Origin of the sequence: Xenophilus azovorans DSM 13620 (assembly GCF_000745855.1) — a bacterium.
In the GTDB taxonomy this organism is placed as follows: Bacteria; Pseudomonadota; Gammaproteobacteria; order Burkholderiales; family Burkholderiaceae_C; genus Xenophilus; species Xenophilus azovorans.
This window is the reverse complement of sequence record NZ_JQKD01000008.1, coordinates 56,606-111,151: the sequence shown is the minus strand read 5'-3', so window position 1 is coordinate 111,151 and position 54,546 is coordinate 56,606. Positions and strand designations below refer to the sequence as shown.

The 54,546-nt window shown below is 72.0% G+C and carries 56 protein-coding genes (2 of these 56 only partly in view); 24 read left to right on the top strand and 32 right to left on the bottom strand.

Annotated elements, in window-relative coordinates:
* The 6 genes from Q392_RS07415 to Q392_RS07390 all read right to left on the bottom strand — a co-directional run.
* On the bottom strand, positions 1-561 hold the 5' portion of the coding sequence (locus Q392_RS07415) for a branched-chain amino acid ABC transporter permease (protein ID WP_038203909.1). It extends 396 nt beyond the left edge of the window; 561 of the gene's 957 nt are visible here — the first part of the coding sequence; the start codon lies at positions 559-561; the stop codon falls past the left edge of the window.
* Between the two features lie 10 nt (positions 562-571).
* Complete coding sequence (locus tag Q392_RS07410) at positions 572-1,432, bottom strand: branched-chain amino acid ABC transporter permease (protein WP_038203906.1); 861 nt, start codon at positions 1,430-1,432, stop codon at positions 572-574.
* 120 nt (positions 1,433-1,552) lie between these two features.
* Entirely contained in the window at positions 1,553-2,785 is a 1,233-nt protein-coding gene (locus Q392_RS07405; RefSeq protein WP_051953059.1) for an ABC transporter substrate-binding protein, read from the bottom strand.
* A 44-nt stretch (positions 2,786-2,829) separates the two neighbouring features.
* A complete protein-coding gene (locus Q392_RS07400; RefSeq protein WP_038203904.1) occupies positions 2,830-3,534 on the bottom strand; it encodes an ABC transporter ATP-binding protein in 705 nt (234 codons plus the stop codon).
* Positions 3,518-4,330 carry an ABC transporter ATP-binding protein gene (locus Q392_RS07395; protein WP_245610662.1) on the bottom strand — a complete coding sequence of 271 codons (813 nt, stop codon included), beginning with the start codon at positions 4,328-4,330 and terminating at the stop codon, positions 3,518-3,520. Before Q392_RS07395 ends, Q392_RS07400 begins: the two co-directional genes overlap by 17 nt.
* 11 nt (positions 4,331-4,341) lie before the next feature.
* Entirely contained in the window at positions 4,342-5,784 is a 1,443-nt protein-coding gene (locus Q392_RS07390) for an aldehyde dehydrogenase family protein (protein ID WP_038203901.1), read from the bottom strand.
* A gap of 262 nt (positions 5,785-6,046) precedes the next feature.
* Between Q392_RS07390 and Q392_RS07385 the strand changes: the two genes are divergently transcribed.
* The 4 genes from Q392_RS07385 to Q392_RS07370 all read left to right on the top strand — a co-directional run bounded on the left by Q392_RS07385 (position 6,047) and on the right by Q392_RS07370 (position 8,462).
* Positions 6,047-6,871 carry a DeoR/GlpR family DNA-binding transcription regulator gene (locus tag Q392_RS07385; RefSeq protein WP_245610661.1) on the top strand — a complete coding sequence of 275 codons (825 nt, stop codon included), beginning with the start codon at positions 6,047-6,049 and terminating at the stop codon, positions 6,869-6,871.
* A 115-nt stretch (positions 6,872-6,986) separates the two neighbouring features.
* On the top strand, positions 6,987-7,580 hold the full coding sequence (locus Q392_RS07380) for a phosphatidylglycerophosphatase A family protein (RefSeq protein ID WP_084216925.1): 594 nt from the start codon (positions 6,987-6,989) through the stop codon (positions 7,578-7,580).
* A 13-nt stretch (positions 7,581-7,593) separates the two neighbouring features.
* Positions 7,594-8,088, top strand: a complete 495-nt coding sequence (locus Q392_RS07375) for a CinA family protein (protein ID WP_038203895.1) — start codon at positions 7,594-7,596, stop codon at positions 8,086-8,088.
* Between the two features lie 50 nt (positions 8,089-8,138).
* Positions 8,139-8,462, top strand: a complete 324-nt coding sequence (locus Q392_RS07370; RefSeq protein WP_038203892.1) for a GNAT family N-acetyltransferase — start codon at positions 8,139-8,141, stop codon at positions 8,460-8,462.
* An 11-nt stretch (positions 8,463-8,473) separates the two neighbouring features.
* On the opposite strand, the gene Q392_RS07365 is transcribed toward Q392_RS07370, so the two are convergent.
* From Q392_RS07365 to Q392_RS07355, 3 genes are all read right to left on the bottom strand, one after another.
* Positions 8,474-8,704 carry a hypothetical protein gene (locus Q392_RS07365; protein WP_038203890.1) on the bottom strand — a complete coding sequence of 77 codons (231 nt, stop codon included), beginning with the start codon at positions 8,702-8,704 and terminating at the stop codon, positions 8,474-8,476.
* A 125-nt stretch (positions 8,705-8,829) separates the two neighbouring features.
* Positions 8,830-9,630 carry an SDR family oxidoreductase gene (locus Q392_RS07360; protein ID WP_038203889.1) on the bottom strand — a complete coding sequence of 267 codons (801 nt, stop codon included), beginning with the start codon at positions 9,628-9,630 and terminating at the stop codon, positions 8,830-8,832.
* Between the two features lie 84 nt (positions 9,631-9,714).
* Entirely contained in the window at positions 9,715-10,491 is a 777-nt protein-coding gene (locus tag Q392_RS07355; RefSeq protein ID WP_038203886.1) for a YecA/YgfB family protein, read from the bottom strand.
* Positions 10,492-10,557: 66 nt separating this feature from the next.
* Between Q392_RS07355 and Q392_RS07350 the strand changes: the two genes are divergently transcribed.
* The 3 genes from Q392_RS07350 to Q392_RS07340 are packed head-to-tail and all read left to right on the top strand — an operon-like array spanning position 10,558 to position 13,968.
* Positions 10,558-12,180 carry an FMN-binding glutamate synthase family protein gene (locus tag Q392_RS07350; RefSeq protein ID WP_038203883.1) on the top strand — a complete coding sequence of 541 codons (1,623 nt, stop codon included), beginning with the start codon at positions 10,558-10,560 and terminating at the stop codon, positions 12,178-12,180.
* Positions 12,177-13,025, top strand: a complete 849-nt coding sequence (locus Q392_RS07345; protein ID WP_245610660.1) for a BUD32 family EKC/KEOPS complex subunit — start codon at positions 12,177-12,179, stop codon at positions 13,023-13,025. The genes Q392_RS07350 and Q392_RS07345 overlap by 4 nt, the downstream gene beginning before the upstream one ends.
* Before the next feature lie 25 nt (positions 13,026-13,050).
* Positions 13,051-13,968, top strand: coding sequence for an aminotransferase class IV (locus Q392_RS07340; protein WP_038203875.1), 918 nt, complete (start codon positions 13,051-13,053; stop codon positions 13,966-13,968).
* A 13-nt stretch (positions 13,969-13,981) separates the two neighbouring features.
* Here Q392_RS07340 and Q392_RS07335 read toward each other — a convergent pair whose 3' ends face one another.
* From Q392_RS07335 to norR, 3 genes are read right to left on the bottom strand one after another with little or no spacing between them, the layout of a single operon-like run.
* Positions 13,982-14,398: a putative toxin-antitoxin system toxin component, PIN family gene (locus tag Q392_RS07335; RefSeq protein WP_038203870.1), complete on the bottom strand. Its 417-nt coding sequence runs from the start codon at positions 14,396-14,398 to the stop codon at positions 13,982-13,984.
* Positions 14,395-15,636, bottom strand: coding sequence for a THUMP domain-containing class I SAM-dependent RNA methyltransferase (locus Q392_RS07330; RefSeq protein WP_038203863.1), 1,242 nt, complete (start codon positions 15,634-15,636; stop codon positions 14,395-14,397). Before Q392_RS07330 ends, Q392_RS07335 begins: the two co-directional genes overlap by 4 nt.
* Positions 15,633-17,225: a nitric oxide reductase transcriptional regulator NorR gene (gene norR, locus Q392_RS07325; protein ID WP_051953054.1), complete on the bottom strand. Its 1,593-nt coding sequence runs from the start codon at positions 17,223-17,225 to the stop codon at positions 15,633-15,635. The genes Q392_RS07330 and norR overlap by 4 nt, the downstream gene beginning before the upstream one ends.
* A gap of 154 nt (positions 17,226-17,379) precedes the next feature.
* On the opposite strand from norR, the gene nirK reads away from it, so the two are divergent.
* From nirK to map, 5 genes are all read left to right on the top strand, one after another.
* Positions 17,380-18,819: a copper-containing nitrite reductase gene (nirK, locus tag Q392_RS07320; protein ID WP_038203852.1), complete on the top strand. Its 1,440-nt coding sequence runs from the start codon at positions 17,380-17,382 to the stop codon at positions 18,817-18,819.
* A gap of 124 nt (positions 18,820-18,943) precedes the next feature.
* Complete coding sequence (ytfE, locus tag Q392_RS07315) at positions 18,944-19,621, top strand: iron-sulfur cluster repair protein YtfE (protein WP_038203850.1); 678 nt, start codon at positions 18,944-18,946, stop codon at positions 19,619-19,621.
* A 22-nt stretch (positions 19,622-19,643) separates the two neighbouring features.
* Positions 19,644-21,938, top strand: a complete 2,295-nt coding sequence (locus tag Q392_RS07310) for a nitric-oxide reductase large subunit (RefSeq protein WP_038203848.1) — start codon at positions 19,644-19,646, stop codon at positions 21,936-21,938.
* Positions 21,939-21,957: 19 nt separating this feature from the next.
* On the top strand, positions 21,958-22,284 hold the full coding sequence (gene fdxA, locus Q392_RS07305) for a ferredoxin FdxA (RefSeq protein ID WP_038203845.1): 327 nt from the start codon (positions 21,958-21,960) through the stop codon (positions 22,282-22,284).
* 111 nt (positions 22,285-22,395) lie between these two features.
* Positions 22,396-23,142: a type I methionyl aminopeptidase gene (gene map, locus Q392_RS07300; protein ID WP_038203841.1), complete on the top strand. Its 747-nt coding sequence runs from the start codon at positions 22,396-22,398 to the stop codon at positions 23,140-23,142.
* A gap of 24 nt (positions 23,143-23,166) precedes the next feature.
* Here the strand turns inward: map and Q392_RS07295 are convergent, their stop codons facing one another.
* The 6 genes from Q392_RS07295 to argS all read right to left on the bottom strand — a co-directional run bounded on the left by Q392_RS07295 (position 23,167) and on the right by argS (position 29,557).
* Positions 23,167-24,741 carry an RNA polymerase factor sigma-54 gene (locus tag Q392_RS07295; protein ID WP_038203838.1) on the bottom strand — a complete coding sequence of 525 codons (1,575 nt, stop codon included), beginning with the start codon at positions 24,739-24,741 and terminating at the stop codon, positions 23,167-23,169.
* A 16-nt stretch (positions 24,742-24,757) separates the two neighbouring features.
* Entirely contained in the window at positions 24,758-25,549 is a 792-nt protein-coding gene (gene lptB / locus Q392_RS07290; protein WP_038203836.1) for an LPS export ABC transporter ATP-binding protein, read from the bottom strand.
* Positions 25,546-26,238 (bottom strand): lipopolysaccharide transport periplasmic protein LptA, encoded by a 693-nt coding sequence (lptA, locus tag Q392_RS07285; RefSeq protein ID WP_051953052.1) that lies wholly within the window; start codon positions 26,236-26,238, stop codon positions 25,546-25,548. The genes lptB and lptA overlap by 4 nt, the downstream gene beginning before the upstream one ends.
* Positions 26,239-26,469: 231 nt before the next feature.
* Positions 26,470-27,114: a thiol:disulfide interchange protein DsbA/DsbL gene (locus Q392_RS07280; RefSeq protein WP_038204129.1), complete on the bottom strand. Its 645-nt coding sequence runs from the start codon at positions 27,112-27,114 to the stop codon at positions 26,470-26,472.
* Between the two features lie 70 nt (positions 27,115-27,184).
* Positions 27,185-27,865, bottom strand: coding sequence for an SPOR domain-containing protein (locus Q392_RS07275; protein WP_038203827.1), 681 nt, complete (start codon positions 27,863-27,865; stop codon positions 27,185-27,187).
* Between the two features lie 15 nt (positions 27,866-27,880).
* Positions 27,881-29,557, bottom strand: coding sequence for an arginine--tRNA ligase (gene argS, locus Q392_RS07270; protein WP_038203821.1), 1,677 nt, complete (start codon positions 29,555-29,557; stop codon positions 27,881-27,883).
* A 152-nt stretch (positions 29,558-29,709) separates the two neighbouring features.
* Between argS and Q392_RS07265 the strand changes: the two genes are divergently transcribed.
* Positions 29,710-30,006, top strand: a complete 297-nt coding sequence (locus Q392_RS07265) for a PsiF family protein (protein ID WP_038203819.1) — start codon at positions 29,710-29,712, stop codon at positions 30,004-30,006.
* Positions 30,007-30,074: 68 nt separating this feature from the next.
* Here the strand turns inward: Q392_RS07265 and Q392_RS07260 are convergent, their stop codons facing one another.
* The 4 genes from Q392_RS07260 to Q392_RS07245 all read right to left on the bottom strand — a co-directional run bounded on the left by Q392_RS07260 (position 30,075) and on the right by Q392_RS07245 (position 33,725).
* Complete coding sequence (locus tag Q392_RS07260) at positions 30,075-30,524, bottom strand: DUF2214 family protein (RefSeq protein WP_038203816.1); 450 nt, start codon at positions 30,522-30,524, stop codon at positions 30,075-30,077.
* Between the two features lie 130 nt (positions 30,525-30,654).
* On the bottom strand, positions 30,655-31,587 hold the full coding sequence (locus Q392_RS07255) for a LysR family transcriptional regulator (protein WP_038203813.1): 933 nt from the start codon (positions 31,585-31,587) through the stop codon (positions 30,655-30,657).
* Between the two features lie 12 nt (positions 31,588-31,599).
* The gene (locus Q392_RS07250) at positions 31,600-32,790 is read right to left on the bottom strand and encodes a CaiB/BaiF CoA transferase family protein (RefSeq protein ID WP_038203805.1); all 1,191 of its coding nucleotides are present in this window, start codon (positions 32,788-32,790) and stop codon (positions 31,600-31,602) included.
* Positions 32,787-33,725: a hydroxymethylglutaryl-CoA lyase gene (locus Q392_RS07245; protein WP_038203803.1), complete on the bottom strand. Its 939-nt coding sequence runs from the start codon at positions 33,723-33,725 to the stop codon at positions 32,787-32,789. Before Q392_RS07245 ends, Q392_RS07250 begins: the two co-directional genes overlap by 4 nt.
* Positions 33,726-33,796: 71 nt before the next feature.
* On the opposite strand from Q392_RS07245, the gene Q392_RS07240 reads away from it, so the two are divergent.
* Positions 33,797-34,708, top strand: a complete 912-nt coding sequence (locus Q392_RS07240) for a RibD family protein (protein ID WP_051953050.1) — start codon at positions 33,797-33,799, stop codon at positions 34,706-34,708.
* Positions 34,709-34,830: 122 nt separating this feature from the next.
* Here the strand turns inward: Q392_RS07240 and Q392_RS07235 are convergent, their stop codons facing one another.
* From Q392_RS07235 to Q392_RS07210, 6 genes are read right to left on the bottom strand one after another with little or no spacing between them, the layout of a single operon-like run.
* A complete protein-coding gene (locus tag Q392_RS07235; protein WP_038203797.1) occupies positions 34,831-35,718 on the bottom strand; it encodes a class I SAM-dependent methyltransferase in 888 nt (295 codons plus the stop codon).
* Complete coding sequence (locus Q392_RS07230; RefSeq protein WP_038203794.1) at positions 35,715-36,761, bottom strand: glycosyltransferase family 4 protein; 1,047 nt, start codon at positions 36,759-36,761, stop codon at positions 35,715-35,717. The genes Q392_RS07235 and Q392_RS07230 overlap by 4 nt, the downstream gene beginning before the upstream one ends.
* 13 nt (positions 36,762-36,774) lie before the next feature.
* Positions 36,775-37,191, bottom strand: coding sequence for a 6-pyruvoyl trahydropterin synthase family protein (locus tag Q392_RS07225; RefSeq protein WP_038203789.1), 417 nt, complete (start codon positions 37,189-37,191; stop codon positions 36,775-36,777).
* Between the two features lie 11 nt (positions 37,192-37,202).
* Complete coding sequence (locus Q392_RS07220; RefSeq protein WP_038203786.1) at positions 37,203-38,183, bottom strand: zinc-dependent alcohol dehydrogenase; 981 nt, start codon at positions 38,181-38,183, stop codon at positions 37,203-37,205.
* Positions 38,174-39,055, bottom strand: coding sequence for a 1-acyl-sn-glycerol-3-phosphate acyltransferase (locus Q392_RS07215; RefSeq protein WP_051953048.1), 882 nt, complete (start codon positions 39,053-39,055; stop codon positions 38,174-38,176). The genes Q392_RS07220 and Q392_RS07215 overlap by 10 nt, the downstream gene beginning before the upstream one ends.
* Positions 39,056-39,094: 39 nt before the next feature.
* Positions 39,095-39,811, bottom strand: coding sequence for an aspartate/glutamate racemase family protein (locus Q392_RS07210; RefSeq protein WP_038203785.1), 717 nt, complete (start codon positions 39,809-39,811; stop codon positions 39,095-39,097).
* Between the two features lie 159 nt (positions 39,812-39,970).
* Between Q392_RS07210 and Q392_RS07205 the strand changes: the two genes are divergently transcribed.
* Positions 39,971-42,163: a malate synthase G gene (locus tag Q392_RS07205; protein ID WP_038203782.1), complete on the top strand. Its 2,193-nt coding sequence runs from the start codon at positions 39,971-39,973 to the stop codon at positions 42,161-42,163.
* A gap of 13 nt (positions 42,164-42,176) precedes the next feature.
* On the top strand, positions 42,177-43,007 hold the full coding sequence (locus Q392_RS07200) for an alpha/beta hydrolase (protein WP_051953046.1): 831 nt from the start codon (positions 42,177-42,179) through the stop codon (positions 43,005-43,007).
* Between the two features lie 3 nt (positions 43,008-43,010).
* Here the strand turns inward: Q392_RS07200 and Q392_RS07195 are convergent, their stop codons facing one another.
* Entirely contained in the window at positions 43,011-43,922 is a 912-nt protein-coding gene (locus Q392_RS07195; RefSeq protein WP_038203780.1) for a LysR family transcriptional regulator, read from the bottom strand.
* Positions 43,923-44,035: 113 nt separating this feature from the next.
* Here Q392_RS07195 and Q392_RS07190 point away from each other — a divergent pair, with 113 nt between their 5' ends.
* From Q392_RS07190 to Q392_RS07180, 3 genes are read left to right on the top strand one after another with little or no spacing between them, the layout of a single operon-like run.
* Positions 44,036-45,748: an alkaline phosphatase family protein gene (locus tag Q392_RS07190; protein WP_038204118.1), complete on the top strand. Its 1,713-nt coding sequence runs from the start codon at positions 44,036-44,038 to the stop codon at positions 45,746-45,748.
* Complete coding sequence (locus tag Q392_RS07185; protein WP_038203779.1) at positions 45,741-46,190, top strand: cupin domain-containing protein; 450 nt, start codon at positions 45,741-45,743, stop codon at positions 46,188-46,190. Before Q392_RS07190 ends, Q392_RS07185 begins: the two co-directional genes overlap by 8 nt.
* 45 nt (positions 46,191-46,235) lie before the next feature.
* Positions 46,236-47,213, top strand: coding sequence for a Bug family tripartite tricarboxylate transporter substrate binding protein (locus tag Q392_RS07180; protein WP_038203778.1), 978 nt, complete (start codon positions 46,236-46,238; stop codon positions 47,211-47,213).
* On the opposite strand, the gene Q392_RS07175 is transcribed toward Q392_RS07180, so the two are convergent.
* A complete protein-coding gene (locus Q392_RS07175; protein ID WP_038203776.1) occupies positions 47,200-48,129 on the bottom strand; it encodes a LysR substrate-binding domain-containing protein in 930 nt (309 codons plus the stop codon). The two genes, Q392_RS07180 and Q392_RS07175, sit on opposite strands and share 14 nt — an antisense overlap.
* An 83-nt stretch (positions 48,130-48,212) precedes the next feature.
* On the opposite strand from Q392_RS07175, the gene Q392_RS07170 reads away from it, so the two are divergent.
* Positions 48,213-48,521, top strand: coding sequence for a DUF2917 domain-containing protein (locus Q392_RS07170; protein WP_038203775.1), 309 nt, complete (start codon positions 48,213-48,215; stop codon positions 48,519-48,521).
* 21 nt (positions 48,522-48,542) lie between these two features.
* Here the strand turns inward: Q392_RS07170 and Q392_RS07165 are convergent, their stop codons facing one another.
* On the bottom strand, positions 48,543-49,829 hold the full coding sequence (locus Q392_RS07165; protein WP_425425168.1) for an MFS transporter: 1,287 nt from the start codon (positions 49,827-49,829) through the stop codon (positions 48,543-48,545).
* Between the two features lie 89 nt (positions 49,830-49,918).
* Between Q392_RS07165 and Q392_RS07160 the strand changes: the two genes are divergently transcribed.
* Together Q392_RS07160 and Q392_RS07155 are read left to right on the top strand one after the other, a co-directional pair.
* The gene (locus Q392_RS07160; RefSeq protein WP_342665584.1) at positions 49,919-50,140 is read left to right on the top strand and encodes a cysteine-rich CWC family protein; all 222 of its coding nucleotides are present in this window, start codon (positions 49,919-49,921) and stop codon (positions 50,138-50,140) included.
* Positions 50,137-51,396, top strand: coding sequence for a 6-phosphofructokinase (locus Q392_RS07155; RefSeq protein WP_038203772.1), 1,260 nt, complete (start codon positions 50,137-50,139; stop codon positions 51,394-51,396). The genes Q392_RS07160 and Q392_RS07155 overlap by 4 nt, the downstream gene beginning before the upstream one ends.
* Here Q392_RS07155 and Q392_RS07150 read toward each other — a convergent pair.
* Entirely contained in the window at positions 51,383-52,636 is a 1,254-nt protein-coding gene (locus tag Q392_RS07150) for a zinc-binding metallopeptidase family protein (RefSeq protein WP_038203767.1), read from the bottom strand. The two genes, Q392_RS07155 and Q392_RS07150, sit on opposite strands and share 14 nt — an antisense overlap.
* Before the next feature lie 80 nt (positions 52,637-52,716).
* Between Q392_RS07150 and Q392_RS07145 the strand changes: the two genes are divergently transcribed.
* The gene (locus tag Q392_RS07145) at positions 52,717-54,216 is read left to right on the top strand and encodes a DHA2 family efflux MFS transporter permease subunit (protein WP_038203766.1); all 1,500 of its coding nucleotides are present in this window, start codon (positions 52,717-52,719) and stop codon (positions 54,214-54,216) included.
* A gap of 8 nt (positions 54,217-54,224) precedes the next feature.
* Positions 54,225-54,546: the beginning of a class II glutamine amidotransferase gene (locus Q392_RS07140; protein ID WP_038203765.1), read on the top strand. The gene runs 446 nt beyond the window's last position; the window shows 322 of its 768 coding nt (coding positions 1-322); it begins with the start codon at positions 54,225-54,227; its stop codon lies off the right edge, out of view.

Sequence of the window (54,546 nt, the reverse complement as noted above, 5' to 3'; positions counted from 1 at the left end):
GGTGCGCCCGACGCGCGAGCGCACCAGCCATGCCGCCGCCACGCTGGTCATGACGAGCGCGGCCAGCACGAGATAGTAGTAGTGCGAACGGTTGCTGAAGTCGATCTCGCGGCCGGCCAGGTGAAAGCCGGCCGGCACGGGGATCCGGCTCAGGCCCGACTCGCCGCCCGTGATGTCGATCGCGTTGATCAGCACGATGAAGATCACCATGTTGTAGGCCATGGTCACGATCGCGAAGTAGTGCCCCTTCACGCGCAGGGACGGATAGCCCGCCACCAGCGCCACCGCGCCGGTGAGCAGCGGCGCCACCAGCAGCGAGGCCCACACCGGCAGGCCCAGCCGCATGCTCAGCAGGGCCGAGGCGTAGGCGCCGACGCCCATGAAGCCGCCCTGCACGATCGAGACGTAGCCGGTGTAGCCCTGGATGAAGTTGGCACCCTGCGCCACGATGGCCCAGACCATCGCGAGCACCGCCAGGTGGATGTAGTACTTGACGTCGAGCACCAGCGGCAGCAACGCGGCCAGGACGACGAGCAGGAGAACAGGCAGCTTCTTCATCATATCGGTCTCCTCATCCCTTCTTTCTCATGAGGCCCTCGGGGCGCAGCAGCAGCACCCCGATCATGATCACGAAGGAGATCACGTCCTTGTACGCCGACGACAGGAAGCCGGCCGACAGCGACTCGCTGACGCCGAGGATCAGCCCGCCGACGATCGCGCCCGGGATGGAGCCCAGTCCGCCCAGGATGAGCACGGCGAAGCCCTTGATGACCAGGCCGCCGCTCACGCCGGGCGCCACGGCGAAGAGCGCGCCGACCAGGGCGCCCGCCGCCACGGCGAGCGCCGAGCTGAGCGCGAAGACGATCATCGAGACGCGGTTCACGTTCACTCCCATCAGGATGGCCGCCGGCCGGTTCTGGGCCACGGCCCGGATCGCCGAGCCCATCCACGACTTGTTGATGAACAGCGTCATCGCGACGACCAGCACGACGGCGATGATGAAGACATAGGCGCGCAGCTCGGGGATGACGACGTCGCCGAACTCGAACACGTCGCCGAAGGGGCTGGGCACGATCACCTGGTCGGGCCCGAACATCAGCAGGTTGAGCTTCTCGATCAGCATCGTCAGGCCGAGCGCGATGATGAAGGCGTTGATGGGCGCGTCGTTGCGCACCGGGTGGTAGGCGAGCCTCTCGATCAGCACGCCGAGCGCGGCGCCGGCGACCATGGCCAGCGGCATGGCGGCCAGCATGTTCACGCCCAGCGTCTGCATCAGCCAGTACGTCAGGTAGCCGCCGAACATCGCCACGCTGCCGTGGGCGAAGTGAGCGATGCCCAGGATGCCGAAGATGATGGTCAGGCCCAGGGCGATCAGCGTGTACACGCTGCCCACCACCAGGCCGTTCAATACTTGCTGGATGAGTTCGGTCATCGCCGCCAGGCCCCGTTCAGGAGGATGAGCCGCACCCGCCGCACGGCGCGTGCGGGCTGCGGGAAGAAGAAGAAAAACAAGGGGCCATGGACCGCACCGCGCAGCCCGATGGCCCGCGAGTCACTTGCGCAGCGAACGCAGGTAGGCGGAGTAGGCCTTGGCGTCCGACGGCAGTTCGCCGGCGAAGGTCCACTTGCCTCCTTTCCACACGAAGGCGCCGTTGGAGATGTAGGCCTGGCCGTTCTCGTCGAACATCCTGCCGTCGATCGGGATGTACTTCAGCAGCGCGTCCGAAGGCACCGGCAGGGAGCGGACCGCCGCGATCAGCTTCTTCACGTCGTCCACGCTCTGCGCCTTCCTGATCGCGTCGCGCAGCACGTACACCTGGTCGTAGGCGTACGCCGTGTTGGGCGTCGGCTCTTCCTTGTACTTGGCCTTGTAGGCTTCGGCGAATCGCCTGGCGTTCTGGCTGCCCAGGGCCTGCACCGAGAACTCGACCGCCAGCAGGTCGGTCACGCCTTCCATCTGGTCGTTGGTCGCGACCTTGAGGAACTGCGCCTCGCTGCCGCCGCTGAAGCCGTAGCGCGGCATCTTCATGCCCAGCTCCTTCGACTGGCGATAGGCGAAGGCCGCCTGCTCGACATAGCCGGAGATGAACACCGCGTCGGGCTTGAGCGCGCGCAGCTTGGTCAGCTGCGAGCTCATGTCGCGGTCGTGGCCGCCGAAGGTCTCGACCGCGGCCACCTTGCCGCCCGCCTCGGTGAAGGCCTTGATGAGCTCCTCGCGGTACTGCGTGAACAGGGCCACGTCGCGCACGGCCAGCACGCCCAGGTTGCGCACGCCCTTCTCGTACAGGTAGCGGCCGGCCGCGGCGCCCGTGTAGTCGCCCGGCGGCCGGGTGCGGAACACGTTGGCGTTGCCGGCGGCGGTGATGTCGCGCGCGCCGGCCGTGCCCACGAGCATCAGCACGTCCTCGCGGCCGATGAAGGACGCCACCGCGCCGCCGGAGGCCGAGCAGCAGAAGCCCAGGAGCACCTTGACGTTGTCGCGGTCGATCAGCTTGCGCACGACGTTGGTCGCCTCGGTCGGGTCGGCCTTGTCGTCGTAGGCGATGGTCTTGATGCGGTAGGTGTCGCCGCCCACCGCGATGCCGCCCGCCGCATTGATCTCCTCGACGGCGAGCTCGATCGCCCGCTGCTGCGGCAGGCCGTACACGGCGCCGCCGCCGGAGAGCGCGTCGCTGATGCCGACGGTCAGTGTCTTGTCGGCCGCCTGGGCGCCCAGCGACGCCAGGGCCAGGGCGGCGGCTGCGCAGGCGGCGCGCAGTGTGCGGTTCGGATGCTTGGATGTCATGTTTGTCTCTCTTTCCTGTTGACGAAACGGGTGGCTCGCGCCGGTCAGTGCCCGAGGTAGGCGTTGCTGATTTCGGGATTGCCGCGAAGGCTCGGGCTGTCGCCTTCGAGGCGCACGGTCCCCGCCTCCAGCACGTAGCCGCGGTCGGCCACGCGCAGGGCCATGGAGACGGTCTGCTCCACGAGCAGCATCGTCACGCCGCGGGCCTTGATCGCCAGCAGGATCTGCTCGACCTCGTCGACGATCTTGGGCGCCAGGCCGAGCGAGGGCTCGTCCAGGATGCACAGCCGCGGACGCGCCATGAGCGCGCGTGCGATGGCGACCATCTCCTGCTCGCCGCCCGACAGGGTGCCGGCCTTCTGGCCGATGCGCTCCCGCAGCCGCGGAAAGAGGCCGAGCATCTCGTCGAGATCCGACTGCCAGCCTCCGGCGCGGCGGCGGCTGTAGGCCCCCATCCGCAGGTTCTCGAGCACGCTCATCTCGCCGAAGACCTGGCGGCCCTCGGGGCACATGCTGATGCCCAGGTGCGCGATCTCGTGGCCGGGCAGCGAACGCAGCGAACGGCCCTCGAACCGCACGTCGCCGCCCTTGATGGGAACGAGCCCGCAGACCGCCTTCAGCGTGGTCGACTTGCCGGCGCCGTTCGGTCCGATCAGGGCGACGCACTCGCCCTGCCCGACCTCGAAGGAGACGCCGTGCACCGCTTCGATGCTGCCGTAGGCGACGACCAGATCAGTGACTTGCAGCATCGCCGTGGTGTCCCAGGTAGGCCTCGATCACGGCCGGGTTGTTGCGGATTTCGGCCGGGGTGCCTTCGGCGATCTTTTCCCCGAAGTTGAGCACGACGATGCGCTGGCACACCTCCATGATCAGGCCCATGTGGTGCTCGATCACCATCACGCTCACGTCGCGCTCGGGCAGCCGCCTGATCAGCGCGGACAGCACGCGGCGCTCGCTCGCCACCATGCCGGCGGCCGGCTCGTCCATCAGCAGCACCGCCGGGCGGCTGGCGAGCGCGCAGGCCACCATGAGCAGGCGCTGCTCGCACACGCTGAGCATCGACACGCGCACGTCGCCGCGCCCGCCGAGGCCGACGAAGTCCAGCAGCTCGAGCGCCTCGCCGCGCACCCGCTGCGCGTCGGCGCGGGCCCCCGCCAGGCCGAGGACGTTGGTGGCCACGCTGCCCTGGTAGCGCAGGTTGGCGCCCACCAGGACGCTGTCGAGCGCGGTGAACTCCTCGAACATCTGCGTGGTCTGGAAGGTGCGCGCCAGCCCCTGCGCCACCACGCGGTTCGCCGGCAGGCCATGGATGGGGGTGCCCCCGAGGCGGATCTCGCCGGCCGTCGGCGGCATCGTTCCGGAGATCACGTTCACGCAGGTCGACTTGCCGGAGCCGTTGGGCCCGATCAGGCCGACCACCTCGCGTGCGCCCACGTCGAAGCTCACGCCCTTGAGCGCCGTCACGCCGCCGAAGACCTTCCTGACGCCGTCGAGGGTCAGCAGCGCGGCCCGCGGGGCCCGTGTGTCGGTTTGCATCGTCGTCATCGCGCTGCGGCTCAGGCGGCCTTGGGGGGCAGCGGCATCTGGATGGCCTTGTGCTGGAGGAACTCCTCCATGCCGTAGACGCCGTTCTCGCGGCCGATGCCCGACTGCTTGTAGCCGCCGAACGGCGCCTGGATGTTGAAGGGCGCGCCGTTGATGTCGACCTGGCCCGTTCGCATCCGGCGCGCCACGCGCAGCGCCCGCTCCACGTCGCCGGACCACACGCCGCCGGCCAGGCCGTAGTCGCTGTCGTTGGCCAGCTCGACCGCGTGCGCCTCGTCGCGGTAGCACAGGATCGACAGCACGGGACCGAAGATCTCCTCGCGCGCCAGCGCCGAGGCGGGATCGACCTTGCCGAAGACCGTCGGCGCGACGAAGTACCCGCGTGCGATGCCCGCGGGCGCCTGGCTGCCGCCGGCGATCAGCTCCGCGCCGCTCGCAATGCCCGCGTCGATGCAGGCGCGCACGCGCTCCAGTTGGCGCTTGTTGGCCAGCGGCCCGAGGCGGGTGCCTTCCTCCATCGGGTCGCCGACCGCGTGGCCCGCGACGGCGGCGGCGACCAGCGGCTTGATCTGCTCGTAGGCCGACGCCGGCACCAGCATCCGCGTGTGCGCGGAGCAGGTCTGCCCGGCGTTCTGGAAGCAGGAGGCGACGACGCCCTTCGCCGCCGCCGCGAAGTCCGCGTCGTCGAGCACCACCGCAGCCGACTTGCCGCCCAGTTCGAGCGCGACCTTCTTGACCGACGCAGCGCACAGTTGCGCGACGCGCCTGCCGGCCGCCGTGGAGCCGGTGAAGGACACCATGTCCACCTGCGGATGGCGCGCCAGCGCCTCGCCCACGGTCGGCCCGTCGCCTGTCACCAGGTTGAACACGCCGGCCGGCAGGCCCGCCTCCTCGATGACCTCGGCCAGCAGGAGCGCGCTCAGCGGCGCCGTCTCGGCGGGCTTGAGCACCACGGTGCAGCCCGCGGCCAGCGCCGGCGCCACCTTGCACGTGACCTGGTGCAGCGGGTAGTTCCAGGGCGTGATCGCGGCCACCACGCCCACCGGCTCGCGCACCACCAGCGAATGCCCGACCCGGGCTTCGAACTCGAACTCCGCCGCAAGCCGGGCGTACTGCGCCCAGGCGTACAGCGGCCCCGCCACCTGCATCTTCCCGCACTGCCCGAGCGGCATGCCGACTTCCGCGGTGATCAGGCGTGTGAACGCCTCCGCCCTCGCCTTCATGCCCCGGGCCACCTTCTGCAGCAGGGCGCCGCGCTCCTGCGCGGGCAGGGCCGACCACGCCGGGAAGGCGCCGCGCGCGGCACGCACGGCCCGCTCGACATCCCCGGCGGAGCACGAAGGCACGCTGCCGATGACCTCCTCGGTCGCCGGATTGACCACGAGGTGCCTGCCTCCCTCCTGGATGGGGCGGACCCACTCGTTGCCGATGAAGACGAGATCAGTCTGCTGCATGTGCTCTCCACGACCGGCCGGACCGGCCGTGGACGTCATCCACGAGCACCGAATCGAACCGTTGCCAAAATCGTAAATGAACAAAAGCGAACATGTTCGTTAATTTTCTAAGTGAAATCCCTTGATTGTTCAATCCGAAAACAAGCGATCAACGCGCCAAAGTGGCCCCTCGTAGAATTCGGCGCCCCCCGGCCCTCCTCCTTTCGGGAGGAGCTGCAGCCGCATGCAACCCGCTGAGAGCGAGAGAAGGCCGTAAATCCCCGTGTCGGAGCGACTGAACCCCAGGCAGCAGGCGCTGGTCGAGCGCGTCAAGCGCGAAAGAAGCTGCTCCGTCGAATCCCTGGCGGCCGCGTTCGAGGTCACGCCGCAGACGATCCGGCGCGACATCCTCCAGCTCGAACAGCTCGGCCTGCTGCGGCGCTATCACGGCGGGGTGACCCTCCCCGGCGGCGCCGACAACCTGGCCTACACGACGCGACAGACGCTGCTGTCCACCGAAAAGCGGCTCATCGCCGAGCTGGTGGCGCAGCACATCCCGGATCGCTCGTCGCTCTTCATCAACCTCGGCACCACGACGGAAGAGGTCGCCAAGGCGCTGCACCGGCACAGCGGGCTGCGCATCCTCACCAACAACCTGAATGTCGCCATGACGACGTGCGACTACCCCGAGGCGGAAGTCACGGTGGTGGGCGGCGTGGTGCGGCCGCGCGACCGCGGGGTGACGGGCGAGGTCGCCATCGACCTGATCCGCCAGTTCAACGTCGACTACGCGGTCATCGGCATTTCGAGCATCGACCTGGACGGCACCCTGCGGGACTATGACTACCGCGAGGTCCGGGTGACGCAGGAGGTCATGGCGCAGGCCCGGCAGGTGTTCCTGGTGGCCGACCACTCCAAGTTCGGCCGCCCCGCCCTCGTGCGCCTCGGCGAACTGCGCGACATCGATGCGTTCTTCACCGACATCCCGCCGCCTGCCGGCCTGCTGGCCGCCCTGCAGGGCAGCAAGACGGCGGTGCACGTCGCGCAGCCGTCCGAGCCGGCCGCCGAGGCCGCGCCGCGCCACGCGAGGAAGCACAGGCCGAGATAGCGGCCCGTCGCTCCGTCCCCGCGCGGGAAGGCCCGTGACAGCCAGGCGCGAGCCGATACCATTCCATGGCGCAAACGCGTGTCCGATACCGGCCCACCCCAGCGCGGCGCCCCGCATGACCCAGTCCGCTCCCCCGCCCCAGGCCACGCCTGTCCCGCCTCCCTCTTCCTCCTCCTCCTTGCCATCCCCGCGCCCCACCTTCCACTTCGCCTGGTCGCATCCGGCCCACGCCATCGCCCTGGGCTTCGGCGCCGGCCTCTCGCGCTGGGCGCCGGGCACGGTCGGTACGCTGTGGGCCTGGGCCGCGTATGCGCTGCTGGGCCAGGCGCTGTCGGCGGCGGCGATCGCCACGGTCATCGCCGTCTCGCTGGTGGTCGGCTGGTGGGCCTGCACCCTCACCGCGCGGCACATGGACGTGGCCGATCCGTCCAGCGTCGTGTGGGACGAGGTGGTCGCCTTCTGGATCGTGCTGTGGCTGGTGATGCCGGCCGGCTTCTGGGCCCAGGCCGTCGCCTTCGGGCTGTTCCGCTTCTACGACGCCGTCAAGCCCGGCCCGGTGGGCTGGGCCGACCGGCTGTGCAAGCGCCCGGCCGGCGCCGCGCCGCACGAGGGCTGGGGCTGGGCCGGCTTCGGCATCCTGTTCGACGACCTGGCGGCGGCCTTCTGCACGCTGCTGACGATCGCGGCGTGGCGCTTTTTCTTCTTCTGACGAGGACCCGGCGATGGACCTGGACGCACTCGACACCCCCGCCCTGGTGGCGCGCCTGGCCGAGCGGCTGCAGGCGCAGGGCCGCATGATGGCCACGGCCGAGAGCTGCACCGGCGGCCTGATCGCCGCCGCCTGCACCGACCTGGCCGGCTCCAGCAACTGGTTCGAGCGCGGCTTCGTCACCTACTCCAACGCCGCCAAGACGGAACTGCTGGGCGTGGATGCGGGCCTCATCGCCGCGCACGGCGCCGTGAGCGAGCCGGTGGCCCGCGCCATGGCTGCCGGGGCGGTGGCCCGGTCGGCGGCGCAGGTGGCGGTGGCCGTCACCGGCGTCGCCGGGCCGGCGGGCGGCTCGCCCGACAAGCCCGTAGGCACCGTGTGGTTCGGCTGGAGCGTGGACGGCGCCGTGCAGGCCGACCGCCGCCGCTTCGAGGGCGACCGCGCCGCCGTGCGCGCCGCCACCGTGCACCATGCCCTGCGCGTGCTCGCGGGGTTGCTGGCACGCTGAGGCCATCTGGCTTACCCTGAACCTCGCGCGAACCGACTGGAGACTGCCCGATGAACACGCCCGCGAACGACGACCTGCGTTTCGTCCTCAACGCCGACCAGAGCCGCCACGAAGCCTGGGCCGGCGACACGCTGGCCGCGTATGTCGAATTCAGCCAGCTGGCCAACGGGGTGCTGTTCTCCCACACGGAAGTGCTGCCGGCCTTCGAGGGCCGCGGCATCGGCTCGGCCATCGCCCGCCATGTGCTGGACACGGCGCGGGCCGAGGGCCAGCCGGTCATCCCGGCCTGCCAGTTCATCGCCGGCTACATCCGCAAGCACCGCGAGTACGTCGACCTCGTGCGCCCCGAGACCCAGCGCGCCTTCAACATCTGACGGCGCGGCCGTCAATGCGTTGCGGTGGTCCACGCCATGCGGCGCAGCATCTCCTGCTGGCGCGCGGCCTCGGCCTCGCGCAGGCTGCGGGCGGCGCGGGCCGCGGTGTATTCGGCATAGAGCGCGTCGATGGCGCGCTCCCAGTCGTCGTCGGCTGACGCCTCTGCGGCGGCGGGCGGCGGGGGCACCTGCGCGATGCCAGCCTTGCGCAGGATGTCGGCCTTCTGGGCGATGGACAGCATGGTGGTGGTGCGAGGTCGAGGGATGATGTTGCGAACAGTAACAACTGATCGCGCCGCGCGCATCCACCACCCGGGTTAGTCCGGAGCCGGCCTTGCGCAATAGTGCCGAAGCCGGGCGTTCATCCTCACACCACCGTCGGCACCGCCGCGCCGTCCATCGACAGCACCGCGCCCGTGACGTAGCTGGCGCGCGCCGAGGCCAGGAACAGCACCGCGTCGGCGATCTCCTCCGGCTCGGCGATGCGGCCCAGCGGCAGCCGCTCGGCGGCGCGGGCCAGCGCCTCCTCCACCGTGCCGCCGCGGTGCCGGGCCTCGGCGGCCAGGCCTTCCTGCAGCCGCTCGGTGGCGGTGAGGCCGGGGTTGACCACGTTCACCCGCACGCCGCGGCGCGCGTACGCGTTGGCGAGGCCGGCGCTGGCCAGCATCAGCGCCGCGTTGGCGGCGCCGCCGGCCAGGTGGATGGGGCTGGCGACCTTGCCGCCCGCGCCCACCACATTGACGATGGCGCCGGCGCCGCGCGCGGCCATGCGCTTGACCAGCGGGTCCATCATGTGGATGTAGGTGAAGTACTTGGCCTGCATGGCGGCGTGCCAGCGGGCGGCGTCCAGTTCGTCGGCCGGCGTGCGCCGCGCGGCGCCGGCGGCATTGACCAGCACGTCCACCGGCCCGTGCGCCTGCTCGATGCGGTCGAGCACCGCGACGGCGGCCAGCGGGTCGCTCAGGTCGGCGGAGAAGGTCGCCACCTGCAGCGCGGCGTCGGGCCGGGCGTCGGCCAGCGACAGCGCCGCCTCGGCCAGCGCGGCCTCGTTGCGCGCCACCAGGCTGACGCGCGCGCCCTCGCGCAGAAAGCCGCGCGCGCAGGCCAGGCCGATGCCCTTGCTGCCGCCGGTGACGAGAACATGCCTGCCTGCGAGTTCAAGATCCATGCGGCCATTGGGGCTCAGCGGACGCAGGCTGTCAAACGCCCGATGCCAAGGCCCCACGCTTCCTGCCGGAACGCCGTGGACCTTCTACGCGCCGTGGCACTTCTTGTACTTCTTGCCGCTGCCGCAGGGGCACAGGTCGTTGCGGCCCGGCTCGTCGGCCCTGCGCGCGGCCTGCACGCGCGGGCCCAGGCTCTTCCAGAGCTGGCGCAGGTCGTACACCGCCCAGATCGCCTCGCCGAAGTCCTCCAGCCGCTGCTCGCTCACGGTGGGCGGGCCGTCTTCGGCGTACATGGAGACGGCCGGCGGCGCGGTGTCGTCGCCGGCCAGCACCTCGATGGCTTCCAGCGCGTCCTCCAGCATGGCGGCGACCTCCTTGTCGCGCGGCGGCGCCCAGTCGTCGGCCCACTGCTCCACCGCCGCCAGGAAGCCCAGCGCCCACATCTGGCCGAAGGCGGGGATGTCGCCGTCGCCCGGCGCGTCGGCGCGCTCGTCCTCGGGCAGGGCGGCGATGGCGCCGCGCAGGTCCAGGCACTCGGGCTGCAGGCAGCGCTCGTCCTCCAGTGCGTCCAGGTCCGGTGCGTCCAGCGCGACCTCGATCTGCCGCCAGCGTCGGCGCCAGCGCCAGACGAACTCCATGTGCTGCGCCGGCGAGAAGCCCTCGCCGAAGAGCGCCGGCCAGTATTCCTGCGGCTCGATCGGCCGGCGCGTGCAGACCATCGCCGTCATGAAGCCGTCGCAGAACTCCCACTGCGGCACCTCGGCGCCCTGCTCGCGCATGGCGTCGAGCTCGTCGTCGAGGAAGTCGAAATCGTCGGTGGAGAGAGGGGCCAGGGCGGCGTCGGCGGGTGGATCGGCTGTCATGGGAAGGCTCGAAGATGAGCGCCCTATCATGCAGCACGCAGCCACGCCCCGAAAGAAGATGGCCCGATGAACCCCCTGCCCCCCCTCCGCTACCTGAGCTTCGCCCTGTGCGTGGCCGGCCTGGCGGCCAGCCTCGCCGCGGCGCTGCTGGTTCCGCACCTGTGGGCCGCCTGGCTCGCGCTGGCGGTGTTCGCGGTGCTCGCCGGCACCGGCGTGCACGACCTGCGGCAGACGCGCCATGCGGTGCTGCGCAACTACCCGGTCATCGGGCACCTGCGCTTCCTGCTGGAGTACATCCGCCCCGAGATGCGCCAGTACTTCATCGAGAGCGACACCGAGGCGGCGCCCTTCTCGCGCGCGCAGCGCTCGCTGGTCTACCAGCGCGCCAAGGGCGAACCGGACAACCGGCCCTTCGGCACGCAGCTGGACGTGGGCCGCCACGGCTACGAGTGGATCAACCACTCGCTGCAGCCGTCGCGGCTGGACGGCCACGACTTCCGCATCGTCATCGGCGAGGACTGCGCCCAGCCCTACAGCGCCAGCGTGTTCAACATCTCGGCGATGAGCTTCGGCGCGCTGTCGGCGAACGCCATCATGGCGCTGAACCGGGGCGCGAAGCTGGGCGGCTTCGCGCACGACACGGGCGAGGGCTCGATCAGCCGTCACCACCGCGTGCACGGCGGTGACCTGGTCTGGCAGGTGGCCTCCGGCTACTTCGGCTGCCGCGACGAGGACGGCCGCTTCAGCGAGGCGCGCTTCACCGAGAACGCGCGCGACCCGCAGGTGAAGATGATCGAGATCAAGCTCAGCCAGGGCGCCAAGCCGGGCCACGGCGGCATGCTGCCGGGCGCGAAGGTGACGGCGGAGATCTCCGCCGCGCGCGGCGTGCCGGCGGGCGTGGACTGCATCTCGCCCGCCGCCCACAGCGCCTTCGCGACGCCGCTGGAGATGATGGCGTTCGTCGCGCGGCTGCGCGAGCTCTCCGGCGGCAAGCCCACCGGCATCAAGCTGTGCATCGGGCACCCGTGGGAGTGGTTCGCCATCGTCAAGGCGATGCTGGCCACCGGCATCGTGCCCGACTTCATCGTCGTCGACGGCGCCGAGGGCGGCACCGGCGCGGCGCCGGTGGAGTTCAGCGACCACATGGGCACCCCGCTGCAGGAAGGGCTGCAGCTGGTGCACAACACGCTGGTCGGCGTGAACCTGCGCCATCGCATCAAGCTCGGCTGCGCCGGCAAGGTGATCACCGCCTTCGACCTGGCGCGCATGATGGCGCTGGGCGCCGACTGGTGCAACGCGGCGCGCGGCTTCATGATGGCGCTGGGCTGCATCCACGCGCAGGCCTGCCACACCGGCAAGTGCCCCACCGGCGTGACCACGCAGGACCCGCTGCGCCAGCAGGCGCTGGTGGTGCCCGACAAGGCCGAGCGCGTGCGCCACTTCCACCAGAGCACGCTGCACGCGCTGCAGGAGCTGGTGCAGGCCGCCGGCCTGGCGCACCCGCGCGAGATCACCGCGCACCACATCGTGCGGCGCATCTCCGACACCGAGGTGCGCCTGCTGTCCAACCTGATCATGCAGGTGCAGCCCGGCGCGCTGCTGGGCCCGCTGGACGGGCTGTACACCGTGTTCCGCACCTACTGGCCGATGGCCAGCGCGCAGAGCTTCCAGCCGGTGGCGGCGGCATGATGGACATGGCGGCCACGGCCCGGGACGTGCGCGCCGGCGACTACGCCGCGTTCCTCGCCGCCACGCTGCCGCGGCAGACGCGCGGCGTCGCCTCCCACCGCCTGGGCGAGGAGCGGGTGTGGCTCAAGAAGGCCGGGCCGCGCCACAGCCTGCTGCGCTACCGGCTGCTGGCGCTGCTGGCGCGGGTGTTCCGGCTGGACGTGCTCACGCCAGTGCCCAACCTGGGCGGCGAGGCGGCCATCGCCACCGAGGCGCGGCGCCTGCGCGCGCTGGCCGAGGCCGGCGTGCGCGTGCCGCGCGTGCTGGCCGAGCAGGCCGACGGCCTGCTCATCAGCGACCTGGGCGAAGGCGGGCGCGGCGCACTGGTCTTCAACGAGCGGCTGGACCAGGCCGCCGCCAGCGGCCCGGCCGCGCTGCGCGTGGCCTGGCGCGAGGGGCTGGACGCCATCGCCGCCGTGCATGCGCAGGGCTGCTACCTGAGCCAGGCCTTCGCGCGCAACCTGATGCGCTGCCCGGACGAGGTGATCGGCTTCATCGACTTCGAGGACGACCCGGGCGAGGTGCTGTCGCTGGCCGAATGCCAGGCGCGCGACTGGCTGAGCTACCTGCATTCCACCGCGCTGCTGATCGACGCTGCCGCGCCGCAGGCCGCGCGCGCCGACTGGCACGCCGCGCTGGCGCCGGCCGACCCCGAGGTGCGCCACCGCATCGCCATCGCGGCACAGCGCATGCGCTGGCTGCGCCGGCTGCCGCGCGGGCGCCGCTGGGGCCGCGACACCCAGCGCGTGCGCGCGGTGGCGCGGCTGCTGGCGCAGTGGCATCTGAGCCCGGCATCCAGCTCCTGACACGACGCCCCCGAGGACATCCGCCATGACCCTGCCTCCCTCCCCGCCCACCGGCCTGCACGAAGGCGGCTGCGCCTTCGCCGACGGCGCCTACGTGCCGCTGTCGGAAGCGAAGGTCTCGCTGTTCGACTGGGGCTTCACCCGCTCCGACGCCACCTACGACGTGGCCAGCACCTGGGAGGGCGCCTTCTTCCGGCTCGACACGCACATGGACCGCTTCTTCGCCAGCCTGGAGAAGATGCGCATGTCGATCCCGTACAGCCGCGAGGCGCTGCGCGCCATCCTGCACGGCTGCGTGCGCGCCTCGGGCCTGAAGGACTGCTACGTCGCGATGGTGTGCACGCGCGGCGTGCCGCCCAAGGGCGCGCGCGACCCGCGGCTGGCCGAGAACCGCTTCTACGCCTACGCCCTGCCCTACGTGTGGATCGCCCCGCCCGACAAGCAGCGCGAGGGCATCGACCTGCACATCAGCGAGCGCGTGCGCATCGCGCCCGAGTCGGTCGACCCGACGGTGAAGAACTACCACTGGATCGACCTCGTGCAGTCGCTGTTCGACGCCTACGACCGCGGCCGCGACACGAGCTGCGTGGTCGATGCGCAGGGCAACGTGGCCGAGGGGCCGGGCTTCAACGTCTTCATCGTCAAGGACGGCGAGGTGCGCACGGCCGACCGCGGCGTGCTGGAGGGCGTCTCGCGCCGCACGGTGATCGAGCTGTGCGGGAAGCTGGGCCTCCCGCTGCGGGTGGCGCCGCTGCCGGTGGCCGAGGTGCGCGCGGCCGACGAGGTGTTCCTCAGCTCCACCGGCGGCGGCGTGCTGCCCATCGCGAAGCTCGACGGCGTGCCGCTGCCGCGCTTTCCCGGCCCCGTCACGCAGCGCCTGCACGACGCCTACTGGGCGCTGCGCAAGGAGCCGGCGTACCGCGACGAGGTGGACTACGGTTAAGTCTTCAGTGTCTCTAAGGCCAGCGCCGCGCCACCGTGGCGCCCACGCGGGCCAGCCGGCGCGCCAGGGCGAGCACGGCCTTGTCCTTGCTCAACAGCCAGGCGCCGTGCGCGGCGGCCAGGTCGACGAAGCGCTGGTCGTCCGGGTCCTTGCAGGTGAAGGGGGCCTTGGCCGCCGGCTCGGCGATGCGCGCATGGCGGTCGAAGCGCGCCAGCACCGCCTCGGCGCTGAGCGCGTGGTGCGCCAGGCGCGGCGCGATCTGCGGGTAGGCCAGCACCCGGGCCAGCTCGCCGCGCATCTCGGCGGTGGCGATCCAGTGCAGCGCGCCCGCTTCCAGCGCGGCGCGCAGGCCGGCCGCCGCCTCGTCGGCGAAGACGAAGAGGTCGAGCACGATGTTGGTGTCGAGGACGACGGCGGGCGCGTGCGTCACGGCTTCTCGCGCGCCGAGCCGGCCACCATGTCGAAGCGCAGCAGGCGGCATTCGATCGGGCCGTTCCACATCGGCACGCGGCGCGATTCCTTCAGGCGCATGCGCTGCGGCAGCTTCATGTCGGGCGTGAGCACCCAGGCGGTCCAGCCGGCGTAGTGCTTCTTCCAGTGGGCGGCGAGGCGGACGAAGAACTCGCCGCCGTCGTCCCCGGTCTGCGCCGTCTCGCGCGCGCCGCGGCCCGCGCCGGCGAAGCCGCCGGGCGCGATGCGCTCGCCGTAGGGCGGGTTCAGCAGCATCACGCCGGGCCGCTCCGAGGGCGGCATGCGCTGCAGCGCGTCGCCGCCGCGCAACTGCACGCGGCCGGCCACGCCCGCGCGCTCGGCGTTGCGCTGCGCGAAGTCGACCATGCGGTGCGAGACGTCGCTGCCGAAGATGGGCACCTCGCGCATCGCCGCCGCGGTGGCCGCGGCCTGCGCCTCGGCCCGCAGGGCGGCCCACGGCTCGGCGCGGTGCGGCAGCAGGCGCTCGAAGCCGAAGCGGCGCTGGCCGCCGGCGGGCAGGCCGGCGGCGATCTGCGCGGCCTCGATGGGCAGCGTGCCGCTGCCGCAGCAGGGGTCGTACAGGGGCAGGTCGGCCACGGCGCCGGTCTCAGGGTCCCACCAGCCGCTGGCGGCGAGCATGGCGGCGGCCAGCGTTTCCTTGAGCGGCGCATCGCCCTTGTCGGTGCGCCAGCCGCGCTTGAACAGGGCCTCGCCGCTGGTGTCGATCGACAGGCTCAGCCGGTCGGCCGCGAGATGCGCGAACACGCGCACGTCGGGGCTGCGCGTCTCGATGCTGGGCCGCACGCCACCGGCCCGGGCGCGGAAGCGGTCGGCGACCGCGTCCTTGATGCGCAGGGTGGCGAAGTTCAGGCTCTTGAGCGGGCTGCCGGCGGCGGTGGTCTCGACCTTGAAGGTCTGGCGCGGGGTGAACCAGGCCTCCCAGGCGACCGCGCCGGCGGCCGCGTACAGGTCGTCCTCGCTGCGGTAGGGGGCGTGCGCCAGCTCCACCAGCACGCGCTGCGCGAGGCGGCTCTTGAGGTTGAGCGCCAGCACGTCGCGCCAGGCGGCGTGCACGCGCACGCCGGCGCGAAGCACCTGCAGGTCGGCGCCGGCGCGGCCGGTGATGGCATGCACCTCCTGCGCGAGGAAGTCCTCCACGCCGGCGGCGCAGGGCAGGAAAAGGGAAAGGTCGTTCACGAAGCGGCGGCGGTCGGCGGGGTGGTGATTGTCGCCGCGGGCCGGCCGGCGGCCTTCAGGCCGAGCCGGCGCGCCAGCTTGTGCAGGTTGCTGGCGTCCAGCCCGAGCGCGCGCGCGGCGGCGGCCCAGTGCCCCTGGTGGGCGGCCAGCGCCTCGTGGATCGCCTGGCGCTGGCAGGCCTCGACCTGCTGGCGCAGGCTGCCGGCGGCGGCGGGCGGCAGCGGCGCCGCACCCGGCGGCGCGGACGGCAGCACCGACGGGTCCAGGTCCAGCAGCTCCGGCGCCAGGGTCACGATGTCGGTGCGCGCCGCGCCGCGGCTGACGGCCTTGAGCGCGGCGCGGCTGATCACGTGCTCCAGCTCGCGCACGTTGCCCGGCCAGGGGTAGCTGCGCAGCGCCTCCTCGGCGGCCGCCGACAGCCGCAGGCTGCGCAGCCCCAGCCGCGCGCGGTTGAGTTCGAGGAAACGGCCCGCCAGCAGCAGCACGTCGCTGCCGCGCTCGCGCAGCGGCGGGATGGGGATCGGGTAGACCGACAGGCGGTGGTACAGGTCGGCGCGGAAGGCGCCGTCGCGCACCTGCTCGCGCAGGCTGCGGTTGGTGGCGGCGATCACGCGCACGTTCACCTTGCGCGGCTGGTCGGCGCCCAGGCGCTGGATCTCGCCGTTCTGCAGCGTGCGCAGCAGCTTGGCCTGGATCGCCAGCGGCAGCTCGCCCACCTCGTCGAGGAACAACGTGCCGCCCTCGGCCGCCTCGAAGCGGCCGGGCCGGTCGCCCACGGCGCCGGAGAAGGCGCCGCGCACGTGGCCGAACAGCTCGCTTTCGGCCAGCGACTCGGGCAGCGCCGCGCAGTTGACGTGCACCATCGGCCCGCGCGCGCGCCGCGACAGGCGGTGCAGCCGGTGCGCGAACAGCTCCTTGCCCACGCCCGTCTCGCCCAGCAGCAGCACGGGCAGCTCGGAGTCGGCCACCACCTGCAGCTCGTGCAGCAGGTGGGCGATGGCCTCGCTCTGGCCGACGATCTCGCCCTCCTCGCGCGAGGCCGCGCCGCCGGCCGCCAGCGCGCCGGCCGACTGCTGCGCGGCCGCGCGCAGCGCCAGCTCCAGCCGCGACACGCGCACGGCCGCCTCCACCAGCGGCTGCAACTGCGCCAGTTCGAGCTGCATGGCCTCGTCGAAGGTGCCCACGGTCAGCGCGTCCAGCGTCAGCACGCCCCAGCGCTGGCCTTCCAGGTCCAGCGCCACGCCCATGCAGTCGTGCACGTGCAGCGGCTCGCCGGCGCGCTCGATCACCAGGCCGTCGTAGGGGTCGGGCAGGCCGCTGTCGTGGTGGAAGCAGGTGACCTCGCGCCGCTGCAGGATGGCCGCCAGGCGCGGGTGCTCCTTGATCGCGAAGCGCCGGCCCAGCGCGTCGCTGGTCAGGCCGTCCACCGCCACGGGGCGCAGCAGCTCGCCCTCGCCGTCCAGCCGCAGCAGGGCCACCGCGCCACAGCCGAAGTGCAGGCGCAGGGTCTCGACCAACCGCTGCGAGCGCACGGCCACCGGCAGGTCGGCCGCCAGGTCGGCCAGCAGCAGGGCGTGGACGGGGTTCATGGTAATTAATACCTTTCAGGGTTTTTTTAACCCTCTCAAGCAATGGTCATTTTAACCATCACTTTTGCAACCCGTTGAAGGGAAAGGAATTTTTTCTGGCGCGGGCCATGCAAGAAGGCAGGCATCACACAACCGACCGAGAGAGGTTTTCATCATGTCCCCGCGACGTCTTCTCCCCATCGCCGTGGCCATCGCCGCACTGGTGTGCGCGACGGCGGTCCCGGCCCAGCAGGCGGGCGCGCCCGCCGGCACCCCGGCGCAGGCCGCGCAGGCCGCCGCCAAGCGCTTCGTGCTGCACACCAACATCGTGGACGGCAAGATGGTCTACGTGGACGACAAGGGCGCCGTCAACCCCACGCTGAACGCGGCGGTGGGCGACACGGTCGAGATCCTGCTCGACAGCGGCGAGGGCGCCGAGCACGACCTGGTCATCACCGAGCTGAACGTGGCCTCGCCCAAGTTCAGCGCGGGCACCGGCCGCCAGAGCGTGCGCTTCCAGGTGACGCAGCCGGGCGAGTTCACCTACTTCTGCTCGGTGCCCGGCCACCGGCAGATCGGCATGGAGGGCAGGCTGCGCGTGACGGGCGAGGCCGTGGCCGCCAGCCCGGCCCGCGCCTCCACCGACGCGGCGCTGGCGCTGTACACGCCCGCGCCGGTGCCGCAGCGCGGGGCCGACCCGGCGGCGGTGGACGTCTCCGCCGACCCCGCCAAGGTGCCGCCGGCCATCGGCGCGCGCGCGCCGCAGACGCAGAAGGTGCGCCTGGAGACGGTGGAGCTGGCCGGCAAGCTCGACGACGGCACCAGCTTCACCTACTGGACCTTCGACCGCCAGGTGCCCGGCCCGATGCTGCGCGCCCGCGTCGGCGACACCATCGAGCTGACGCTGGCCAACGCCAGGGACAGCAAGGCCATCCACTCCATCGACCTGCACGCCGTGACCGGCGGCCACGGCGGCGGCGAGCACACGCAGGTGGCGCCGGGCACCGAGAAGACCATCACCTTCAAGGCGCTCAATCCGGGCCTGTACGTCTACCACTGCGCCACGCCGCTGGTGCCGCAGCACATCGCGGCCGGCATGTACGGAATGATCCTGGTCGAGCCCGAGGCGGGCCTGGCCAGGGTGGACCGCGAGTACTACGTGATGCAGGGCGACATGTACACGCACCGGCCCTTCGGCGCCAAGGTGCACCAGGAGCCCGACCTGGACAAGATGTCCAACGAGCTGCCCGACTACTACGTCTTCAACGGCGCCGTCGGCGCGCTCAGCAAGACGCACAAGCTGCAGGCCAGGGTGGGCGAGACGGTGCGCATCTACTTCGGCGTGGGCGGCCCGAACAAGGTGGCGTCCTTCCACGTCATCGGCGAGATCTTCGACAAGGTCCACGGCGAGGCCTCGCTCACCGGCCTGAAGAACGACGTGCAGACCACGCTGGTGGCCCCGGGCGGCGCCACCATCGTCGAGCTCAAGGTCGAGCACCCCGGCAGCTACCTGCTGGTGGACCACGCGCTCTCGCGCACCGGCAAGGGCGCGGTCGGCGTGCTCGAAGTCACCGGCGAGGGCGTGCCCGGCGTCTACCGGCCCGGGAGGCTCTGAGTGCCCCCAGGGCCGGGCTGCGCCCAGCCCGCCCCCCGAGGGGGGCAAGAAAACTTGGGGCGGCCCGGCGTTTTCTTGTGAGCAGGCCGGCGCCCCACGTACCCACCCCACCAAGGAGACCCCCATGGACTATCTCGATCAATCGCTGGGCCAGCTGGCCCGCCGCATCCCGGGCGCGACGCGCCTGTTCGACCAGCACCACCTGGACTTCTGCTGCGCGGGCAACCGCACGCTGCGCACGGCGGCTCAGGACCTCGGCATCGCGGCCGAGCCGATCGCCGCCGAGCTGCAGGCGCTGCAGCAGCGCACCGAGGCCGGCGCTGCGCAGGACTGGAGCGCAGCCACCGACACCGAGCTGGTCGACCACATCCTGGCGCGCTACCACGCGGTGCACCGCGAGCAGCTGCCCGAGCTGATCCGCCTGGCGCGCAAGGTCGAGCAGGTGCACGGCGAGCGCGCCGACTGCCCGCACGGCCTGGCCGACCACCTGGAGGCCATGGCGCAGGAGCTGGAGAGCCACATGCGCAAGGAGGAGGCGGTGCTGTTCCCCATGTTCGCCCGCGGCCAGGGCCGCATGGCGGGCATGCCCATCGGCGTCATGCGCGCGGAGCACGACAGCCACGGCGCCGAGCTGCGCCGCCTGGCCGAGCTGACGAACGACATCGCCGCGCCGCAGGGCGCCTGCACCACCTGGCGCGCGCTGTACGCCGGCCTGCGCACCTTCCGCGAGGACCTGATGGCGCACATCCACACCGAGAACAACATCCTGTTCGAGCGCTTCGCGCCCGCGCAGGTGCACTGAACCCCCACGAGGAGAAGACACCATGGGTCCCTACAAGAAGCACTGGTACACGCTGATCGGCCTGTGCATCGTCATGTTCTCGCTGCTGGGCTACTTCGGCGCGGACATCTACCGTTCGGCGCCGCCGATCCCCGCGCAGGTGGCCAGCAGCAGCGGCAAGGCGCTGTTCACCGAGAAGGACATCCTCGACGGCCAGACCGCCTGGCAGTCGGTGGGCGGCATGCAGCTCGGCTCCATCTGGGGCCACGGCGCCTACCAGGCGCCCGACTGGACGGCCGACTGGCTGCACCGCGAGCTGAGCGCCTGGCTCGACCTGGCGGCGCAGGAGCGCCACGGCAAGCCCTATGCCGAGCTGGACGACAGCCGCCAGGGCGCGCTGCGCGCCGAGCTGCGCGCCGAGTACCGCGGCAACCGCGTCGACGGCGAGAACAGGCTGGTGGTGAGCGAGCGCCGCGCCGAGGCCATCGCCCAGGTCGCCGCCTACTACGACCAGCTCTTCTCCGACGCGCCCGCGCTGAAGAAGAGCCGCGAGAACTTCGCCATGAAGGAGAACACGCTGCCCAGCGCCGAGCGGCGCCAGCATCTCACGCAGTTCTTCTTCTGGACCGCCTGGGCCGCCGCCACCGAGCGCCCGAACAGCAAGGTGACCTACACCAACAACTGGCCGCACGAGCCGCTGATCGGCAACGTGCCCAGCAGCGAGAACGTGGTCTGGTCGATCGCCAGCGTGGTGGTGCTGCTGGCGGGCGTGGGCTTCCTGGTGTGGGGCTGGTCCTTCCTGCGCCGGCACGACGAGCCGCAGCCCGCCGCCCCCGCGCGCGACCCGCTCACAACCTTCGCCCTCACGCCCTCGCAGCGCGCCTTGGGCAAGTACCTGTTCCTGGTGGTGGCGCTGTTCGTCTTCCAGGTGTTCATCGGCGGCTTCACGGCGCACTACACGCTGGAGGGACAGCAGTTCTACGGCATCGACGTGTCGCAGTGGTTCCCCTACTCGCTCACGCGCACCTGGCACATCCAGAGCGCGCTGTTCTGGATCGCCACCGGTTTCCTCGCCGTGGGCCTGTTCCTCGCGCCCGTCATCAACGGCGGCAAGGACCCGAAGTTCCAGAAGCTGGGCGTGGACGTGCTGTTCTGGGCGCTGGTGTTCGTGTGCGTCGGCTCCTTCGTCGGCAACTGGCTGGCCATCGCGCACAGGATGCCGGCCGAATGGAACTTCTGGCTCGGCCACCAGGGCTACGAGTACGTGGACCTGGGCCGCATCTGGCAGATCCTCAAGTGGGTCGGCATCCTGCTGTGGCTGGTGCTGATGCTGCGCGGCGTGCTGCCGGCGCTGTTCGCCCGCAGCACATCGGGCAAGAAGGAAGACAAGAACCTGCTGGCCCTGCTCACCGCCTCGGTGGGCGCGATCGGCCTGTTCTACGGCGCGGGCCTGTTCTACGGCGAGCGCACCAGCCTGTCGGTGATGGAGTACTGGCGCTGGTGGGTGGTGCACCTGTGGGTGGAGGGCTTCTTCGAGGTCTTCGCCACCACCGCGCTGGCCTTCGTCTTCAGCAGCATGGGGCTGGTGTCGCGGTCGATGGCCACCTCGGCCAGCCTGGCCTCCGCGTCGCTGTTCCTGCTGGGCGGCATCCCGGGCACCTTCCACCACCTGTACTTCGCCGGCACCACCACGCCGGTGATGGCGGTGGGCGCGGCCTTCAGCGCGCTGGAGGTGGTGCCGCTGATCGTGCTGGGCCACGAGGCCTGGGAGAACTCGCGCCTGAAGACCCGCGCGCCGTGGATGGCGAACCTCAAGTGGCCGCTGGCCTGCTTCGTCGCCGTGGCCTTCTGGAACATGCTGGGCGCGGGCGTCTTCGGCTTCATGATCAACCCGCCGATCTCGCTGTACTACATCCAGGGCCTGAACACCACGCCCGTGCACGCGCACTCGGCCCTGTTCGGCGTCTACGGCTTCCTGGCGCTGGGCTTCACGCTGCTGGTGCTGCGCTACGTGCGGCCGCAGTTCGTGTTCAGCGAGGGGCTGATGAAGACCGCCTTCTGGGGCCTGAACGCCGGCCTGGTGCTGATGATCGCCACCAGCCTGCTGCCGATCGGCTTCATCCAGTTCCACGCCAGCGTGACCGAGGGCCTGTGGTACGCCCGCAGCGAGGCCTTCATGCAGCAGCCGATCCTGGTGACGCTGCGCTGGGTGCGCACCTTCGGCGACGTGGTGTTCATCGTCGGCGCGGTCGCGATGGCCTGGCAGGTGGTGCTGGGCCTGGCCGGGCGCAGCGCGGCGGGACACGCCGACCCGCTGCTGCAGCCGGCGGTCCGCTGATTCGGGGCAGGCCCGCGCGATGACCCACGTCGTCACCGAGGCCTGCATCCGCTGCAAGTACACGGACTGCGTCGAGGTCTGCCCCGTCGACGCCTTCCGCGAGGGGCCGAACATGCTGGCGATCGACCCCGACGACTGCATCGACTGCGCCCTGTGCGTGCCCGAGTGCCCAGTGCACGCGATCTTCTTCGACGAGGACACGCCGCCGGACCAGCGCGACTTCCTGCCGCTGAACGCGCAGCTCGCCAAGGTCTGGCCGTTGATCGTCCGCGGCCACGAGGCCCTGCCCGATGCCGATGCCTGGGCCGACGTGGTCGACAAGCGCCATCTGCTGGACGAAGGCTGAGGCGTCCCATCCCAGCCACCGCCGGGCGCGAGTTTCGACCTCGGCCCGGCGGCGCTGTTTTCACGGCGCCGGCATCGGGTCAGAATCGGCCCCGACGCAACAGGACCCTTCATGACTATCGAAACCCAAGACGACGTCGTCGCACTGAAACGCATCGGCAGGATCGTCTCGCTGACGCTGCAGCGGATGCTCGATGCCGCGGAACCCGGCATGACCACCCGCGAACTCGACCGGCTCGGCGAACGGCTCCTGGAGGAGCACGGCGCGCAGTCGGCGCCGAGGCTGACCTACGGCTTCCCGGGCGCGACGTGCATCAGCATCAACGAGCAGGCGGCGCACGGCATTCCCGGGGACCGGGTCATCCGGGCCGGCGACGTCCTGAACGTCGACGTGTCGGCGGAGCTCGGCGGCTATTTCGCCGACACCGGCGGAACGACGGTCGTGCCGCCCTCCACGGCGCAGAAGACGCGCCTGTGCCATGCCACCCGCGCGGCGCTCGCCGAGGCCATGAAGCGCGCCCGGGCGGGGCAGCCGGTCAACGGCATCGGCGGGGCCATCGAGCGCACCGCGAAGGCGTACGGCTTCAAGGTCATCGAGAACCTCGGAAGCCACGGCGTCGGGCGCGCACTGCACGAGGCGCCGGACCACATCGCAGGCTACTTCGACCCCGCGGACCGGCGCATCCTGCAGGAAGGCATGGTCATCACCATCGAGCCCTTCCTGTCGACCAAGAGCCGCACCGTCACCGAGACCTCCGACGGCTGGACGCTGGCCGGCGCCCGCGGGAACCTGTCCGCGCAGTACGAGCACACGATGATCATCACGAAGGGCGCGCCCATCGTCGTCACGCAGCACTGACGGCGCGCGGGCGGAGGGCAGGCCCTACAGCGCCTTGCGCAGGTTCGCCGGCGCGATGCGCAGCGCCTCGCGGTATTTGGCGACGGTGCGGCGCGCGCACTCGATGCCCTGCTCCTTGAGCATCTCGGAGATCTGGCTGTCCGACAGCGGCTTCTTGGCGCTTTCGGCGCCGACGAACTGCTTGATGAGGGCGCGCACCGCGGTGCTGGAGGCGTTGCCGCCGGTCTCGGTGCCCAGGGCCGAGCCGAAGAAGTACTTCAGCTCCACCGTGCCGAAGGGCGTGGCCATGTACTTGGCCGTCGTCACGCGGCTGATGGTGGACTCGTGCAGGCCCAGCTCGTCGGCGATCTCGCGCAGCACCAGCGGGCGCATCGCCAGCTCGCCGTGCACGAAGAAGTTCTTCTGCCGCTCGACGATGGCGTTGGACACGCGCAGGATGGTGTCGAAGCGCTGCTGGATGTTCTTGATGAACCAGCGCGCCTCCTGCAACCGCTGCGACAGCGCCTGCCCGCCCTCGCCCTTGTGCGCCTTCAGCGCGCCGGCGTAGATGTCGTGCACGCGCAGGCGCGGCATCACGTCGGGGTTGAGCTGCACGCGCAGCTTCATGTTCGCGCCGCGGCCGCTGCGGGTGACGATGACGTCGGGCACGATGACGTTGCGCTCGACGTCGACGAAGCGCCGGCCCGGCTTGGGCTCCAGCTTCGCGATGAGCTGCATCGCCTGGCGCACCTCGTCCTCGCTGCCGCGGGTGAGCGCGGCCAGGCGGCGGAAGTCGCGCCGCGCCAGCAGCTCCATCGGCTGCTTGCAGATGGCCAGCGCGATCTTGCGCACCTCCATCGCGTCCTCGTCGCCTTCGTCGTCGGCGGCGCCGGCGCGCAGCTGGATGGCCAGGCACTCGCCCAGGTCGCGCGCGCCCACGCCCACCGGCTCCAGGCTCTGCAGCAGGCCCAGCGCGACCTGGAAGTGGTGCACCAGCTCGTCGAACTGGTCGTTGTCGTCGCCGGCCAGCGCCGAGGCCAGGGCGGGCAGCGAGTCCTCCAGGTAGCCGTCGTCGTCGAGCGACTCGATCAGGAAGCGCAGCGCGGCCGAGTCCTCCGGCGACAGTCGCAGGGACAGGGCCTGGCGGTGCAGGTGCTCCTGCAGCGACTCGTGGCTGCGCGCCAGCTCGGTGGCGTCGGCGCGCTCGTCGTCGTCGCCGCTGCCGCTGCTGCGCGGCAGTGCGTCGCCGCCCCATTCGCTGTCATCGGGCGCCAGGTCGACGCTGCCGTCGCCCTCCCAGTCGGGCTCGGCGTCGACGGCATCGGCCACGGGCGCGTCGGCATCGCCGCCGGCGACGGCGCCGTCGGACCCCGGCACGGCGAGGGACGGCTCGGCGTCCTCGCGCTCCTCGCGCGGCGGCGGCGCGTCGGCGCTGTCCAGGCCGAACTCCTCGCGCTGCGCCTCCTCGGTCTGGCGCTCCAGGAAGGGGTTGTCGTCGAGCATCTGCTCGACCTCCTGCGCCAGCTCCAGGGTGGACAACTGCAGCAGGCGGATCGACTGCTGCAGCTGCGGCGTGAGCGCCAGGTGCTGCGAAACCCGCAGCGACAGGCCCTGCTTCATGCCGTGCGGTCCTCGTTCACATGCGGAAGTGCTCGCCCAGGTACACGCGGCGCACTTCGACGTTGTCGACGATCTCCGATGGCGTGCCTTGTGCCAGCACATGCCCGTCGCTGATGATGTAGGCGTGGTCGCAGATGCCCAGCGTCTCACGCACGTTGTGGTCGGTGATGAGCACGCCGATGCCGCGCTCCTTGAGGAAGCTGATGATGCGCTGGATCTCGATCACCGCGATCGGGTCGATGCCGGCGAAGGGCTCGTCCAGCAGGATGAAGCGCGGCTGGGTGGCCAGGGCGCGGGCGATCTCCACCCGGCGCCGCTCGCCGCCCGACAGGGCCAGCGCCGGCGAATCGCGCAGGTGGTCCACGCGCAGGTCGGTCAGCAGCTCGGTCAGGCGCTCGTCCATGCGCGCCTTCGACAGCGGCACCATGCGGCCGTTCGCGTCGGGCTCGCGCTGCAGCTCCAGCACGGCGCGCACGTTGTCCTCGACATTGAGCTTGCGGAAGATCGAGGCCTCCTGCGGCAGGTACGACAGGCCCATGCGCGCGCGGCGGTGGATGGGCATGTGGGCGATCTGCTCGCCGTCGATGCTGATGTCGCCGGCGTCGGCGCGCACCAGCCCGACGATCATGTAGAAGGAGGTGGTCTTGCCGGCGCCGTTGGGCCCCAGCAGGCCGACCACCTCGCCCTTGCGCACGTCCAGCGAGACGTCGCGCACCACCCGGCGGCTGCCGTAGCTCTTCTGCAGGCCGCGCGCCTCCAGCCGGCTGCCGGGGGCGGACTCGGCCGCGGGGTTGGCGGCCTCGATCACGGGCGCGCCCCCTGGCCGTCCAGGGTGGTGCTGGGGCGCAGGCCCCGTTCGCCCTCGGGCGCGGCGGGGGCGGCCGGCGCCCCCTTGCCGGGCTCGCTGGCCGCGCGCGGCGTCAGGATCGCGCGCACCCGGCCGCCGGGCTGGCCGGCGGAGACGCTGGCGTCCGGCGGCAGCGGCGCGCCGTTGACGGTGAAGGTGTCGTTGCTCTGGTCGTAGACGATCAGCGGGCCGGTGGTCTCGTCGTTGACCCTGGCGCCGACCAGCCGGCGCATGACGGCGCGGCGGATGAACTTCACGTTGTCGGCGCGGCCGTCGTACTCGATGACCTCCGACTCGCCCTCGATCCACTCGTCGGTGCCGGCGTCGCGCTTCTGCTTGTAGTAGGCGCGCTGGCCGGGCGCGGCGGTGACCACGCCGTACTGGTAGCCGTCCGGGTCCTGCCGCACGTCGATGCGGGCGCCGCGGATGATGATGGTGCCCTTGGTGACGACCACCCGGCCGGTGAACACGCTGGTCTGCTTGAGGTCGTCGTAGCGCATGTTGTCGGCCTCGATGTTCATCGGCTTGGTGCGGTCGGCCTTCTCGGCCTGGACGGCGCCGCCGGCCAGGGCCAGGGCCGTGCCCAGGAACAGCAGGCGGGCCAGGCGGCGGAAGGAGGCGGCGGGGAGGTGCATCAAGGGGAATGTCATAAAGGCACGAAACTTGCTGGCATTGTATGCCGCGACCTTTCACGGAACGGACGGCCCTCAAGGACAAAAGCCCGCGAGCGCGGGCTTTGGGCAGGGGCGTTGCCTCCGATCAGGAGGCCGCGGAGCAGGCCATGCGGGAACACGCACGGAACCGGCTCCGCCGGGCCGTCGCGTGTGCCCCCTCAAGGGGGTTGGCGAAGCGGAACGAAGTCCGCGAAGACTGGGGGTGGTTCACTTTCTGGCCTGGCCGATGAGGGAGTCCGTGATCTGCAGCGCACGGCCGAGCGAGCCGGCCAGTTCGCCGTCCACGTACCAGCGGCCGGCCACGCCCAGCGCCGGCACGCCGGCCACCTTGTAGGCGTCGGTCATCTGCGTGGCGCGCTTGACCTTGCCGGCCACGCTGAAGGACTTGTAGGTGTCGGCGAACTGCTTGGCGTCCAGGCCGCTCTGCTGGCCGGCCCAGGCGAGGATGGCCTCGTCGCCGAACAGGCGCTGGCGCTCCTGGTGGATGGCCTGGAAGACCTTCATCTGGAACGCGTCGATCTTGCCCAGCGCTTCCAGCGTGTAGTAGAGCTTCTGCTTGGCCTGCACGTCGTTGCCCACGAAGGGCACGGGGATGCGGCGGAAGACCACGTTCGCGGGCAGCTTCTTGACCCAGGCTTCCAGCTGCGGCTCGAAGGCGGCGCAGTGCGGGCAGTTGTACGAGAAGAACTCGACCACCTCGATCTTGCCCGCCGGCGCATCGACCGGGGCCGGCTTGCCCAGCACCACGTAGTCCTTGCCGGGGGCGAAGGCGCCCTGGGCCTGGGCGGTGCCGGCCAGCGGCATCAGGGCCGCCGCGGCGGCGGTGGCGAGCGAAAAGTCACGTCGGTTCATGTTCAAGGTGTTTCTCCTGTGCCGCGGACAGAGCGGCGCGTGGGCCGGGGAGTTCCCCGGCGGGGGGCATTCAGCGCTGCACGCGCACGAGCGCGGCGTCGAAGCCGCCGGTGCTCAGCCGGTCCTTCAGGCGGTCGGCGTCGTCCTTCTTGTTGAAGGGGCCGGCACGGACGCGGTAGACGGTGCGGCCGGCCTGCTCGCGCTCGGTGATCTTGGCCTCCACCCCCATCAGCGAGAGCTTGGCGCGCTGGGCCTCGGCCTCGTCGGTGCCGCGGAAGGCGCCAGCCTGAACGAAGTAGACGAAGGGGTCCGGCCCCGTCGCTTCGGGCGCCGTAGCCACCTGCGTCCCGGCGCCGCTGCCGGCCCGCGAGCGGGCGAAATCGCCGAGCGGATCGCCGGACGCGGGGGCCGCCGGCCGTGCCGGCGCCACCACCACCGGGGCGGGCACCGGCGAATTGAGCTGGCCGGCCGCCGCCGTGGCCGCGTCGCCCGGCGGCGCCACGGTGCCGCTGGCGGTGGGCGCCGGCGTGCGCGGGGCCTGCGGCTTGCTGGCCAGCGGCGAATTGGGGTCCCAGTCGCGGTTCTTGCGCGCCTCGGCCTCGTCCTGCTCGGCGCCGCGCGGCTGGTTCTTGGCGAGGAAGGGCACCGGCACCTTGGTGACGTACACCGCCACGCCCAGCGCGATGCCCAGCCCGAGCACCAGGCCCACGATCAGGCCGATGACGGTGTTCCCTCGTTGTCTGCTTCTCATGGGTCCCATGTTTCTCTACATCTTGCGCGGAGCGCTCACGCCGAGCACAGCCAAGCCATTGTGCAGCACCTGCGCACAGGCGGCGACGAGGGCGAGGCGGGCTTTCTTCACGGCTTCGTCGTCGACCAGGATGCGTTCGGCGTCGTAGTAGCTGTGGTAGGCCGCGGCCAGCTCGCGCAGGTAGAAGGCGACGTCGTGCGGCGCGAAGTCGCGCGCGGCGGCGGCCAGCATGTCGGGGTACCTGGCCAGCAGCAGCATCAGCGGCTGGGCGGCCTCGGTCGCCAGGGGCGAGAGGTCCACGCCCTTCAGCGCAGCGGGGTCGGTGCCCTCCTTGTCGAGCACCGAGCAGATGCGCGCATGGGCGTACTGCACGTAGTACACCGGGTTGTCGTTGTTCTGCGCCAGCGCGAGGTCGACGTCGAAGGTGTATTCGGTGTCGGGCTTGCGGCTGAGCAGGAAGAAGCGCACCGCGTCCTTGCTGGTCCACTCGATCAGGTCTCGCAGCGTGACGTAGCTGCCGGCGCGCTTGCTGATCTTGACCTCCTGGCCGCCGCGCATCACGCGCACCATGGTGTGCAGCACGTAGTCGGGGTAGCCCTCGGGGATGCCCTCGCCCACCGCCTGCAGCCCGGCGCGCACGCGCGCGATGGTGCCGTGGTGGTCGGTGCCCTGGATGTTGACCACCTGGTGGAAGCCGCGCTCCCACTTGGCGAGGTGGTAGGCGACGTCGGGCACGAAGTAGGTGTAGGTACCGTCCTGCTTGCGCATGACGCGGTCCTTGTCGTCGCCGTAGTCGGTGGTCTTCAGCCACAGGGCGCCGTCCTGCTCGTAGGTCTTGCCGGCCTCGACCAGCTTCTTCACCGCGGCCTCGACCCGGCCGCTGGCGTACAGGCTCGATTCGAGGTAGTAGTGGTCGAAGCGCACCTGGAAGGCCTTGAGGTCCAGGTCCTGCTCGTGGCGCAGGTAGGCGACGGCGAACTGGCGGATCGAGTCCAGGTCGTCCGGGTCGCCGCTGGCGGTGTATTCGCGGTCGTCGGACTTCACCGTCTTCTTCGCCAGGAAGTCGTTGGCGATGTCCTGGATGTACTCGCCGTTGTAGGCGGCCTCGGGCCACTCGGCGTCGCCCGGCCTGAAGCCCTTGGCGCGCAGTTGCGTGCTGGTGGCCAGGGTCTGGATCTGCACGCCGGCGTCGTTGTAGTAGAACTCGCGCCACACCGGCCGGCCCTGCGTTGCCAGCAAGTTGCAGATGGCGTCGCCCAGCGCGGCCTGGCGGCCGTGGCCCACGTGCAGCGGGCCGGTGGGGTTGGCCGAGACGAACTCGACCAGCACCTTCTCGCCGCTCGCCTCCGGCTTGCGGCCGAAGGCCTCGCCGGCCTCGAGCACCTCACGCACCACCTGCTGCTTGGCGGCGGGTTTCAGCCGGATGTTGAGGAAGCCCGGGCCGGCGAGCTCGACCGCATCGGCCCACTGCGCGAAGGCGGGCGCGGCCAGCAGGGCCGTGCGCAGCTCCTCGCCGAGCTGGCGCGGGTTCTTCTTCAAGGGCTTGGCCAGCTGCATGGCGGCCGTGCAGGCCAGGTCGCCATGCGCGGCGACCTTGGGGGATTCGAAGGCGGCCCGCGCGCCCGCGCCGGGCGACAGCGCCTCCAGCGCGTCGGCCAGGGCGGCCAGCAGGTCCTGTTTGACGGTAAGCATCGCGGGATTTTATGGGGGGCAAACTCGCCGGACGGGTGGACTCAGGTCAGCCGATGCGGCAGGGTGGACGTTGAGGGCCCGGGCCCGGAGAATCCGGCCCGGCCGGCAAGGCCCGGCCACCTTCCATTCACTGCTCAGGAAGACCACACACCATGAAGAAGCTCCTCTCCCTCGCCGCCCTCGGTGCCTGCCTGGCCTTCGGCACCGCCGCCCATGCGCAGGACAAGGCCCCGACGGCACAGCAGAACAAGATGAAGACCTGCAACGCCGAGGCCGGCGACAAGAAGGGCGACGAGCGCAAGGCCTTCATGAAGCAGTGCCTCTCGGCCGCCAAGCAGACGCAGCAGGACAGGATGAAGTCCTGCAACGCCGACCCCAAGGCCAAGGCGCTCAAGGGCGACGAACGCAAGGCCTTCATGAAGGAATGCCTCAGCAACAAGGCCGCCTGACAAGCCGGCCCCGCGCAGCGGCCCGAAGGACGAGGCCCCGCCGGTGCGGGGCCTTTTTCGCCCGTCTTCTATCCGAAGCCGCGCGCCAGGAAGACGGCGAACAGCGGGATGAGCGCCACCAGGTGCGCCTGGATCATCACCAGCCGGCGCGTCTTGCGCACCTCGGCCTCGGCGGGCAGCGTGCCGTCGGCGCGCAGCCGCCGGCGCCAGCGCAGGTAGCTGATCGTGGGGAAGATCGACATCACGCCCACGATGATGAAGAGCGTGAGCTTCACGTGCAGCAGCGGGTTGGTCCAGTACCAGGCCGAGCCCTTGATGCCCCAGACGGTGCGCGCGATGCCGGTGGCCAGCACGGTCACGGCGGCGATGCCGTAGACCATGTCGACCCGCGCCAGGCGCTCGACGACCTTGGCGTTCATCCACTCCATGCGGCACAGCGCCGCCTCGCTGGAGAGGAAGACCACCATCGTCAGGATGGCAAGGATGTGCAGGTAGGCCAGGATGGCTTCGAGGGTCATCGGACGGTCCTCGCAGGGAAGTGTGTCGTGGGGAGGCGGGCATTGTGCCGCGCCCGCCCCGCGGCCCGGGTGGGCATGCGACGAAATGTCCAGGCGGCGGCGCGGAACGCGCCAGGGCGGCGCCGGCCGTTCAGCGGCCGCCGCTGCCCCAGTAGTCCGGCCGCGCGTAGTGCGCCTTGAGGAAGTCCAGCCACAGCCGCACCCGCAGCGGCAGGTGCTTGGCGTGAGGGAACACGGCGTAGATGCCGTTGGGCGGCGCCGCGAATTCATCCAGCACCGGCACCAGCAGGCCGGCGTCGATCTCGGCCTCGACCTCCCAGGTGCTACGCCAGGCGATGCCGTGGCCGGCCAGGCACCAGTCGTGCAGCACCTGGCCGTCGGAGCAGTCCAGGGGGCCGACGGGCTTGAGGTGGATCACCTCATGGCCCTCGCCGCCCTCCTGCGGGACGCTGAATGCCCATCCGCGGGTCTGCGAGGCGTCGCTGCTGAGGGTGAGGCAGGCGAAGCGCGCCAGGTCCGTCGGATGCCGGGGCACGCCGTGGCGGCGCAGGAAGTCGGGCGTGGCGACGCAGCGGCGGCGGTTGTCGGCCAGCCGCATGCTCACCAGCGAGGAATCGGGCAGGTCGCCCACGCGCACGGCGCAGTCGAAGTGCTCGCCGGCCATGTCGATGACGCGGTCGCTCAGGTTCAGCGAGATCGTCACTTCCGGATGCAGCTCGTGGAAGCGCGGCACCAGCGGCGCCACGTGCCGGCGGCCGAAGCCGGCCGGCGCCGTCACGCGCAGGTGGCCGCTGGCCTTGACGCGGCCGGCGCTGACGCTGGCCTCGGCGTTGGCCAGCTCGGTCAGCAGGCGCTGGCAGTCCTCCAGGAAGGCGCTGCCCTCGTGCGTGAGCGTCAGGCGCCGCGTGGTGCGCAGCATCAGCCGCACGCCCAGGCGTTCCTCCAGCGCGTCGAGCCGGCGGCCGATGACGGCCGGCGCCACGCCCTCGGCCTTGGCGGCGGCGGTGAGGCTGCCGCGCGCGGCGACGGCGACGAAGGTCTCGAGCTGGGTCAGGCGGTCCAACGGCGCGGACCTTCAGCGCACGGCGCCGCCCGCGCGCAGCCGCGCGATCTCGTCCTCGCCGTAGCCCAGCTCGCGCAGCAGCGCATCGGTGGACTCGCCGATGGCCGGCGGCTGCAGCCGGATGCCGGGCCGCTCGCCGCCCAGGGTGAAGGGCAGGAGCGGCACCTTCGCCATGTGGCCGTCGTTCATGCGCACCGGCGCCAGGCCGCCGCTGGCGTTCAGGTGCGGGTCGTCGAAGAGTTCCTGCGGCCGGGTGATGGGCGCGAAGGGCAGCTCGTTCGCCTCGAACACGGCCGCCAGTTCGCCGGCGCTGCGGCCGGCCAGGTGCGAGCGCAAGAGCGGCATCATCCACTCGCGGGCGCGCACCCGGTCGTTGTTGGTGGACAGGCGCGGATCGGCCAGCAGTTCGTCCAGTCCGAAGGCCTTGCAGAAGATCTGCCACTGCTTGTCGCTGACGACCGCCAGGAAGATCTGCTCGCCGTCCTTCACGGTGAAGACGTCGTAGATGCCCCAGGCCGAGATGCGGCCGGGCATCGGGTCGGCCGCCTTGCCGGTGGCGGCGAACTGCATCATGTGCTGCGCCACCAGGAAGACGTTGTTCTCGAACAGTGCCGACTGCACCTCGCAGCCGCGGCCCGTCTGCTCGCGCTGGCGCAGCGCGGCCATCGCGCCGATGGCGCCGAACAGCCCGCCCATGATGTCGTTGACGCTGGTGCCGGCGCGCAGCGGATCGCCGGCGCGGCCGGTCATGTAGGCCAGGCCGCCCATCATCTGCACCACCTCGTCCAGCGCGGTGCGGTGCTCGTAGGGGCCGGGCAGGAAGCCCTTGTGGCTCACATAGACCAGGCGCGGGTGGTCGGCCTTCAGGCTGTCGTAGTCCAGGCCCAGCTTCTTCATGGTGCCGGGCTTGAAGTTCTCGCTCACGACGTCGGCGGTGGCGATGAGCTTCCTGGCGGCCGCGATGCCCTCGGGCGACTTCAGGTCCAGCGCGATGCTCTTCTTGTTGCGGTTGAAGGCGGGGAAGAAGCCCGCGCCGGAGCCCAGCAGGCGGCGCGTGGCGTCGCCTTCCACCGGCTCGACCTTGATGACCTCTGCACCCAGGTCGCCCAGCAGCAGGCCGCAGGTGGGCCCCATGACCATGTGGGTGAACTCGACCACGCGGATGCCCGCGTAGGGCAGCGGGGCGGCAGTGCTGTCTGTCATGGCTGGATTCCTCGTTGAACGAAGCCCTTGGGCAGCCCGGCCTCGGGCGTCATGCCGTAGACCGGCTCGCCGGGCAGGCCGGCCATCAGCGGCTGGCGCGCGGCCAGGAGGCGCTGCAGATCGACACCGGTCGGCACGCCCATCGCCTCGAACATGAAGACCAGGTCTTCCGTCACCACGTTGCCGGAGGCGCCGGGCGCATAGGGGCAGCCGCCCAAGCCGCCGAGCGAGGCGTCGAAGGTGGTGACGCCCTCCTCCCACGCCGCCAGGCAGTTGGCCAGGCCCAGGCCGCGGGTGTTGTGCATGTGGGCCGCACCGGCCTTGCCGCCCAGCTCGCTGCGCAGGCGGCGGAACAGGCGGCGCACCTGCGCCGGGTTGGCGTAGCCGACGGTGTCCGACAGGCCGACCTCGTCGGCGCCCGCCTCGGCGCACAGCACGGCCAGGCGGATCACGTCGTCCTCGTCGACCGCGCCCTGCAGCGTGCAGCCGAAGGCGGTGGAGATGCCGGCCTCCAGGCCTGCGCCGGGCGCGAGTTCGCGGCGCAGCGCGTCGATGGCGCGCACCTCCTCGACCATCTCCTCGGGCGTCTTGCGCACGTTGGCCAGCGAGTGGGCGCGGCTGGCCGACACCGGCATGGTGAGCTTGTGCGCGCCGGCCGCCAGCGCCGCCTGCGCGCCCTTGCGGTTGGGCACCAGCGCCATCGCGGTCAGGCCGGGCAGCGCGGCGGCGTGGCGCACCACCTCGGCGGCGTCGGCCATCTGCGGCAGCAGCTTCGCGGGGACGAAGGAGGCGACCTCGATCTCGCGCAGGCCGGCGGCGTGCAGCGCGTCGATCCAGCGCAGCTTGTCGGCCGTGGGCATGGTGGCCTTCACCGACTGCAGGCCGTCGCGCGGGCCGACCTCGCTGATCAGGACGGCGGGAGCGGGAAGAGACATGCGGCGATTGTCCGCGACGGCGCCGCGCGAAGGATTGCGCGTTTCGGGCCGAGCCGTCACAGTCGGCACGGTTGCCAGCCGATCCATCCCCCCTGCACGCGTCCGCCGCTTCGGCGGAGCGGCCTGCGCACGCGCAGCCGGGCTCGGCCGAGGCGCTGTGGGCGCTGCTGCTGTGCCAGGCCCACGGCGCGCGCTCCGCCTCTTCCGGCGAGGCGCTGGACTGGCAGCCCGACGCGGGCTGGGCGCTGCGCGGCGCCTGGGCGGACGCGGCGCGTGCGCTGTTCGCGCTTTTCAAGCCGCTGCTGGACATCCAGGCGCGCACGGGGGGCTGGGTGGTCGGCCAGCTCGGGCAGAGCCTGGACGGCTGCGTGGCGACGCGCACCGGCGAATCCCGCTTCATCAACGGGCCGGAGAACATCGTCCACCTGCACCGCCTGCGCGCGCTGAGCGAGGTGGTGCTGCTGGGCGCCGGCTCGGTGGCGGCCGACAACCCGCTGCTGACCACGCGCAAGGTGCCGGGCCCCAACCCGACGCGGGTGCTGCTGGACCCGCGCGCCGGCCTGGCGGAGCGCGCCGCCTCCGCGCAGGTGTTCGTGGACCGCAGCGCGCCCACGCTGTGGCTGTGCGATGCCCGCTGGCGATCGCAGGCCGAGGAACAGGCGGGCGCCGGCCGGGTGCTGGCGGTGCCGGGCCTGCTGCGCGACGACGACGGCACGCCGGACGCGGCGCGCGCGGTGGCCGCGCTGCGCTCGCGCGGCCTGCGGCGCATCTTCGTCGAGGGTGGCGGGGTGACGGTGTCGCGCTTTCTCGCGCAGGGCTGCCTCGACCGGCTGCACCTGTCGGTGGCGCCGCTGCTGGTCGGCAACGGCCGGCCGGGGCTGCGCTTCGACGGCCCGGCGCGGCTGGCCGACTGCGCGCGGCCGGCGCACCGGGTGCACCCGATGGGGGTCGATCAGCTCTGGGACCTGGACCTGCGCGGCTAGTGCGGATCGGCGTTCGATCAACGACAACCGTTCGGGCTGAGCTTGGCCTGTCCTGAGCTTGCCGAAGGGTCGAAGCCGGGTGCGGCGCTTCGACAGGCTCAGCGTGAACGGTTGGTGGATGCTCATGGGCGCACTTTCGCGAAAAGGTCGATGTGACCGACATTCAGGCAAGTGGAGCGCCGCATCGCGTGGCGCCGCGCCTGCCAGGCGTCGACGAGCGCCCTGTCGGCGGCCCCGGCCTGTTCCCTGGCGGCCTGCGCCATGCCATCGACCATCGCGGCCAGCATGGCGTCGTCGCCTTCGATGTCCCAGTCGCTGGACACCTGCTGCACCACGTAGCCGGCATCGCCGATGAGGCGGCCGGCCACGGCCGGCGCCTGCGCGCCCAGCGCGGGGCCGAAGCCCTTGTCGCGCCGCTGGTGCGCGGCGAACAGGCGGTCGATGGCGGCGTCCGCCGGATCGGCGGGCGTCCAGCCCACGCGCCCATCGACGCTCAGCGCGAACAGCATCGCCGCCTGCGCGTCGCGTGCGTGCCCGACCAGCGCCTCCAGCCAGGAGGCCGACACGAGGTCGAGCAGCGCGGAGGCCGTCACCAGTTGCGTGTCCGCCAACTCGAGGCGGTGCAGGTCGTGCGCCAGGTCCAGCGCTTCCAATGTGACCTCGGCGCCGAAACCGGGCCCGTCAATGCCGATGGCGTCCGCGCCGATCCCGCGCAGCGTGTAGCCCTGGTGTTCCGCCCATGCCGCCAGCGCCCCGGGCACGGCCGCCAGCAGGGCGGGGTCGTGATCGACCAGCCGCCAGCGCTGGCCCGGCCCGAGCCGCGGCGCAAGCGCCCGGAAGTTCGCGCCGCTGCCGCAGGCCAGATCGAGCACCGACGGCCCCGCGCCGCCATGCGCCGCACGCCACCGCTGCGCCAACGCAGGCAGCGCGAAGGCGTCGATGGCCGCTGCGCGCGCCCGGCGGTCGAAGGGCTCGCGCAGGGCCAGCCAGTCGGCGCTGAATCCGCTCATGGCAGCCGCAATGCCTCGGCGAAGCGCGCGGCCGCCTCGCGCCAGCCGGGCAGGCGCGCGCCGGCGGCCCGCGCGCCGCGGGCCAGCGACGCCCGCCAGGCGGGATCGTCCAGCAGGCGGGCCAGCGCGGCGCGCAGCGCCGGCACGTCGCCGGGCGGCACCAGCACGCCGGCCCCGGCCGGCACGGTGTCGGGGATGGCGCCGGCTGTCGTGCTCACGACGGGCAGGCCGTGCGCCATCGCCTCGGCCAGCGCCATGCCGTAGCCCTCGTGGAAGGACGGCAGGACGAAGGCATCGGCCTGCGCGTAGTGCCGGGCCAGCCGGTCCGCGTCCACTTCGCCATCCAGATGCACGCGCTGCGCCATGCCGTGCGCCGCGATGGCGTGGCGCAGTGCATGGACCGTGTCCGGGCTGCGCGCAAGGCTGCCGACGCAGCGCAGCGTCCAGGCGCGGTCCTGAAGTCCGGCCAGGGCGTCGATCAGGACGCCGTGTCCCTTGCGCGGCGTCACGGCGGCCACGCACAGCAGCGACAGGCCGTCGCCGGCCGGGCGTTCATGCGCAGCGGCGGGCACGGTCCCCGGCTCCACCACGTGGATGCGCGCCGGCGGCACGCCGTAGTCGCGCTGCAGCGCGCGCGCCGTCGCGTGGCTCGTGACGATCACCCGGCGCGCCGCCGCCAGGGCGCGCCGCTCGCTGTCGAGAAGCTGCCGGCGTTGCGCCTCGCCCAGCCCCGTTTCCAGCGCCAGCGGGTGATGCACCAGCGCCACCCAAGCCAGCCGCTGCGCATGGCGGGCGGCGAGTTCGGGCAGCGCGCCGAAGGCCAGGCCATCGACGACCACCAGGCTGCCGCCGGGCAGGCCCGCGATCCGTTCGGCCGCATCGGCCAGCGCGGCCGCATCGGGCCAGGGGAAGCCGTCGGCCAGCGCCAGGACGTCCACCGTCCAGCCCGCGTCGCGCAGGCCGCCGATGATGTGCCGGTCGTAGGCATAGCCGCCCGTGCAGGTGTCCAGGTCGCCCGGCACCACGAAGACCACGGACGGCACGGTGCCTCCGCCTTCAGGGCCGCGGCGCCGCCGGCAGCTCGCCCTCGTAGGCGGCCCAGGCGACGTGTGATTCGTGCAGCGTCACCTTCATCGCGCAGAGGCCGCCGGCGTGCGGCCCCAGCTCGCCCGCGTCGATCCGCGCGGCCACGCGGTCGAAGACGGCGCGGGCCAGGAACTCGGTCGTGGTGTTGCGGCCGTGGAAGACCGCTTCCTCGTCGAGGTTGCGGAAGTTCAGCTCGGCCAGCACGGTGCGCAGCATCGCGGTGAGCAGGCCGATGTCGGCCACGATGCCATCGGGGTCGAGTTCGGGCCGGCGCAGTTCCAGGTCCACCACGTAGGTGGCGCCGTGCAGGCGCTGCGCGGGGCCGAAGACCTCGCCGCGGAAGCTGTGGGCGATCATGAAGTGGTCGCGGACGTTGACGCTGTACATGGGCTTGCGGATCAGGGGTAGTCGATGCGGTGGCAGAGGGTGCCGTCGACGCCGGATGCGGCGAGCCGGGACAGCACCGAGGGCAGTTCGTCGAAGGGCGATGCGCCGGTGACCAGCGCGTCGAGCGCGGGATCGGCCAGCAGGGACAGCGCCAGCTCGAAGCGCCGGCGATGGCTCCATCGCGCGCGCTGCGCGGCGGCGACGTGGCCGACCTGCGAGCTTTTCAGCACCAGCCGGCGCGCGTGGAAAGCCGCGCCCAGCGGCACGCTCACCGGGCGCGAGCCGTACCAGCTCAGTTCCAGCACGGTGGCCTCGAACGCGGCGAGGTCCAGCGCGGTGGCGAGGCCCTCGGGGTGGCCGCTGGCGTGGATCACGAGATCGGCCTCGCGCCGCGCCACCGCGGGCACGGCGAAGTCCGCGCCCAGCCGCTCCGCGACACCGCCCTTGCCGGCCTGCGTGTCCACCACCTGCACCCTGCTGCCCGGCAACCGCGCCGCCAGCCATGCCACCAGCAGGCCGACCGTGCCACCACCCACCACGGCGATCCGGTCGCCCACGCGCGGCGCGGCGTCCCACAGGGCGTTGACCGCCGTCTCCAGGTTGGCCGCCAGCACCGCGCGTTCGGGCGGCACGCCGTCCGGCAGCGGGTGCACCGCCTCGGCCGGCACCACGTAGTGCGACTGGTGCGGGTGCAGGCAGAACACCGTGCGGCCCTGCAATTCGGGCGGCCCCTCCTCGACGACGCCCACGCTGCTGTAGCCGTACTTCACCGGCGCCGGGAACGCGCCCTGCTGGAAGGGCGCGCGCATGCGGTCGAACTCGCTTTCGGGCACCTCGCCGCGGAACACCAGCGTCTCGGTCCCCCGGCTGATGCCGCTGTGCAGGGCGCGCACCCGCACCTCGCCGGGGCCGGGCGCCGGCAGGGCCTCGGTGCGCAATTCGGCGCGGCCGGGCTCGGCCAGCCAGCACGAGCGCGCCTGGATCACGGACATCCGGCCGCCTCCGCGTCGTGCGCGAGCAGGAGCTGCCGCATCTGCGCGGCCATGCCGGCGCCCAGTTGCGGCAGTCCCTGCCTGTCCGCCAGGTGTGACGTGCCGAAGCGCACCCGGGCCACGCCGTTGCGGTAGCGCGGCAGCGTGATCTGCAGCGCCGCCGCCAGCTTCTCGCGGTTGGGCGGCGTGCGCCGCAGCAGGGTGAGCGGATGGCGCTGCGCGGCGGGCGAGATGACATGGCTCACCAGCGCCGGCACGAAGCGTGTGCCGGGCACCAGGCGGGCGAACAGGCGGTAGCTGTCGGACCAGCTCTCCAGCGAGGCCAGCGCGCGTTCCAGGCCGAAGGCGGCCGGGTCGGGCTCGATCTCCCCCGCGGGGAAGGTCAGCAGCGCGCCGCCGTCCTGCAGGTGCCGGGCGCCGGCGCGCAGCGCCGCCATGCGGCCGGACGCGTCCCCGGGCAGGAAGATCAGCTGCCGCGCCACGTGCGGCAGGGCGCGCAGGAAGGGCCGATCCAGCGCGATCACCCGCAGGTCGGGCCGGTGCGGCAGGCTGGAGAACAGCGCGACGGTGTCCGTCATGCCCGGATGGTTCGCCAGGATGACCACCGGGCCGTGCGCCGGGACCCGCTCGGCACCCGTCGTGCGCAGGCCCGCCGTCATCTGCGCCATCAGCCAGGCGCTGCCTTGCGACAGACCGTGCGCCCCCACCCGCTGGTCGAACTCGTGCGCCACCCGGGCGAAGCGGCGCGCCGGGGGCCGCAGCAGGCGGCCGAACGGCGTGCCGTGCAGGCGCGAGAGGCCGGCCGAGTCCAGCAGGTCGGCGAGGTTGACGTCGGTGAGCGCGTCGAGGGCGGCCGGCGGCGGGAGGCTCATGGCCGGCGCAGTCTGGCGCACCCGGACGGATCGCGCAAATCAGCCGGCGCCGACCGACCGCCGCAGCGCCGCGCGCGCCAGCAGCCGCGTGGAGTCGAGCGTGGGCAGCGGCGAGTTGGCGTCGCTCATCACCAGCGGGATCTCGGTGCAGCCCAGCACCACCGCGTCGCAGCCGGCCTCCTTCATGCCGGCGAAGACGCGCTGGAAGCAGGCGACGGCCGTCTCGCGCGGCGGCCCTTCCAGCCCGGGCACCAGCACGTCCATGATCGCGTGCTGGATCTCGTCGCGCTCCGCCTCGGAAGGCCGCAGCCACGCCAGCCCGCGCGCATCGAAGGCGGCCGGGTAGACCTCGCTGTCGACCAGCCAGCGCGTGCCGCTGATGCCGATGCGCCGCAAGCCCCGGCGCGCGGCCTCGTCGGCCACCACCTCGGCGATGTGCAGCCACGGCTTCGGCGAGCGCGGCGCGACGTGGCCGAAGGCCTGGTGGATGGTGTTGTCCGGGCAGACCAGGAAGTCCGCGCCGATGGCCGCCAGCTTGCGGGCCGAGTCGAGCATCAGCTCGCCCACGCCCTGCAGGTCGCCGCGCTCCAGGCAGGCGACGTAGCCGGCCAGCGAGGGCGTGTGCACCGACACCTCCGGATGCGCGTGCGGCCCGAGCAGCGCCGGGGCCTCGGCGCAGATCGTGCGGTAGCACAGGGCGGCGCCCTCGGCGGAGCAGCCGACGATGCCGATGTGCAGGGGCTTGATTACATTCATTTAAGTCACAAATTATTGGATTACCCGGCCATTAATCTTTGCCGTGGTATCAAATACAGTGTGGTTCGAGCGTCGGCGTCATGCTTGTCGCGCGCACGCGATCCCCTGTTTTCTAGCAACCTTCCGGCGGCCCCGCCGCCCTCCCGTCCGAGAGTCCCCATGACCGAACGCACCACGACCCAGCGCCTGCAGGTGGCGACCGAGCTGTACCGCTTCATCGAAGACAAGGTGCTGCCCACGGTCGGCCTGCAAAGCGAGCCCTTCTGGAAGGGCTTCGATGCCATCGTCCACGACCTCGCGCCCAAGAACGCCGCCCTGCTGGCCGAGCGCGACCGCATCCAGGCCGAGATGGACGCCTGGCACAAGGCCCACCCGGGCCCCGTCACGGACATGCCCGCCTACCGCGCGCATCTGGAGAAGATCGGCTACCTGCTGCCGCAGCCGAAGGGCGTGAAGACCACCACCGCGAACGTCGACGCCGAGCTGGCCCTGCAGGCCGGCCCGCAGCTGGTGGTGCCGATCCTCAACGCCCGCTACGCGCTCAACGCCGCCAACGCGCGCTGGGGCTCGCTGTACGACGCGCTGTACGGCACCGACGCCATTCCCGAGACAGACGGCGCCGAGAAGGGCAAGGGCTACAACCCGGTGCGCGGCGCCAAGGTGATCGCCTTCGCGCGCGAAGTGCTCGACCAGGCCGCGCCGCTGGAGAACGGCTCGCACAAGGACGCGACCGGCTACAGCGTCAAGGACGGCCAGCTCGTCGTCGCACTGCACAGCAGCAGCACGCGCCTGCAGGACCCGGCCGCCTTCGCCGGCTACCAAGGCGACGCGGCGAATCCCTCGTCGGTGCTGCTGAAGCACAACGGCATCCACCTCGACATCCGGATCGACCGCAGCACGCCCATCGGCAAGACCGACCCGGCCGGCGTGAGCGACGTGATCGTCGAGGCGGCTCTGTCCACCATCCTCGACCTGGAAGACTCCGTGGCCGTGGTGGACGCGCAGGACAAGGTGCTGGCCTACGGCAACTGGCTCGGCATCCAGCTGGGCACGCTGACCGAGGAGGTGAGCAAGGGCGGCAAGACCTTCACCCGCCGCCTGAACGCCGATCGCGTCTACACCGCGCCCGACGGCAAGGGTGAAGTGAAGCTGCACGGCCGCTCGCTCATGTTCGTGCGCAACGTGGGCCACCTGATGACCAACCCCGCCATCCTCTGGGGCGAGGGCAAGGAGATTCCGGAAGGCATCATGGATGCGGTGATCACCACCGCCATCGCCATGGCCGACCTGCAGGGCAAGGGCGCCGACGGCCTGCGCAACTCGCGCACCGGCAGCATCTACATCGTCAAGCCCAAGATGCACGGCCCGGCGGAAGTCGCCTTCGCCAACGAGCTGTTCGGCCGCGTCGAGCAACTGCTGGGCCTGCCGGCCGACACCGTCAAGCTGGGCATCATGGACGAGGAGCGCCGCACCAGCGTGAACCTGCAGGCCTGCATCGCCGCCGCGCCGGCGCGCGTGGCCTTCATCAACACCGGCTTCCTCGACCGCACCGGCGACGAGATGCACACCGCCATGCAGGGCGGCCCGATGCTGCGCAAGGGCGACATCAAGAACACCAAGTGGATCGCCGCCTACGAGAAGAACAACGTGCTGACCGGCCTGAACTGCGGCCTGCGCGGCAAGGCGCAGATCGGCAAGGGCATGTGGGCCATGCCCGACCTGATGGCCGACATGCTCAAGCAGAAGATCGCGCACCCCAAGGCCGGCGCCAACACCGCCTGGGTGCCCTCGCCCACCGCCGCCACGCTGCACGCGCTGCACTACCACCAGGTCAACGTGGCCGACGTGCAGAAGGCGCTGGAGAAGATCGACGCCGAGGCCGAGCGCGACAACATCCTGGCCGACCTGCTGCAGCCGCCCATCACCGCCACGCCGAATTGGAGCGACGCCGAGAAGCAGGCCGAGCTGGACAACAACGTGCAGGGCATCCTGGGCTACGTGGTGCGCTGGATCGACCAGGGCGTGGGCTGCTCGAAGGTGCCCGACATCCACGACGTGGGACTGATGGAAGACCGCGCGACGCTGCGCATCAGCAGCCAGCACATCGCCAACTGGCTGCTGCACGGCGTGGTGACGAAGGAGCAGGTGAACGCCACCTTCGAGCGCATGGCCGCGGTGGTGGACAAGCAGAACGCCGGCGACCCGCTGTACCGGAACATGGCCGGCAACTTCAAGGCCAGCGCCGCCTACCAGGCCGCGCAGGACCTCGTGTTCAAGGGCATCGAGCAGCCCAGCGGCTACACCGAGCCGCTGCTGCATGCGTGGCGGCTGAAGGTCAAGGCCGCGGGCTGAGGCACGTGGCGCCGTGAGCGCGCAGTTCCAGTACGTCGAAGGCCAGGCCCGCCCCGGCTTTGCGGCCCTGCTGGCCGGCTACGAAGCCGACGGCCGGGCGGCCGTGGCGCAGTGCGCGCCGCGGCTGGACGTGCCCTACGGCACGCAGCCGCGCCAGACGCTCGACCTGTTCGCCGCAACCGGGCCGGCGCGCGGCGCCCTGCTCTACCTGCATGCCGGCTACTGGCAGTCGCGCGACAAGGCGCTGTTCCGCTTCCTGGCGCCGGGCCTGGCGGCGCTCGGGCTGCACGTGGCGCTGGCCAACTACCCGCTGTGCCCGTCGGTCACGCTGGACGCGCTGACCGAGGCGGTGCGCGAGGCCGTGCCGGCGGTGCTGCGCGAGACCGGCGGCGCGCTGCCGCTGGTGGTCGCCGGCCATTCGGCCGGCGCGCACCTGGCGGTGGAGCTTGCGCTGACCGACTGGCCGGCACGCGGCCTGCCGGCCAGCCCGATCGCGGCGGTGATCGCGCTCAGCGGCATCTATGAACTCACGCCGCTGGTCGACACCACGCTCAACGCCAACCTGCGGCTGGACGCCGCCGCCGCGGCCCGCCGCTCCCCCGTGCGGCGCGTGCGCGGCGGCCTGCCGCCGGCGCTGTTCGCCGTCGGCGGCGACGAGACGCCAGCCTTCCTCGAACAGAACCGGGACATGCACGCGGCCTGGCAGGCAGCGGGCAATGCCGGCACCTGTATCGCGCCGGACGGCGACGACCACTTCAGCCTGCTGCGCACCTGGATCTCGCCGGATGCGGCGCTGCACCGGCACACGCGCGCGCTGATCGAGCGCGCCTGCCCCGCCCGCTGAGCCTCAGCCCGAGGCCGGCCGCGCCAGCCGGCGCGCTTCTTCCAGCAGGGCGTCCAGCAGGCGCTGCGCCGGCACGGTGAGCGGAGCGTCGGCGCGCCACATCACGTGCACCGTCGTGGCAGGTAGCGGCTCGCGGATCGGCAGCCGCACCAGCCCCATGCGCGGGCCGTAGTAGTCGAAGAAGCCGTGCGGCATCAGGCCCACGCAGTCGAGTTCGCACAGCACGGCCAGCAAGGTGGAGAAGGACTCGCACACCAGCGGCGTGGCCGGCGCCGCCGTGCCCGCGGGCCAGAGGCCCAGGTGCGCCGGGTCGCCCGGTCCGCCGGCCGGCCCGGTCAGCACCCAGGCGGCGTCCGCCAGCTGTGCCAGGCGGCGCGCGTGCTGCAGCGGGTGGCCCTTGCGCGCGGCCACCACCAGGTCGCTGTCGAACAGCGGCTGCATCAGGATGTCGCGGCCGCCACCCTCGCCGGGCAGGGGGCCGATCGCCAGGTCCAGCTCGCCGGCCCGCAGTTGCGCGAAGGCGCGCGGATAGAGCGTGTCCACCAGCCGGATGTGCACCTGCGGCCAGCGCGCGGAAAAGCGCGCCACCGCGCCCGGCACCAGCAGCGCCGCGGCCGCCGGCGACACGCCGACGCCGATCGAGGCATGCGTGCGCTCGACGTGCCAGGCCACCTCCTCGCGCGCCCGGGCGAGCTCGCGCAGCGCGGAGGCGGCGCGCGCGGCCAGCAGCTCGCCGGCGGGCGCCAGGCGGGCCCCCTTGGGCGAGCGCTGCACCAGGGTGGCGCCGAACTCTTCCTCGAGCTGCCGCAGCGCCTTGGTCAGCGCCGGCTGGCTGACGTGCAGCGTCTCGGCCGCCGCGCGCAGGCTGCCGGTCTCGGCCAGGGCCAGCAGCAGGTGCAGCTGTTGCATCCGCATCGGGGGTGCCTCCATCGCAATAACCGGAGGTTATCAGCATCAGAAATGGCGAAGCACGGCCGCAGGGGCACTGCCTAGCATCCATGCACGACCTCAAGACCACGGCGGAACCCATGTCCCCACGACGCGCCAGGAACATCCTCTTCATCATGTGCGACCAGCTCCGAGCGGACCACCTGTCCTGCTACGGCCACCCGCGGCTGCACACGCCCCATCTCGACGCGCTGGCCGCGCGCGGCGTGATCTTCGACCGCGCCTACGTGCAGTCGCCGGTGTGCGGCCCCTCGCGCATGAGCTACTACACCGGCCGCTACGTGCAGTGCCACGGCGCGAGCTGGAACTTCGTGCCGCTCAAGGCCGGCGAGCCGACCATCGGCGACCACCTGCGCCCGCTGGGCGTGCGCTCGGTGCTGGTGGGCAAGACGCACATGCGCGCCGACCTGGCCGGCATGTCGCGGCTGGGCATCGACCCGCAGTCGACCGTCGGCGTACGCATCGCCGAGTGCGGCTTCGACCCCTACGAGCGCGACGACGGCATCCATCCCTACTCCGGCCACGACCCCGACCCGAGCTACAGCGACTACCTGCGCGCCAACGGCTTCGACGGCGAGAACCCGTGGGAGGAGTGGGCCAACGCCACCGTCGACGAGGAGGGGCGCCTGCGCTCGGGCTGGTTCCTCAAGTACTCCAACCGCGCCGCGCGCATCCCGGACGAGCACTCCGAGACGCCCTACATCACGCGCCGCGCAATGGACTTCATCCGCGAGGCCGGCGAGCAGCCGTGGTGCCTGCACCTGTCGTACATCAAGCCGCACTGGCCCTACATCGCACCCGAGCCCTACGCCAGCATGTACGGCCCCGAGGACGCGCTGCCGGCCGTGCGCAGCGAGCGCGAGCGCGCCGATCCGCACCCGGTCTTCCGGGCCATGATGAACCACCGCGTCTCGCGCACCTTCTCGAAGGAAGGCGTGCGCGAGGCGGTCATGCCGGGCTACATGGCGCTGATCAAGCAGATCGACGACCAGATGGGCGTGCTGTTCGCCTTCCTGGAGGAGCACGGCCTGATGGACGAGACCATGATCGTCTTCTGCGCCGACCACGGCGACTACCTGGGCGACCACTGGATGGGCGAGAAGGACCTGTTCCACGAGCCGGTGATCCGCACGCCGCTGATCGTCTACGACCCGGACCCGCGCGCCGACGCCGCGCGCGGCACGCGATGCGACGCGCTGGTGGAGGCGATCGACCTGGCGCCCACCTTCCTGGACGTGTACGGCGGCACCGCGCTGCCGCACGCGATGGACGGGCGCTCGCTGCGGCCGCTGCTGTTCGGCCAGCGGCCGGCCGACTGGCGCGAGCACGTGGTGTGCGAGTACGACTTCTCGTTCCAGGAGTCGCGCATCGAGCTGGGCGTGAAGCCGCGCGACGCCTGGATGCGCATGATCTTCGACGGCCGCTGGAAGTACGTGCTGTTCGAGCACTTCCGCCCGATGCTGTTCGACCTGGCCGCCGACCCGAACGAGTTCGAGGACCTGGGCGCCTCCGAGGCGCCCGAGCACGCGGCCGCGCGCGCGCGGCTGCACGAGGCGCTGTTCCGCTGGGCGCGCGCGCCGCGCCAGCGCACCACGGTGGCCGACGGCACCATCGAGTCGGTCGAGGTGCAGCCGCGCATCACCGAGGGCGGCATCCTGATCGGCTACTGGGACGAGCAGGACCTGGCCGAGGCGCGCCGCCACTTCAAGCCCCGCTTCGCATCCACCAACCCGCTGGTCAAGTCCACCCTGGACCGCCTGACCTCGCCCCAAGGAGCCCCCACCCATGAATGAAAGCCCCGACATCACGCGCGCGCACACCGGCATGGACGGCGTGTCCTGGAACATCCTGGGCCAGGTGTACGTGCCCAAGCAGATGACCGACGACAGCTTCGCCTGGCACGCCACCTTCCCCGAGGAGACCTTCGTGCCGCCGCACGTGCATCCCGAGCAGGACGAGTACATCTACGTGCTGGACGGACGCATCGACCTGCTGCTGGACGGGCGCACGAGTTCGGCGTCCGCGGGCGACCTGGTGCGCATGCCGCGCGGCCTGCCGCATGCCTTCTTCAACAACTCGGGCAAGCCCGTGACCGCCCTGTTCTGGGCCGCGCCGGCCGGCCGGCTGGTGGAGCTGTACCAGCGCATCCACAACATGGCCAGCCCGGCCGAGGTGGTGCGCGTGGCCGGCGAGTACGGCGTCCATTTCTTCCCGCCGGTGTCCTCCGCGGCCTGAGCGCGCACGGGCAGGCAAGGCACACCACAACAACGGAGACGACCCATGATGATGATGAACCGCCGCGCGCTGCTGGGCGCCCTCGGCGCCTGCGCGCTCGCGCAACCCGCCGCCGCCCAGGCCGACTACCCGAACCGCCCCATCCGCATCATCGTCCCGCTGCCGCCGGGCAGCCCGCCGGACGTGCTGGCGCGCGTGGTCGGCGAGCGCCTGCAGCACGAATGGAAGCAGCCGGTCGTGGTCGAGAACCGCCCCGGCGCCACCGGGATGATCGGCCTGGACGCGGTCGCCAAGGCGCCGCCCGACGGCTACACCGTGGGCATCATGTTCCTCACGCACACGGTGCTGCCCGCGCTGTTCGGCCGCACGCCCTACGACACGCAGCGCGACCTGGCGCCGCTGGCCAACCTGGCCTGGCTGTACAACGTGCTGGTGGTGCCGGCCAACTCGCCGGCGCGCTCCGTGCGCGACCTGGTGCAGCGGGCCGGCGCGCAGCCCGACGCGCTCACCTACGGCTCGGGCGGCATCGGCTCGCCGGCGCACCTGCTGGGCGCGGCCTTCTGCCAGACCACCGGCACCCGGATGCTGCACGTGCCCTTCAAGGGGCCTTCCGAATCCGTCCAGGGCCTGCTGGGCGGGCAGGTGGACGCGATGTTCGCCACCACCTCGGTGGCCGTGCCGATGGTGCGCGGCGGCAAGCTGCGGCCCCTGGCCGTGACCAGCCCGGCGCGGCTGGCGGCGCTGCCGGAGGTGCCCACCATCGCCGAGAGCGGCATCACCGGCTTCGAGATCCGCGAATGGGAAGGCATCGTCGCCCCCGCCGGCCTGCCTGCCGCGCTGGTCGACAGATGGAGCCGCGCCCTCGCGCGCATCATGTCGCAGCAGGAGGTCAAGGACCGGCTGCTGGACCTGGGCATGACCGCCGCCGAACCGGACACGCCCGCGGCGTTCGGCACCCTCATCGGCAGCGAGCTGGCCTACTGGTCGAAGCTGGTGAAGAGCGCCGGCCTCAAGGCCCAGTAGCCGGCACCGCCTCGGCCTCCGCGCGCAGCCAGCGCACGAAGTCCTGCGCGTCGGCATTGCCGGCGGCGCGGCGCGCGCTCTCGATGAAGTAGCCGCGCTGCGATGCCGCGCCGGCGCCGAAGGGCGCCACCAACCGGCCGCCGTGCACCAGCTCGTGCAGCAGCGGCAGCCGCCCGATCACCACGCCCTGGCCCGCCACGGCGGCGGCGACCGCGTCGGCGTATTGGCTGAAGCGCAGCGAGTTCTTCATCCGCAGCTCGGGCAGGCCCATCACCTGCAGCCAGGGCTCCCAGTCGGAGGTCGGGGCCTCGGCGTGGTTCGGCATCTCGATGGCCAGCAGCGTGTGCCGGGCCAGGTCGGCCGGCGTGCGCAGCGTCCCGGCCAGCGCCGGCGCACACAGCGGCATCACCGACTCCTCGAACAGCGCCGGCCCCGCGCCGCGCGCGATTGGCACGAAGCGCACCGCGAGGTCGAGGCGGTTGCGCTCGAGGTCCTGCACCTCGAGCGTGGCGGACAGGCGCACGTCGACCTGCGGCCGCGTGGCGGTGAAGCGCGCCAGCCGGGGAATGAGCCACAGCGTCGCGAAGCCCGGCGTGCAGGTCAGCGCCACCTGCCGCGGCGGCGGCACCGCGCGCAGCCGCGCGGTGGCGTCGCGCAGGCGTTCCAGGCTGTCGACCACCGCGCGCTGCAGCACGCGGCCGGCCTCGGTGAGCGCCAGCGCGCGGTGGCGGCGCTCGAACAGCAGCACGCCCAGGCTGGCCTCCAACTGCTGGATCTGGCGGCTGACGGCCGACTGGGTGAGGCTGAGCTCGCCGGCCGCCTGCGTGAAGCTGAGCGTGCGCGCGGCCGCCTCGAAGCTCCTGAGCAGTTCCAGGGGAGGCAGCGCATGCTCGCTGTTCGCATTCTCTCTACGCATGCAACGAGTTCCGAATGACCGCGTGAACAGTGGCGCCCTGCTCACTATATTCATTCCCATTGCGAATGCAAAAGGAGCACCCCATGGCGACCGACCCGAACCGCTTCCAGCTCGGCCTGCCCGCCCGGGCGATCTTCACGCTGCCCGACGGCGCCGGCGTCGGCATCACCTGCCGCAGCGGCAGCGTGTGGGTGACGATGGACCGCGACCCGCGCGACATCGTGCTTGCGCCGGGCGAGCGCTTCGAGGGCCGCGAGCACCGGCGCATGCTGGTGTCGGCGCTCGAGGCGTCGTGCATCAGCGTCTCGGGCACGCGCCCCGCCGCGCTGCCACTGGCCGCGCCGGCCGCGGCGCCCTGGCGGCCCGAACAACAGGGGCTGTGCCCGGCCTGAGCCGCGGGCGGCGCGCCGGCCTCAAGGCGCCGGCATCGCGGGCGCCGTGCGCGCCTGCGGCATCCGCGCGAAGGCCAGGGCGCCAGCGGCCAGCATCGCCGCCACGGTGAGGAAGGCGGCGCGCAGCGGCTCGATGCCCTGCTGCGCGGCCCAGGTGGCGACCGCGCCGGTGAGCCACTGCATCAGCGCCACGCCGAGGAACATGGCGGTGTTGAGCAGCGCGATGGCGCGCCCGGTGACGGCCGCCGGATAGGAGGACTTGACGTAGGCGTACTGCAGCACGTTGTAGCCCGACAGCAGGCCGTAGAAGACGGGCAGGACGATGTCGATCCACAGCTGCCCCGTCAGCGCCATGACGGCGAACAGGGCGGCGGCGAGCGTGGCGCAGGCCGCCATCCAGCGCGGCCGGCGGGTACGCCCCGGGTCGAGCCGGCCGAACAGCGAGGGGCCGACGATGCCCGTCAGCGTCATCGCCAGCGCGACGTTGCCGCTGGCCACCAGCGACAGCGCATGCCGGTCGTGCAGCATCGGCCCGAGCCACAGGCCGCGCAGCGTGATGAAGGCGGCGTACGACACGGCGGCGAAGCACAGGATGCCGCGGGTGTGCGGCAGGCGCAGCAGCGGCAGCATCTCGCGCAGCGCCTGGCGCAGCGAGGGCCGGGCGCTGCCGGTGGCCTCCTGCGCCGGCCGCGGCGGCGCGGGCTCGCGCACGCGCCAGTACACGGCCAGCCAGGCCAGCAGCGCCACGCCGCCCAGCGCCAGGTAGCCGGCGCGCCACGAGAAGGCCTCGATCAGCCACGCCAGCGGCGTGCCGGTGAACAGGATGCCCAGGCCGGAGATGCTCATCGCCAGCCCCGACATGGCGGTGAAGCGCTCGGCCGCGAAGTGCCGCGCGATGAACACGGTGCAGGCCAGGAAGGCGGGCGCGCAGCCGATGCCGATCAGGGCCTGCCCCAGCACCAGCGCGCCGAAGCCCGGCGCGAAGGCGCACAGCGCGGCGCCGCCGACGGCCATCGGGAACGCGCACAGGACGGTGCGGCGCACGCCGTACAGGTCCAGCGAGAGCCCCATGGTGATCTGCAGCAGGCCGAAGCCCAGGTGGAAGGCGCTGGACCACAGGCCCAGCTGCCGGGCGCTCAGCCCGTAGACGGAGATGAGCGGCGTGGCCATCATCGCGCCCAGGGTGCGGAAGGCCTGGCTGAGCGCGAAGGCGCAGGCCAGCGCGATCAGCATGTGGAGCAGGGGATCGCGCCAGCCCGTGCGGGCGGACGGCGGCGTGGTGGCAGGGGTCGGCTTGGAAGGAGGCAAGGGGGCGATGGTACGGAGTCCGGCGGGAACGGGTTGGCCGCACGCGCGCGGCGCAGCAGAATCGCGCCATGCCTGTGCCGGAACCTGCCGTGAACACCGCCCGCTGCCCCCTGTGCAGTGCCGGCAACGGCTGCGCGATGGCCGCGCCGCGCGCGCCCGGCGAGGCCATGCCCCGCTGCTGGTGCATGGACGCCGACTTCCCCGATGCGCTGCTGCGCCGCGTGCCGCCGGCGGCACGCGGGCGCGCCTGCATCTGCGCGCGCTGCGCCGCCGAAGCGGCCCGCGCCCCCGTCCACGGAGACTGCACATGACCACCGCCCCCAATGCCTTCTACGCCCAGTCCGGCGGCGTCACCTCGGTGATCAACGCCTCGGCCTGCGGCGTGATCGAGACGGCGCGCCACCACCCGGGGCGCATCGGCACGGTGTACGCCGGGCGCAACGGCATCCTCGGCGCGCTGGCCGAGGACCTGATCGACACGAGCGCCGAGCCGGCCGAAGCCATCGCCGCGCTGCGCTTCACGCCGGCCGGCGCCTTCGGCTCCTGCCGCTACAAGCTCAAGTCGCTGGAGGACAGCCGGCGCGAGTACGAGCGGCTGATCGAGGTGTTCCGCGCGCACGGCATCGGTTATTTCTTCTACAACGGCGGCGGCGATTCGGCCGATACCTGCTTCAAGATCAGCCAGCTGTCGCAGGCCATGGGCTACCCGCTCGCCGCGATCCACGTGCCCAAGACCATCGACAACGACCTGCCGCTGACCGACTGCTGCCCCGGCTTCGGCTCGGTGGCCAAGTACGTCGCGGTGTCGACGCTGGAGGCCTCGCTCGACCTGCGCTCGATGGCGGCCACCTCCACCAAGGTGTTCGTGATCGAGGTGATGGGCCGCCATGCCGGATGGATCGCCGCGGCCGGCGGCCTGGTGGCCGGGCACGGCATCCCGGTGGCGGTGCTGTTCCCCGAGGTCGCGTTCGACCGCGAGCGCTTCCTGGCGCGGGTGGATGCGCTGGTGCGCCGGCACGGCTGCTGCACGGTGGTGGTGTCCGAGGGCTGCCGCCACGCGGACGGCGGCTTCCTGGCCGAGCAGGGCGCGCGCGACGCCTTCGGCCATGCGCAGCTGGGCGGCGCCGCGCCGGTGGTGGCGCAGATGGTCAAGGAGGCGCTGGGCCACAAGGTGCACTGGGCGGTGGCCGACTACCTGCAGCGCGCGGCGCGCCACGTGGCCTCGCGCACCGACGTCGAGCAGGCCTATGCGGTGGGCCGCCACGCGGTGGAACTGGCGCTGGCCGGGCAGAACGCCGTGATGGCCGCGATCGAGCGCACCGGCGACGCGCCCTACGCCTGGCAGCTGGCCAGCGTGCCGCTGGCCGAGGTGGCCAACGCCGAGCGCACCATGCCGCGCGAGTTCATCAGCGAGGACGGCTTCGGCATCACCGAGGCGGCGGTGCGCTACCTGCAGCCGCTGATCGAGGGCGAGGATTACCCGCGCTACCGGCAGGGCCTGCCGGTCTACGCCACGCTGAAGAACACGCCGGTGCCGAAGAAGCTGCCCGCCTTCACGCCGGGCTGAGCGGCGCCGGCGCCTCGGCCGGCAGCGAGGTGGCAGCAGCGGCCGCCGTGTCCTCGCGCTGCGCCGTGATCACCTCGTGGATGAACTGCAGTTTGCCCACCGCCGCGCGCGGCAGCACGAAGGGGTAGAAGTCCGGCTGGCCCATGCTGCGCGACAGCTCGTTGAGCACGCCGGTCAGGCGCACCCAGCCGTTGAGGAAGTCCAGGAAGCGGCCGGCGTCGGGATGCTCGGGCTGCCACAGGTCGGCCGGCCCGAAGAGGTCGCTGGTCAGCTCGACGTTGGTGGCGTTGATGCCGAAGCTCAGGGCCGTGTCGGCGGTGTCGGCCATGTGCAGGTAGTGGGCCCAGGTCTCGGCCCAGTCCTCCCAGGGGTGGGTGCTGGCGTAGCTGGTCACGTAGCGCAGCGCCCAGTCGGCCGGCGGGCCGTTGTCGTAGTGGTGGCGCAGGGCGGCGGCATAGTCCTGCGTCTCGTCGCCGAAGAGCTGGCGAAAGCCCTCCAGCCAGGGCGTGTCCTGCACCAGCACGTTCCAGTAGAAGTGGCCGATCTCGTGGCGGAAGTGGCCCAGCAGCGTGCGGTAGGGCTCGCGCATCTCGGCGCGGATGCGTTCGCGCACGGCGTCCTCGGCCTCCTCGGCATTGAGCGTGACGACGCCGTTGTGGTGGCCGGTCATCACCGGCGCCTGGCCCGGCACGCTGCCGAGGAAGTCGAAGGTCATGCCGTGCGCCGGATCGACGAAGCGCGTGCGCACCGGCAGCCCCAGCGCCAGCAGCTGCGAGAGCAGCCGGCGCTTGGCGCGCTCCAGCTTGCGCCACAGCTCGTCGTTGCCCGGCACCGACAGGTCCGGAATGGTGCGGGTGGTGCTGCAGGCCAGGCAGAAGCCCTCCGCCAGGCCGTGGCCGTGCGCCTCGGCCGCGACACCGATGGGCGGCGAGGGCACCATCCAGTTGCAGCCGGCGGCGGCGAGGAAGTTGGCGCAGCGGCGGTAGGCCTGGCCGCCGGGCTGGTCGAACACGGTGTACGCGTCGTCGGACCCGGCCGCGGGGGCCAGCGACACCACGCCCAGGCGCTCGATCACGTAGCCCAGCGGCGTGCCGCAGGCCAGGCACTGGCTGTTGCCCAGGTACACCGGCCGCCCGCACTGGCACACGTAGGCGCGGCTGACGGTGGGCGCGGCGAGTTCCTCGGCCGGCGTGCCGGAGGCTGCGGCGTCGGCCGCCGGTGATGGCTCGGGGGTGGACATGCGCACGATTGTGCCGCCCGCATCGGCGGGCCCCGGGCAGGCGAAGCCGATATGCTTGTAGGACGCCGCTCTGCCTTCCGATGACCTCCCTGGACCCCACACCGCTGCCGGCGACCGCCGGCTCCCTGCGCGAACGCTACGGCGAGCGGTACCGCTGGCTGCTGCTGCTGTCGGTCATGGTCGGGGTGATGGCCTCGATCATGTCCTCGACCATCGTGAACGTGGCGATCCCGGGGCTGAGCCAGCACTTCCACCTCGGCCAGGAGCGCGCCCAGTGGGTCAGCTCCGGCTTCATGGTGGCGATGACGGTGTCGATGCTCACCACGCCCTGGCTGCTGGGCCGCTTCGGCTACCGGCGCACCTACGTCGGCTGCATGGTGCTGCTGCTGGCCGGCGGGCTGCTGGGCGGGCTGGCGCAGCACTTCGCGCTGGTGCTGGCGGCGCGCGTGGCCGAGGGCCTCGCGGCCGGCGTGGTGCAGCCGATCCCGGCCATCATCATCCTGCGCGCCTTCGCGCCGCACGAGCAGGGCCGCGCCAGCGGCATCTTCGGCATGGGCGTGGTGCTGGCGCCGGCCGTGGGGCCCAGCATCGGCGGCGTGCTGGTGGACCTGTTCGGCTGGCGCTCGATCTTCTTCATGGTGGTGCCCTTCTGCCTGGTCGCCTTCTGGCTGGCCTGGAAGTTCGTGCCGGCGACGGCGCCCGGCGGCGCGACGGCGGCGCCCGGCGTGCGGCTGGACTGGCGCGGCATGCTGGTGGCGACCTTCGGCACGCTGTGCCTGCTCAACGGCCTGGTGGAGCTGCGCGGCGACGCGCCGGCGCAGGCCGCGCTGCTGCTGGCGCTGGCGACGGCCGCGCTGGCCGTGTTCATCGCCTGGGAGCGCAGGCTGGCCAAGGCCGGCCCCGGGCACGAGCCGCTGATGGACGTGGGCCTGTTCGGCTTCCGCCAGTTCGCCATGGGCACGGTGGTGGCCTTCATCTACGGCACGGCGCTGTTCGGCTCGACCTACCTGCTGCCGGTGTACATGCTGGTGGCGCTGCAGCTGTCGGCCTCGCACGTGGGCACCATCATGCTGCCGGCCGGCATCGTGCTGGCCCTGGTCATCCCCGTCGTGGGCCGGCTGGCCGACCGGCAGCCCACCTGGCTGCTGGTGGGCGTGGGGCTGGCGCTGCTGGCGGCCTCCTTCGCGCTGATGCCGGTGGTGGACCTGGCCGCACCGCTGTGGCTGCTGGTGCTGTTCACCGCCATCGGCCGAGTCGGCCTGGGCTTCATCCTGCCCTCGCTCAACCTCGGCTCGATGCGGCCGCTGCCCAGGACGCTGATCCCGCAGGGCGCCAGCGCCATCAGCTTCCTGCGCCAGCTCGGCGGGGCGGCGGGCGTGAGCCTGTGCGCGGTGGTGCTCGAATGGCGGCTGGCCGCGCACGGCGACTCGCTGACCCACCCCGCCACCGGGCCGGCGCGGCTGGCGGCGTTCAACGAGGTGTTCCTGCTCCTGGCCGCGCTGTGCCTGCTGGCGATGTGCGCGGCCTGGCAGCTGCGCGAACAGCCGGCCGCCGCCGGCACCACCCGCGAGGAAGGCTGATCGACGCCATGTGCCAACTTCTGGGAATGAACTGCAACGTGCCGACCGACGTGCAGTTCAGCTTCACGGGCTTCGCGCAGCGCGGCGGGCGCACCGACCACCACGCCGACGGCTGGGGCATCGCCTTCTTCGAGGACCGCGGGCTGCGCCACTTCGTCGACCACCAGCCGGCCTGCGATTCGCCGGTGGCCGGGCTGATCCGCCGCTACCCGATCAAGAGCCGCAACGTCATCGCCCACATCCGCAAGGCCACGCAGGGCGCCGTCAACCTGCAGAACTGCCATCCCTTCGTGCGCGAGCTGTGGGGCCGCTACTGGGTGTTCGCGCACA

Coding starts and splice junctions, on each gene's coding strand:
- nirK (WP_038203852.1), top strand. CDS start 17,380: ATGTCCCCGCGACGTCTTCTCCCCATCGCCGTGGCCATCGCCGCACTG.
- Q392_RS07260 (WP_038203816.1), bottom strand. CDS start 30,524: ATGACCCTCGAAGCCATCCTGGCCTACCTGCACATCCTTGCCATCCTG.
- Q392_RS07275 (WP_038203827.1), bottom strand. CDS start 27,865: ATGAGAAGCAGACAACGAGGGAACACCGTCATCGGCCTGATCGTGGGC.
- Q392_RS07210 (WP_038203785.1), bottom strand. CDS start 39,811: ATGAATGTAATCAAGCCCCTGCACATCGGCATCGTCGGCTGCTCCGCC.
- Q392_RS07380 (WP_084216925.1), top strand. CDS start 6,987: ATGACCCAGTCCGCTCCCCCGCCCCAGGCCACGCCTGTCCCGCCTCCC.
- Q392_RS07150 (WP_038203767.1), bottom strand. CDS start 52,636: ATGTCCACCCCCGAGCCATCACCGGCGGCCGACGCCGCAGCCTCCGGC.
- argS (WP_038203821.1), bottom strand. CDS start 29,557: ATGCTTACCGTCAAACAGGACCTGCTGGCCGCCCTGGCCGACGCGCTG.
- Q392_RS07265 (WP_038203819.1), top strand. CDS start 29,710: ATGAAGAAGCTCCTCTCCCTCGCCGCCCTCGGTGCCTGCCTGGCCTTC.
- Q392_RS07410 (WP_038203906.1), bottom strand. CDS start 1,432: ATGACCGAACTCATCCAGCAAGTATTGAACGGCCTGGTGGTGGGCAGC.
- Q392_RS07245 (WP_038203803.1), bottom strand. CDS start 33,725: ATGTCTCTTCCCGCTCCCGCCGTCCTGATCAGCGAGGTCGGCCCGCGC.
- Q392_RS07310 (WP_038203848.1), top strand. CDS start 19,644: ATGGGTCCCTACAAGAAGCACTGGTACACGCTGATCGGCCTGTGCATC.
- Q392_RS07220 (WP_038203786.1), bottom strand. CDS start 38,183: ATGTCCGTGATCCAGGCGCGCTCGTGCTGGCTGGCCGAGCCCGGCCGC.
- Q392_RS07195 (WP_038203780.1), bottom strand. CDS start 43,922: ATGCGGATGCAACAGCTGCACCTGCTGCTGGCCCTGGCCGAGACCGGC.
- Q392_RS07235 (WP_038203797.1), bottom strand. CDS start 35,718: ATGAGCGGATTCAGCGCCGACTGGCTGGCCCTGCGCGAGCCCTTCGAC.
- Q392_RS07295 (WP_038203838.1), bottom strand. CDS start 24,741: ATGAAGCAGGGCCTGTCGCTGCGGGTTTCGCAGCACCTGGCGCTCACG.
- Q392_RS07340 (WP_038203875.1), top strand. CDS start 13,051: ATGACCCTGCCTCCCTCCCCGCCCACCGGCCTGCACGAAGGCGGCTGC.
- Q392_RS07365 (WP_038203890.1), bottom strand. CDS start 8,704: ATGCTGTCCATCGCCCAGAAGGCCGACATCCTGCGCAAGGCTGGCATC.
- Q392_RS07405 (WP_051953059.1), bottom strand. CDS start 2,785: ATGACATCCAAGCATCCGAACCGCACACTGCGCGCCGCCTGCGCAGCC.
- Q392_RS07185 (WP_038203779.1), top strand. CDS start 45,741: ATGAATGAAAGCCCCGACATCACGCGCGCGCACACCGGCATGGACGGC.
- Q392_RS07215 (WP_051953048.1), bottom strand. CDS start 39,055: ATGAGCCTCCCGCCGCCGGCCGCCCTCGACGCGCTCACCGACGTCAAC.
- Q392_RS07395 (WP_245610662.1), bottom strand. CDS start 4,330: ATGACGACGATGCAAACCGACACACGGGCCCCGCGGGCCGCGCTGCTG.
- ytfE (WP_038203850.1), top strand. CDS start 18,944: ATGGACTATCTCGATCAATCGCTGGGCCAGCTGGCCCGCCGCATCCCG.
- lptA (WP_051953052.1), bottom strand. CDS start 26,238: ATGACATTCCCCTTGATGCACCTCCCCGCCGCCTCCTTCCGCCGCCTG.
- Q392_RS07400 (WP_038203904.1), bottom strand. CDS start 3,534: ATGCTGCAAGTCACTGATCTGGTCGTCGCCTACGGCAGCATCGAAGCG.
- Q392_RS07190 (WP_038204118.1), top strand. CDS start 44,036: ATGTCCCCACGACGCGCCAGGAACATCCTCTTCATCATGTGCGACCAG.
- Q392_RS07250 (WP_038203805.1), bottom strand. CDS start 32,790: ATGACAGACAGCACTGCCGCCCCGCTGCCCTACGCGGGCATCCGCGTG.
- Q392_RS07280 (WP_038204129.1), bottom strand. CDS start 27,114: ATGAACCGACGTGACTTTTCGCTCGCCACCGCCGCCGCGGCGGCCCTG.
- Q392_RS07145 (WP_038203766.1), top strand. CDS start 52,717: ATGACCTCCCTGGACCCCACACCGCTGCCGGCGACCGCCGGCTCCCTG.
- fdxA (WP_038203845.1), top strand. CDS start 21,958: ATGACCCACGTCGTCACCGAGGCCTGCATCCGCTGCAAGTACACGGAC.
- Q392_RS07205 (WP_038203782.1), top strand. CDS start 39,971: ATGACCGAACGCACCACGACCCAGCGCCTGCAGGTGGCGACCGAGCTG.
- map (WP_038203841.1), top strand. CDS start 22,396: ATGACTATCGAAACCCAAGACGACGTCGTCGCACTGAAACGCATCGGC.
- Q392_RS07180 (WP_038203778.1), top strand. CDS start 46,236: ATGATGATGATGAACCGCCGCGCGCTGCTGGGCGCCCTCGGCGCCTGC.
- Q392_RS07375 (WP_038203895.1), top strand. CDS start 7,594: ATGGACCTGGACGCACTCGACACCCCCGCCCTGGTGGCGCGCCTGGCC.
- Q392_RS07370 (WP_038203892.1), top strand. CDS start 8,139: ATGAACACGCCCGCGAACGACGACCTGCGTTTCGTCCTCAACGCCGAC.
- Q392_RS07175 (WP_038203776.1), bottom strand. CDS start 48,129: ATGCGTAGAGAGAATGCGAACAGCGAGCATGCGCTGCCTCCCCTGGAA.
- Q392_RS07225 (WP_038203789.1), bottom strand. CDS start 37,191: ATGTACAGCGTCAACGTCCGCGACCACTTCATGATCGCCCACAGCTTC.
- Q392_RS07155 (WP_038203772.1), top strand. CDS start 50,137: ATGACCACCGCCCCCAATGCCTTCTACGCCCAGTCCGGCGGCGTCACC.
- Q392_RS07350 (WP_038203883.1), top strand. CDS start 10,558: ATGAACCCCCTGCCCCCCCTCCGCTACCTGAGCTTCGCCCTGTGCGTG.
- Q392_RS07355 (WP_038203886.1), bottom strand. CDS start 10,491: ATGACAGCCGATCCACCCGCCGACGCCGCCCTGGCCCCTCTCTCCACC.
- Q392_RS07390 (WP_038203901.1), bottom strand. CDS start 5,784: ATGCAGCAGACTGATCTCGTCTTCATCGGCAACGAGTGGGTCCGCCCC.
- Q392_RS07360 (WP_038203889.1), bottom strand. CDS start 9,630: ATGGATCTTGAACTCGCAGGCAGGCATGTTCTCGTCACCGGCGGCAGC.
- Q392_RS07345 (WP_245610660.1), top strand. CDS start 12,177: ATGATGGACATGGCGGCCACGGCCCGGGACGTGCGCGCCGGCGACTAC.
- Q392_RS07170 (WP_038203775.1), top strand. CDS start 48,213: ATGGCGACCGACCCGAACCGCTTCCAGCTCGGCCTGCCCGCCCGGGCG.
- norR (WP_051953054.1), bottom strand. CDS start 17,225: ATGAACCCCGTCCACGCCCTGCTGCTGGCCGACCTGGCGGCCGACCTG.